Annotated in this window: 51 protein-coding genes (2 of these 51 running past the window's edge); 19 read left to right on the top strand and 32 right to left on the bottom strand. The window is 73.2% G+C overall.

Features of this window, described 5'->3' with window-relative positions; genetic code table 11:
* The 3 genes from AB0B35_RS01120 to AB0B35_RS01110 all read right to left on the bottom strand — a co-directional run.
* Positions 1-614, bottom strand: partial view of a family 16 glycoside hydrolase gene (locus AB0B35_RS01120; RefSeq protein WP_361039195.1) — the start only. Its footprint begins 2,761 nt before the window's first position; 614 of the gene's 3,375 nt are visible here — the first part of the coding sequence; its start codon is at positions 612-614; its stop codon lies off the left edge, out of view.
* Between the two features lie 158 nt (positions 615-772).
* Positions 773-1,468, bottom strand: a complete 696-nt coding sequence (locus AB0B35_RS01115) for an adenosylcobinamide amidohydrolase (RefSeq protein WP_361039192.1) — start codon at positions 1,466-1,468, stop codon at positions 773-775.
* 54 nt (positions 1,469-1,522) lie between these two features.
* Positions 1,523-3,727: an MMPL family transporter gene (locus tag AB0B35_RS01110; RefSeq protein ID WP_361039190.1), complete on the bottom strand. Its 2,205-nt coding sequence runs from the start codon at positions 3,725-3,727 to the stop codon at positions 1,523-1,525.
* Between the two features lie 131 nt (positions 3,728-3,858).
* Between AB0B35_RS01110 and AB0B35_RS01105 the strand changes: the two genes are divergently transcribed.
* Positions 3,859-4,470: a Pr6Pr family membrane protein gene (locus AB0B35_RS01105; protein ID WP_361039188.1), complete on the top strand. Its 612-nt coding sequence runs from the start codon at positions 3,859-3,861 to the stop codon at positions 4,468-4,470.
* Between the two features lie 102 nt (positions 4,471-4,572).
* On the opposite strand, the gene AB0B35_RS01100 is transcribed toward AB0B35_RS01105, so the two are convergent.
* Positions 4,573-6,054: a LuxR C-terminal-related transcriptional regulator gene (locus AB0B35_RS01100; RefSeq protein WP_361039185.1), complete on the bottom strand. Its 1,482-nt coding sequence runs from the start codon at positions 6,052-6,054 to the stop codon at positions 4,573-4,575.
* Between the two features lie 113 nt (positions 6,055-6,167).
* Here AB0B35_RS01100 and AB0B35_RS01095 point away from each other — a divergent pair, with 113 nt between their 5' ends.
* The 4 genes from AB0B35_RS01095 to AB0B35_RS01080 all read left to right on the top strand — a co-directional run bounded on the left by AB0B35_RS01095 (position 6,168) and on the right by AB0B35_RS01080 (position 13,017).
* Positions 6,168-7,388 carry a thrombospondin type 3 repeat-containing protein gene (locus AB0B35_RS01095; RefSeq protein WP_361039182.1) on the top strand — a complete coding sequence of 407 codons (1,221 nt, stop codon included), beginning with the start codon at positions 6,168-6,170 and terminating at the stop codon, positions 7,386-7,388.
* 800 nt (positions 7,389-8,188) lie between these two features.
* Positions 8,189-9,592 carry a cytochrome ubiquinol oxidase subunit I gene (locus AB0B35_RS01090; protein ID WP_361039179.1) on the top strand — a complete coding sequence of 468 codons (1,404 nt, stop codon included), beginning with the start codon at positions 8,189-8,191 and terminating at the stop codon, positions 9,590-9,592.
* Positions 9,593-9,604: 12 nt separating this feature from the next.
* On the top strand, positions 9,605-10,624 hold the full coding sequence (gene cydB / locus AB0B35_RS01085; RefSeq protein ID WP_361039176.1) for a cytochrome d ubiquinol oxidase subunit II: 1,020 nt from the start codon (positions 9,605-9,607) through the stop codon (positions 10,622-10,624).
* A 161-nt stretch (positions 10,625-10,785) separates the two neighbouring features.
* Positions 10,786-13,017 (top strand): M4 family metallopeptidase, encoded by a 2,232-nt coding sequence (locus AB0B35_RS01080; protein WP_361039173.1) that lies wholly within the window; start codon positions 10,786-10,788, stop codon positions 13,015-13,017.
* An 80-nt stretch (positions 13,018-13,097) separates the two neighbouring features.
* Here AB0B35_RS01080 and AB0B35_RS01075 read toward each other — a convergent pair whose 3' ends face one another.
* Entirely contained in the window at positions 13,098-14,684 is a 1,587-nt protein-coding gene (locus AB0B35_RS01075) for an SDR family oxidoreductase (protein ID WP_361039171.1), read from the bottom strand.
* 393 nt (positions 14,685-15,077) lie between these two features.
* Positions 15,078-15,767: a hypothetical protein gene (locus tag AB0B35_RS01070; RefSeq protein ID WP_361039169.1), complete on the bottom strand. Its 690-nt coding sequence runs from the start codon at positions 15,765-15,767 to the stop codon at positions 15,078-15,080.
* Positions 15,768-15,979: 212 nt separating this feature from the next.
* On the opposite strand from AB0B35_RS01070, the gene AB0B35_RS01065 reads away from it, so the two are divergent.
* From AB0B35_RS01065 to AB0B35_RS01035, 7 genes are all read left to right on the top strand, one after another.
* Positions 15,980-17,638 carry a hypothetical protein gene (locus AB0B35_RS01065; RefSeq protein WP_361039167.1) on the top strand — a complete coding sequence of 553 codons (1,659 nt, stop codon included), beginning with the start codon at positions 15,980-15,982 and terminating at the stop codon, positions 17,636-17,638.
* Positions 17,639-17,710: 72 nt separating this feature from the next.
* Positions 17,711-18,655 carry a DUF916 domain-containing protein gene (locus tag AB0B35_RS01060; RefSeq protein WP_361039165.1) on the top strand — a complete coding sequence of 315 codons (945 nt, stop codon included), beginning with the start codon at positions 17,711-17,713 and terminating at the stop codon, positions 18,653-18,655.
* Positions 18,652-19,713, top strand: a complete 1,062-nt coding sequence (locus AB0B35_RS01055) for a hypothetical protein (protein ID WP_361039163.1) — start codon at positions 18,652-18,654, stop codon at positions 19,711-19,713. Before AB0B35_RS01060 ends, AB0B35_RS01055 begins: the two co-directional genes overlap by 4 nt.
* 3 nt (positions 19,714-19,716) lie before the next feature.
* Positions 19,717-21,051 carry a hypothetical protein gene (locus AB0B35_RS01050; protein WP_361039161.1) on the top strand — a complete coding sequence of 445 codons (1,335 nt, stop codon included), beginning with the start codon at positions 19,717-19,719 and terminating at the stop codon, positions 21,049-21,051.
* Positions 21,041-21,760, top strand: a complete 720-nt coding sequence (locus AB0B35_RS01045; protein ID WP_361039159.1) for an ABC transporter ATP-binding protein — start codon at positions 21,041-21,043, stop codon at positions 21,758-21,760. The genes AB0B35_RS01050 and AB0B35_RS01045 overlap by 11 nt, the downstream gene beginning before the upstream one ends.
* A complete protein-coding gene (locus tag AB0B35_RS01040) occupies positions 21,757-24,702 on the top strand; it encodes an ATP-binding cassette domain-containing protein (protein WP_361039156.1) in 2,946 nt (981 codons plus the stop codon). Before AB0B35_RS01045 ends, AB0B35_RS01040 begins: the two co-directional genes overlap by 4 nt.
* An 11-nt stretch (positions 24,703-24,713) precedes the next feature.
* The gene (locus AB0B35_RS01035) at positions 24,714-25,301 is read left to right on the top strand and encodes a neocarzinostatin apoprotein domain-containing protein (protein ID WP_361039153.1); all 588 of its coding nucleotides are present in this window, start codon (positions 24,714-24,716) and stop codon (positions 25,299-25,301) included.
* A gap of 48 nt (positions 25,302-25,349) precedes the next feature.
* Here AB0B35_RS01035 and AB0B35_RS01030 read toward each other — a convergent pair whose 3' ends face one another.
* The 7 genes from AB0B35_RS01030 to AB0B35_RS01000 form a co-directional block, all read right to left on the bottom strand.
* Positions 25,350-26,939 carry a pectate lyase gene (locus tag AB0B35_RS01030; RefSeq protein WP_361039151.1) on the bottom strand — a complete coding sequence of 530 codons (1,590 nt, stop codon included), beginning with the start codon at positions 26,937-26,939 and terminating at the stop codon, positions 25,350-25,352.
* A gap of 497 nt (positions 26,940-27,436) precedes the next feature.
* Positions 27,437-28,555, bottom strand: coding sequence for a cytochrome P450 (locus AB0B35_RS01025; RefSeq protein ID WP_361039148.1), 1,119 nt, complete (start codon positions 28,553-28,555; stop codon positions 27,437-27,439).
* Positions 28,552-29,622 carry a glycosyltransferase family 2 protein gene (locus tag AB0B35_RS01020; RefSeq protein ID WP_361039145.1) on the bottom strand — a complete coding sequence of 357 codons (1,071 nt, stop codon included), beginning with the start codon at positions 29,620-29,622 and terminating at the stop codon, positions 28,552-28,554. The genes AB0B35_RS01025 and AB0B35_RS01020 overlap by 4 nt, the downstream gene beginning before the upstream one ends.
* Complete coding sequence (locus AB0B35_RS01015) at positions 29,610-30,275, bottom strand: lysophospholipid acyltransferase family protein (protein ID WP_361039143.1); 666 nt, start codon at positions 30,273-30,275, stop codon at positions 29,610-29,612. Before AB0B35_RS01015 ends, AB0B35_RS01020 begins: the two co-directional genes overlap by 13 nt.
* The gene (locus AB0B35_RS01010; RefSeq protein ID WP_361039141.1) at positions 30,268-30,597 is read right to left on the bottom strand and encodes a lycopene cyclase domain-containing protein; all 330 of its coding nucleotides are present in this window, start codon (positions 30,595-30,597) and stop codon (positions 30,268-30,270) included. Before AB0B35_RS01010 ends, AB0B35_RS01015 begins: the two co-directional genes overlap by 8 nt.
* Entirely contained in the window at positions 30,587-31,030 is a 444-nt protein-coding gene (locus AB0B35_RS01005) for a lycopene cyclase domain-containing protein (protein ID WP_361039139.1), read from the bottom strand. The genes AB0B35_RS01010 and AB0B35_RS01005 overlap by 11 nt, the downstream gene beginning before the upstream one ends.
* Positions 31,030-31,947, bottom strand: coding sequence for a phytoene/squalene synthase family protein (locus AB0B35_RS01000; RefSeq protein WP_360530276.1), 918 nt, complete (start codon positions 31,945-31,947; stop codon positions 31,030-31,032). Before AB0B35_RS01000 ends, AB0B35_RS01005 begins: the two co-directional genes overlap by 1 nt.
* A gap of 66 nt (positions 31,948-32,013) precedes the next feature.
* Here AB0B35_RS01000 and AB0B35_RS00995 point away from each other — a divergent pair, with 66 nt between their 5' ends.
* Genes AB0B35_RS00995 through AB0B35_RS00985 form a run of 3 tightly spaced genes read left to right on the top strand, consistent with a single transcriptional unit; the run spans position 32,014 to position 35,547 of the window.
* Entirely contained in the window at positions 32,014-33,144 is a 1,131-nt protein-coding gene (locus AB0B35_RS00995; protein WP_361039137.1) for a polyprenyl synthetase family protein, read from the top strand.
* Positions 33,145-33,161: 17 nt separating this feature from the next.
* Positions 33,162-34,634 carry a phytoene desaturase family protein gene (gene crtI, locus AB0B35_RS00990; RefSeq protein ID WP_361039134.1) on the top strand — a complete coding sequence of 491 codons (1,473 nt, stop codon included), beginning with the start codon at positions 33,162-33,164 and terminating at the stop codon, positions 34,632-34,634.
* 4 nt (positions 34,635-34,638) lie between these two features.
* Positions 34,639-35,547 (top strand): MerR family transcriptional regulator, encoded by a 909-nt coding sequence (locus tag AB0B35_RS00985; RefSeq protein WP_361039132.1) that lies wholly within the window; start codon positions 34,639-34,641, stop codon positions 35,545-35,547.
* Between the two features lie 104 nt (positions 35,548-35,651).
* Here AB0B35_RS00985 and AB0B35_RS00980 read toward each other — a convergent pair whose 3' ends face one another.
* Genes AB0B35_RS00980 through AB0B35_RS00940 form a run of 9 tightly spaced genes read right to left on the bottom strand, consistent with a single transcriptional unit; the run spans position 35,652 to position 44,104 of the window.
* Entirely contained in the window at positions 35,652-36,395 is a 744-nt protein-coding gene (locus AB0B35_RS00980; protein ID WP_361039129.1) for an arylmalonate decarboxylase, read from the bottom strand.
* Entirely contained in the window at positions 36,392-37,054 is a 663-nt protein-coding gene (locus tag AB0B35_RS00975; RefSeq protein ID WP_361039127.1) for a hypothetical protein, read from the bottom strand. The genes AB0B35_RS00980 and AB0B35_RS00975 overlap by 4 nt, the downstream gene beginning before the upstream one ends.
* Complete coding sequence (locus AB0B35_RS00970) at positions 37,051-37,824, bottom strand: SDR family oxidoreductase (protein WP_361039124.1); 774 nt, start codon at positions 37,822-37,824, stop codon at positions 37,051-37,053. The genes AB0B35_RS00975 and AB0B35_RS00970 overlap by 4 nt, the downstream gene beginning before the upstream one ends.
* Positions 37,821-38,771: a hypothetical protein gene (locus AB0B35_RS00965; RefSeq protein WP_361039121.1), complete on the bottom strand. Its 951-nt coding sequence runs from the start codon at positions 38,769-38,771 to the stop codon at positions 37,821-37,823. Before AB0B35_RS00965 ends, AB0B35_RS00970 begins: the two co-directional genes overlap by 4 nt.
* Positions 38,764-39,471, bottom strand: coding sequence for a hypothetical protein (locus tag AB0B35_RS00960; protein WP_361039118.1), 708 nt, complete (start codon positions 39,469-39,471; stop codon positions 38,764-38,766). Before AB0B35_RS00960 ends, AB0B35_RS00965 begins: the two co-directional genes overlap by 8 nt.
* A gap of 2 nt (positions 39,472-39,473) precedes the next feature.
* Positions 39,474-40,676 carry an aromatic ring-hydroxylating dioxygenase subunit alpha gene (locus tag AB0B35_RS00955; RefSeq protein ID WP_361039116.1) on the bottom strand — a complete coding sequence of 401 codons (1,203 nt, stop codon included), beginning with the start codon at positions 40,674-40,676 and terminating at the stop codon, positions 39,474-39,476.
* 3 nt (positions 40,677-40,679) lie between these two features.
* Positions 40,680-41,648 carry a dienelactone hydrolase family protein gene (locus AB0B35_RS00950; protein WP_361039114.1) on the bottom strand — a complete coding sequence of 323 codons (969 nt, stop codon included), beginning with the start codon at positions 41,646-41,648 and terminating at the stop codon, positions 40,680-40,682.
* Complete coding sequence (locus tag AB0B35_RS00945) at positions 41,645-42,445, bottom strand: oxidoreductase (protein ID WP_361039111.1); 801 nt, start codon at positions 42,443-42,445, stop codon at positions 41,645-41,647. Before AB0B35_RS00945 ends, AB0B35_RS00950 begins: the two co-directional genes overlap by 4 nt.
* A 3-nt stretch (positions 42,446-42,448) precedes the next feature.
* Positions 42,449-44,104, bottom strand: coding sequence for a carbon-nitrogen hydrolase family protein (locus AB0B35_RS00940; protein WP_361039109.1), 1,656 nt, complete (start codon positions 44,102-44,104; stop codon positions 42,449-42,451).
* 88 nt (positions 44,105-44,192) lie between these two features.
* Here AB0B35_RS00940 and AB0B35_RS00935 point away from each other — a divergent pair, with 88 nt between their 5' ends.
* The gene (locus tag AB0B35_RS00935; protein ID WP_361039106.1) at positions 44,193-44,474 is read left to right on the top strand and encodes a Dabb family protein; all 282 of its coding nucleotides are present in this window, start codon (positions 44,193-44,195) and stop codon (positions 44,472-44,474) included.
* Positions 44,475-44,480: 6 nt separating this feature from the next.
* Here the strand turns inward: AB0B35_RS00935 and AB0B35_RS00930 are convergent, their stop codons facing one another.
* Complete coding sequence (locus AB0B35_RS00930) at positions 44,481-45,047, bottom strand: dienelactone hydrolase family protein (RefSeq protein ID WP_361039104.1); 567 nt, start codon at positions 45,045-45,047, stop codon at positions 44,481-44,483.
* A gap of 101 nt (positions 45,048-45,148) precedes the next feature.
* Between AB0B35_RS00930 and AB0B35_RS00925 the strand changes: the two genes are divergently transcribed.
* Complete coding sequence (locus AB0B35_RS00925) at positions 45,149-45,631, top strand: TspO/MBR family protein (RefSeq protein ID WP_361039101.1); 483 nt, start codon at positions 45,149-45,151, stop codon at positions 45,629-45,631.
* A gap of 323 nt (positions 45,632-45,954) precedes the next feature.
* On the opposite strand, the gene AB0B35_RS00920 is transcribed toward AB0B35_RS00925, so the two are convergent.
* On the bottom strand, positions 45,955-46,560 hold the full coding sequence (locus tag AB0B35_RS00920; protein WP_361039099.1) for a TIGR03086 family metal-binding protein: 606 nt from the start codon (positions 46,558-46,560) through the stop codon (positions 45,955-45,957).
* A 97-nt stretch (positions 46,561-46,657) separates the two neighbouring features.
* Here AB0B35_RS00920 and AB0B35_RS00915 point away from each other — a divergent pair, with 97 nt between their 5' ends.
* Positions 46,658-47,299, top strand: coding sequence for a helix-turn-helix domain-containing protein (locus tag AB0B35_RS00915; RefSeq protein WP_361039097.1), 642 nt, complete (start codon positions 46,658-46,660; stop codon positions 47,297-47,299).
* Positions 47,300-47,433: 134 nt separating this feature from the next.
* Here AB0B35_RS00915 and AB0B35_RS00910 read toward each other — a convergent pair whose 3' ends face one another.
* The 7 genes from AB0B35_RS00910 to AB0B35_RS00880 all read right to left on the bottom strand — a co-directional run bounded on the left by AB0B35_RS00910 (position 47,434) and on the right by AB0B35_RS00880 (position 55,426).
* Entirely contained in the window at positions 47,434-47,958 is a 525-nt protein-coding gene (locus AB0B35_RS00910) for an alpha/beta hydrolase (RefSeq protein WP_361039094.1), read from the bottom strand.
* 72 nt (positions 47,959-48,030) lie between these two features.
* On the bottom strand, positions 48,031-49,479 hold the full coding sequence (locus AB0B35_RS00905; RefSeq protein WP_361039092.1) for an aldehyde dehydrogenase family protein: 1,449 nt from the start codon (positions 49,477-49,479) through the stop codon (positions 48,031-48,033).
* Positions 49,476-50,624 (bottom strand): NAD(P)/FAD-dependent oxidoreductase, encoded by a 1,149-nt coding sequence (locus AB0B35_RS00900; RefSeq protein WP_361039089.1) that lies wholly within the window; start codon positions 50,622-50,624, stop codon positions 49,476-49,478. Before AB0B35_RS00900 ends, AB0B35_RS00905 begins: the two co-directional genes overlap by 4 nt.
* A 179-nt stretch (positions 50,625-50,803) precedes the next feature.
* On the bottom strand, positions 50,804-51,658 hold the full coding sequence (locus AB0B35_RS00895) for an isocitrate lyase/PEP mutase family protein (RefSeq protein WP_361039087.1): 855 nt from the start codon (positions 51,656-51,658) through the stop codon (positions 50,804-50,806).
* A complete protein-coding gene (locus tag AB0B35_RS00890; protein ID WP_361039085.1) occupies positions 51,655-53,130 on the bottom strand; it encodes an aldehyde dehydrogenase in 1,476 nt (491 codons plus the stop codon). Before AB0B35_RS00890 ends, AB0B35_RS00895 begins: the two co-directional genes overlap by 4 nt.
* The gene (locus AB0B35_RS00885) at positions 53,127-54,413 is read right to left on the bottom strand and encodes an acyl-CoA dehydrogenase family protein (protein ID WP_361039082.1); all 1,287 of its coding nucleotides are present in this window, start codon (positions 54,411-54,413) and stop codon (positions 53,127-53,129) included. The genes AB0B35_RS00890 and AB0B35_RS00885 overlap by 4 nt, the downstream gene beginning before the upstream one ends.
* A 23-nt stretch (positions 54,414-54,436) precedes the next feature.
* Positions 54,437-55,426, bottom strand: a complete 990-nt coding sequence (locus tag AB0B35_RS00880; RefSeq protein ID WP_361039079.1) for a flavin reductase — start codon at positions 55,424-55,426, stop codon at positions 54,437-54,439.
* A 146-nt stretch (positions 55,427-55,572) separates the two neighbouring features.
* On the opposite strand from AB0B35_RS00880, the gene AB0B35_RS00875 reads away from it, so the two are divergent.
* Complete coding sequence (locus AB0B35_RS00875; protein WP_361039077.1) at positions 55,573-56,382, top strand: IclR family transcriptional regulator; 810 nt, start codon at positions 55,573-55,575, stop codon at positions 56,380-56,382.
* 168 nt (positions 56,383-56,550) lie between these two features.
* On the opposite strand, the gene AB0B35_RS00870 is transcribed toward AB0B35_RS00875, so the two are convergent.
* Positions 56,551-57,049, bottom strand: partial view of a hypothetical protein gene (locus AB0B35_RS00870; protein ID WP_361039074.1) — the 3' portion only. Its footprint extends 293 nt past the window's final position; the window shows 499 of its 792 coding nt (coding positions 294-792); the start codon falls outside the window, past its right edge; its stop codon occupies positions 56,551-56,553.

The following is a 57,049-nucleotide window of genomic DNA, read 5'->3' as shown; positions in this document are numbered from 1 at the left end:
TCGCCGGGGGAGTCGGCCACGCCCTCGCACTCCTTGCGGCCCGGCGCGGTCACCCGCACCACACCCGCGTCGGTGCTCAGCGCCGAGTTCGGCACCAGCGTGAACGTCGACGAGCCCGGCGTACGCCACTCCAGGGTGAGCTGCTGGCCGCCGGTGCGCTCGAAGTAGTCGATGCGCAGCGCGTGGTAGCCGGTGGTCAGGTTGACCGTGCCCTCCATCGCGGTCGCGCCGTGCAGGCCGTCGTGGTTGACCACCATCGCGCCGTCGATCATCAGCTCGGAGCCGTCGTCGCTGGTGAGCCGGAAGGTGTACGCGCCGGCCGTGGTGATGTTGACGTTGCCGAGCACCTGGGCGAGGAACAGGTCCTCGAACCCGAAGTCGGCCGCGGTGGTCCAGTTGACCGTCGGCATCAGCTTGTCGACGTTCGGGGTCTGGCCCGGCTTGAGGACGCAGATCTCGTTGAGCGGCACCTGGAGGTCGAACACGCGCAGGGTGACGCCGGGTTCCTGGGTCGGGATCGCCGCGGCGGGCGCTGCCCATACCCCGCCCGCGAGGGCGAGGGCCAGGGATACCAGCACGGGACCGCGAATTCGGCGTAGCAGTCGTCTGCCCATCGTTGCTCCTGGGGGAGGAGAGAGGTGGCCGTGCCCGGGTGGTCATCGACGCCGACGATTAACACACCAGAAACATCGGAGGGTGGATCGAGACATTAGACGCTTTCGATCGCGCTGTCCATATCTTTCGATCAGTACTGCAAAAGTTCTTGCCGTCTCTACGAAAGTCGCCGGGCGCGGTATCGCAGAGCGGCCTCCCATGTGGCCGTATGCACTGCTCGCGCCAGTCGCGATCCCCACTCCGAACGCGGCCCGCAGAACGGGACCTCCTCGCCCGCCTCCCGCGCGGCCACGCATACCGCGTCGGTGGGCGTGCCCGAGGCGTCGAACCCCGCGGCCAGCAGCGCCTGCACCTTCGCCTCGGTCGCGGTGGCCACCGCGTTGACCATCGCGCCGGGCGACAGCGCCACCGGCAGCGCGACGACGATGTTGACGGTGCCGGGGACCGGCACCGCCCTTTGCGCCGACGTTGCCAGGTCAGTCGTCGCGGGCTCGGCGGCCCAGCCGCACACGCCGATCCCGGCCGTGACCAGTGCCTCGACGCCGCCGTCGGTGGCGAACGCGCCCTCGGTCACGCGGGCGGCCGTCATCAGGCCCACGCCGCGGCCGGTCATGCCGTGCCGCTGGGCGATCTCGGCCAGGTGCCGGTCCGGGTCCAGACGGGTGTATCCGTGGCCGACCTGGGCGTTGAGCACCCACGCTCGCGGTCCGAGTCCGCCGCCGAGTACCGCGCTGGAGATCATCTGCCAGCCGTCGCCGGCTCGCCACAGCAGCGCGGGCCAGGTGCCCGACGCGTCCTCATGCCGGACGAGCAGGGCGCGCAGCAGCGCGGCGTCGGGGTGGGGGATCGGCACACGGCACCTTAACGCGCTCGCCGCGCCGGCCGCGCCGGAGGCGACTTTCAACGTCTATGAGGAACGGGGCGGGCGAGCGGCGGAGACCGCCTTCGCGGGCTGCGCGCGGCGAGGGCGGGGAGGAGTCGGCGGGGACGGAGTGGTCGGCGCGGTGCCTGCCGGCAGCGCGGCCCCGCGGGCGGGCCACCAGTTGGCGCGGCCGAGCAGGGACATCACGGCGGGCAGCAGCAGCCCGCGGACCACGGTCACGTCCAGCAGCACCGCGACGGCCATGCCGACGCCGATCTCCTTGACCGCGATCAGCTCGCCCAGCGCGAAGCCGAGGAACACGATGCCGATCGACACCGCGGCGGCGGTGACCACGGGGCCGGTGGCGGTGATCCCGGCGAGCACGGCGCGGTCGCCGGCGGCGCGGGAGTCGCCGGCGCGGCGAGTCCACTCCTCCCTGATCCGGGCCAGCAGGAACACCTCGTAGTCCATGGACAGGCCGAAGATGAACACGAACAGCAGCAGCGGCGTCGTCAGGTCCAGCGCACCCCAGGGCGTGAAGCCGAGCAGGCCCGACCCCCAGCCCCACTGGAACACCGCGACCAGCACGCCGAGTGTGGCCACCATCGTCAGCAGGTTCATCAGCAGCGCCTTGACCGGCACCACCAGCGAGCCGGTGAGCAGGAACAGCAGCAGGAACGTGGCGGCCACGACGACGGCGAGCGCGACGGGCAGCCGGTCGCCCGTGGCGTCCTTCGCGTCGACGAGCTGCGCGGCGGGACCGGCAACCAGCACCGGCACGGTGGTGTCGAGCGCGCGCAGGTCGCGTACCAGCTGTTGGGTGCGCTCGCCCGCGGCCGGGCCGGGCAGCTCCACCTCGGCGACGACGGCCTGCGGCGGCACGTTCTCACGCAGGTCCACATCGGTCACGCCGGGCAGGGCGCGGATTCGGGCCAGCAGGGACTGCACCGCCGGATCGGCGGCCCCGGCCTCGATCACCACGGGTATCGGCTGGGGATACTTCGCGGCGAAGTGGCGCTCGTACGCCTCGTACGCCTGCCGGGACTCGCTGCTCGCGGGCAGCGAGCGGGCGTCGGAGTCGGCCAGGTTCACGTGCAGCAGCGGCACGCCCAGCGCGAGCAGGGCGGCGCTCACCGCCAGCGCGACCGCGACGGGCCGGCGCTGCGCGAACGCCGCGGAGCGGGCCAGCAGCCCCGGGCCGCGCCGGGCGGGCCGCCGCCACACCCAGGTCCGGGTGCCCGGCGCGGGGATGCGCCGGTGCGCGACCGCGATCAGCGCGGGCACCAGCGTCAGGCCGGTCGCGGTCGCCAGCAGCACGACCAGCGCGCCGCCCAATGCCATCGCGGCCAGCAGCGGATCGGCGAACACGAACAGGCCCGACAGCGCGACCCCGACCGCCAGCCCCGACACCAGCACGGCCCGCCCGGCGGTGGCCACCGTCCGGGCCAGCAGGTCCGGGATCGGCGCGCGTGGGTCGGCGGCCCGCTCCTCGCGGAACCGGGCAACGATCAGCAGGCTGTAGTCGACGGCCAGGCCCAGGCCGAGCAGGGTCACCACATTGACCGTGTAGTCGCTGACGCCGATCGCACCGGCCAGGCCGGTCAGTGCGAGCAGCGTCCCGGCGACCGTGGCCAGCGCGGCGCCCATCGGCAGGCTGCCCGCGGCCAGGCCGCCGAGCATCACGACCAGCGCCCCGCACAGCACGACCAGCGCCACCGACTCGCCGAGCGCGGCGTCCGCGATCGCCTGGTCGCCGAAGTCGCGTTCGGCGAGCAGCTTGCCGCCGACCCGCACCTCCGGCACGGCGACCCGGTGCAGCGCCGCGCTGACCTGGTCGGCCACGGCGAGCGCCGCGTCGTCGTCCAGCGCCGGGGCCAGCTCGACCACGACCAGCGAACTCTGGCTGTCGGCCGTGATCTGCGCCGAGCCGGCGGTCCACGGGTCGGTGACCTTGACGACGCCCGGGATCGCCCGGATCTCGAACATGATCTGAGTGGCCTGGTTGACCAGGTCCGTGGCGAAGAAGTTGCGCCCCGACAGCACCGCCACCACCTGCTCACCGGTCGGCGTCAACGCGTCGAGGCGGGCCTGCGCGACGGTCGAGGGCGCGCCGGGGCGCAGGTCGTCCAGTGGCTGGGTTCGGTCGTACACGGTGCCGCCGAAGACCGCACCGCACAGGGCGATCCCGGCCCAGACCGCGATCACGGCGTACCGCCCCCGGGCCGTGATCCGACCGAGCCGTGCGAGCATCGCGTCCTCCAAGGCGTGACCATGCCGATCTTTCGATCGCCGGAGGTCATGAAATACCGCCGACCGTCCGAACGCAACAGGCTCGTGGCGGGGGCTGTTCACCGCGACCGCCCGTTGGTACGTTCTCGCGCATGCCGATCGCCCGTGCGCTGCGCGCCCTCACCGCCGGCTGCGCCCTGGCGGGCGTGGTGCTGCTGCTGGTGCACACCGGCGGCGACGCGGGCATCGCCGTCTACTTCACGGTGCAGAGCAACCTGATCGTCGCGGCCGTGTTCGGGCTCGCCGCGTTCGGCCGGGGCGACGTGCGGCTGCGCGGGGCGGCGACGCTCTACATCGCGATCACCGGCACCGTGTACCACCTGGTGCTGACGAATCCGGCCAGCCCGTTCTTCACCGCCGACCCGGGTGCGGAGACCCTGCACAACCTGCTGCTGCACACGGCCACGCCGCTGCTCGCGGCCGCCGACTGGCTGCTGGTCAACCGCGACCGGGTGCGTTGGTGGCACGCCGGGGCCTGGCTGGCCTACCCCCTGGCCTACCTGGCGTTCGCACTGGTACGCGGCGCGATCACGGGCCGGTACCCGTACCCCTTCATCGACGTGGCGGCGCTGGGCTACGGCGCGGTCGCGGTCAACGCCCTGGTCTTCTCCGTGTTGTTCTTCCTGCTCGGCCTGCTGCTGATCGGGCTCGGCGAACTTGCCCGCCGCACCCGGCGCGCTCCGGCGGTCGAGCAGATCAGCTGACGGTCGCCGTCACCATGCCCGTCGTGCCGAGGGAGACCTGCGCGACGACCTGAGCACGTCGCGATCTTGACGGCCTGTAGTCACCGGGACGACCGGAAACCGTCAAGATCGGAGGGGCAGGGTGGCTGAGGCGAGTTCGGTGCGGTTGCGTACACCGAGTTTGCGGAAGATGTTGCCGAGGTGGAACTCGACCGTCTTGGCCGAGACCCCCAGTTGCGCCGCGACCTCCCGGTTGCTGAGGCCGCTCGCGACGGCATGGGCGACCCTGGCCTCGGCCTCGGTCAGCTGCGGTCCGTCGAACGGGTCCGGTCGCGGCTCGGCCGCGGCGGGCCGTGGATCGTCCGGCGCAACCCGCGCTTCGGACCGGGTCGGTTGCGGCTCGGCGGATCGGGGTGCGGGGATGCGGGGCACACCGACCGGGCCGCCCGGCACGCCGAGGCGCTGCAGGTCGGCCATGACTCGGGCGAGCAGGCCGGCCGCGCCGATCGTGGCGTACCCGGTGCAGGCGGCCTCCAGCAGCCGTACCGCGTCGGCGCGGCGGCCGAGCCGGGCATGCTGCGCGCCCAGCAGCCAGGCCATCCGGGGCCGGGAGAGCCGCTCCACGGGCCGGTTCAGCCCGGCCAGGGACGTCTCGAAGCGGGCCATCGCCTCCGGGTCGGCTGGCTGGGCGATCCAGGTGCGCCAGGCGGGCAGCGCGGGTGCGCCGGGCCAGCCGAGCGGCGGGTCGGGCATCCCGGCCAGCAGCGCGGCGGCGGCCTCGGGGCGGCCGTGCAGGGCGTAGTGGGTGGCCAGTTCCCAGCGGTGCTCGAAGATCAGGCCCGAGTTGGCCCCGACCACGGTGCCGACCAGATACTCCAGTACGCCCAGCCAGGCGTCGGTGTCGCCCGCGGCCAGGTGCAGCGCGGCCGCGCACTCGGCGATGTGCGCCGCGACCCAGGCCGACCCGGACCGCGCCGCGAGGTCGCGGGACTGCGCCAGGCAGGCGGCCGAGGCGGTCAGGTCCCCGCACATCGCTTCGATCTTGATCAGCCAGGAGGCGGCCTCGGCCTCGATATCGATCCGTCCCGCCGCGCCGGCCAGCCGCCGCGCCTCGTGCAGCCCGGCCCGGCCGCGCAGCAGGTCGCCGCTCCAGGCGTCGCCTAGCGCGAGCATGGACGCCAGCCGCGCCCGGCGGGCGGGGTCGGCGTCGGCCTGGGCCACGAAGGGGGCGAAGCGCGGCCGGACCTCCTGCGGACGCATCAGTTGCAGCGTGCAGATGAGCGCGCATTCCAGGTAGAGCGAATCGGTGTGCAGTCGGTGCGTCTCGGTGAGCCGCAGCGCCGTCTCCAGGTGCCGGGTGGCGTGCGGTTTCCTGGTGCGTACGCCGACGACCCCGGCCACGGTGTGGAACAGCACCTCTGTCTGCGGCCGGGCCGGGTCGGAGCGGAGCGCGGCGAGCCGGTCGGCCAGCGGCCTCAGGACGGTCGCGTCCGCGGTGCGGGACATGCTGAAGAACGCCTCGGCGATCAGCCGGGCGGCGGCCACCGGCTCGCCGGCTCGCCGGGCGTCGGCCAGCAGCCGATCGGCATCGACATCGAAGAACACGCGCACAGAGTAGTGGGGTCGTACCAGGGAAATCCCCAGGTGGAGAGGGGGTGCGAGTGGCGGGATGCCGACAGCGGGCGGTCTGCCGGAGCGCTCGGTGCGACCGTCGCCGCATGCCTCGAAGAATCCTCAGTATCGGTACGGCGACCGTCCTGTCCGGAGTGCTCGCGATCGGCGGCGGCGTGCCCGGCGCGGCGGCCGAGGAGCGCAACCGCGAGCGGCGGGTGCTGCGCCTGTGCGACCCGACCGGCTGTTACGTCTCCTGGCGGGCCTACGACTCCGATCGCGACGGTGTGTGCGACGTGGACGAGGTCGCCGCGGGCACCGACCCGCACGACCCGGCGAGCAGGCCGCCGCTGCGGCACGTGGCGGAGCTGGCCGCGAGCCGGGCACTGCCGACGTTCGAGTACGGCGTGGGCGGTTTCGTGCTGTTCCCGGCTGAGATCATCGCCGCCCGCCAGAAGCTCGGCGTCGACCCGCTGGGCGCGTTCCCGCTGCCCGAACGCGCCGACACCCTCACCCGCCTGGGCGTCTCCGCGAAGCAGCTCGACGAGTACGGGATCTCGCTGGAGCGGGACGGCTTCTCCCTCGGCCTCGACGGGCTGACCGCCAAGCCCGGCCGGCCGGCCGGGGTCAAGCTCGGCCGCTTCGACGCGAGCCTGGTCAGCGCGGGCACGGCCAACCCGCACCTCGCGCACGGCGGCTGGCTCGGGGCCGAGCAGGCCGGCGACGGCGGCACGGTCAACCGGTACCGGGACGGCTCGACCGAGCAGGTGACCCGGGACGGCCACCACGTGCAGATCGTCTACAGCGACGAGAAGGGCCAGACCAACAGCAACTGGAACGGATTCGACGACACCCGGGTGGACGGCGCGGCGGCGGTGCGCGACATGCGCGGCGAGCGCTATCAACCCGACGGTGACAAGGAGTCGACGCACGAGGGCACCTCCCGCGACGACCTCGACGGCCCCGAGGACAGCTACTCGGGGGTGAGCGACTACCCGGAGGACGACGGCGGTTACGTCAACCCCGACGAGGCGTACGGCGGCATCGTCACCGAGGAGATGGTCGACGGGGTGCTGCGGCTGCGCGGCGCGGCGGTCGACGTGGTCCAGGGCTGGCACGCGCCCGGAACGGACGGGACGCCGGACGACGTGCGCGACCCCAGCACGATCATGCTGGTCGACGACACCGCCGGGGACCTGTACGTGCTGGTCGAGCCGACCCGGCTGGCCGCGATGCCGCTGCCGGAGGGCCGGCCCGACCTGCCGGACCCGATGGATCGGGTGCCGCCGACGCTGCCCGGCACGGGCGGCTGTGGCGGGCTCTGCTGACACCGGGGCCGGGTGGCGGTGATCGGCCGCCACCCGGCCCGGACCGCCGGGCCAGGGCGGGTGAACCGTGCCGGGGCCCTGCCCGCCCCGGCACGGCGGCAGGCGGCGGCCCGCCCGTCATCAGGCGGGCCGCCTTCGTCGTCGGCCGGTGCGCGGCCGTGCAGCGCGCTGCGGGCGGCGCGCTCGGTGACGGCCCCGTCGAGGCCGAGGGACTCGGCTGCGGGGACGGCTCCGGACCGGGGCCGGGCACCGCGGGCGGGGTGACCGACAGGAAGTCCAGCTCCGCGAAGCCCTCGCCCTTGGCCAGCCGCACCTTTCGCCGGCCCGCGGGCAGCGGCACGGTGACCTCGGCGCGGCGCAGCACCTGGTCCTGGCGCGGCCCGGTCAGCCACGCCCCGGTGGTCGGATACACGGTGATGACGGACTCGACGGTGGCCGCGTGGGCGGGGCGGTCCGGCTGGCCGGGCAGCAGGCCGGAGGCGAGCGCGAGGGCCGAGGCCAGCGCGGTGGCGGCGGCTGCGGTGAGATGTGCGGCACGCCGTCCGGGCGGCGGGCGCCTGCGGGAGAGATACACGGGAATCCCTTTCCTGAGAGCGAATGTGGGAGCGCTTCCAGGGCCTCAGGATTCAGCCAGGGCGGGGATTCGCATAGACGTTTTGAAATGTCTTCCGGAGGGGCTGCGAAGGCGGACAGTGACGCACGAGCGTGACTCAGCTCGCATCCCGGGGATACCCCGTCATTCAGCTCATATTCAGGGAGCACTCTGCTGCCAGTAGCCTCGCACAGGCAGGAGTCCCGGCATGGACGTGACGGATCTGGCCCGCTGGCAGTTCGGTGTCACCACCGTCTACCACTTCCTTTTCGTGCCCCTCACCATCGGCTTGGTGTTCATGGTGGCCGCCTTCGAGACGGCCTGGGTGCGCACCGGCGACGAGAAGTGGCTGAAACTCACCAAGTTCTACGGCAAGCTCTTCCTGATCAATTTCGCGATGGGCCTCGTCACGGGCATCGTGCAGGAATTCCAGTTCGGCATGAACTGGAGCGAGTACTCGCGCTTCGTCGGCGACGTGTTCGGCGCGCCGCTGGCCATGGAGGCGCTGGTCGCCTTCTTCCTGGAGTCGACGTTCCTCGGCTTGTGGATCTTCGGCTGGGACCGGTTGCCGAAGAAGATCCACGCGGCCTGCATCTGGGTCGTCGCGGTCGGCACGGTGCTCAGCGCGTACTTCATCCTGGCCGCGAACTCGTGGATGCAGAACCCGGTCGGCTACCGCATCAACCCGGACACCGGTCGCGCCGAGCTGACCGACATCGTCGCCGTGCTGACCAACAAGGTCGCGCTGATCACCGTGCCGCACACCGTGGCCGGGTGCTTCCTGGTCGCGGGCGGCCTGGTCACCGCGGTCGCGGTCTGGCACCTGGTGCGCCGCCCCGGCCAGGACACCGGCACGTACCGCAGCGCCGTGAAGATCGGCGCGTGGACCACCCTGGTCGCGATGGGCGCGATGCTGCTCACCGGCGACATCCAGGGCAAGATCATGACCGAGGTGCAGCCGATGAAGATGGCCGCCGCCGAGGCGCTCTACGAGTCCGAGCAGCCCGCGCCGTTCTCGGTGCTCACCGTCGGCACGCTCGACGGCAGCCGCCCGGTCTGGTCGGTGGAGATCCCCGGGCTGCTGTCGTTCCTCGGCACCGGCAGCTTCGACGGTCGCGTCGAGGGCATCAACGACCTGCAGGCCGAGTACGAGCAGAAGTACGGCGAAGGCGACTACTCGCCCAACATCCCGCTGACCTACTGGACGTTCCGCTTCATGATCGGCCTGGGCTCGGCCGCGGCGCTGCTGGCGCTGTGGGCGCTGTGGTCGATCCGCCGCGGGCGCACGCCGACGAACCGTTGGCTGGTGCGCACGCTGCCGCTGCTGCCGCTGCTCCCGCTGGCGGCCAACTCCACCGGCTGGATCTTCACCGAGATGGGCCGCCAGCCGTGGGTGGTGTTCGGCGAGCTGAAGACGGCCGCCGCCAACTCGCCCAACGTCGGCGCGGGCGAGCTGATCACGTCGCTGGCCGTCTTCACCCTGGTGTACGGGGTGCTGGCGTTCATCGAGGTGCGGCTGCTGCTCAAGTACGCCCGCGCCGGACTGCCCGACGTCACCCCGCCACCACCGGCCGAGTCCGACGAGGACCGCCCGCTGGCCTTCGCGTACTAGGAGAGGTGCGCCATGGAACTGACCACCCTGTGGTTCCTGCTGATCGCGGGACTGTTCGTCGGCTACTTCGTGCTGGAGGGCTTCGACTTCGGCGTGGGCATGCTGGTGCCCGTGCTCGGCCGCGACGACCGGGAGCGCCGCGTCGTCATCAACACCATCGGCCCGCTGTGGGACGGCAACGAGGTCTGGCTGATCACCGCGGGCGGGGCGATGTTCGCCGCGTTCCCCGAGTGGTACGCGAGCCTGTTCTCCGGGTTCTACCTGCCCCTGCTGCTGATCCTGCTGGCGCTGATCCTGCGCGGGGTCGCCTTCGACTTCCGCGGCAAGCGCCCGGAGGCGGCCTGGCGGCGGCGCTGGGACTGGTGCATCGTCTTCGGCTCGGCGGTGCCCGCGTTCGTGTGGGGGCTCGTCTTCGCCAACGTGGTGCGGGGGGTGCCGCTGGACTCCGGCCACAACTACGTCGGGGGCGTGCTCGACCTGCTGAACCCGTACGCGCTGCTCGGCGGGGCGACCATGGTCGCGCTGTTCCTCACCCACGGCGCGATCTTCATCGCGCTGAAGACCAGCGGCGACATCCGGCGGCGGGCGAATGTGCTGGCCGGGCGGGCCGGCCTCGGGGCAGCCGCGCTGGCGGTGCTGTTCCTCGGCCTGACGCTGGCCCACCGGGGCGGCCCGGTGGCCGTGGTGTTGTCGGTGCTCGCGGCGCTGTGCCTGGTCGGCGGGCTGATCGCGAACCGGCTGCCGGCCCGCGGTGGCGAGGGCCGCCGCGAGGGCTGGGCGTTCGCGGGCACCGCCGCGGCGGTCGCGCTGGCCGTGGCGTCGCTGTTCGCCGGGCTGCATCCGTTCGTGCTGCCGTCGACCATCGACCCGGCGGTCAACAGCCTGACCGTGCTCAACGCGTCGTCGTCGGCGTACACCTTGAAGATCATGTCTTGGGTGGCCGTGGTGTTCGCGCCGATCGTGGTGCTCTATCAGGGCTGGACCTACTGGGTCTTCCGCAAGCGCATCGGTACACAGAACATCCCTGAGTGACCGGATGGTCAGAAAGTGTGACGGCAGTCGCGGGATCGCGCGCGAGTATGTCACACATGAATCTGCATACTCAAGTCTTTCAATGTGAGGAGGAAACAAGGTATCCATAGGGAACTCGTGGCTACCGCCACGAGAACTTTGTGGAGAGTCGGGGAGGACTCGTGAGGAAGATCCTCGCCACTGCCGGCGTGGCCGTCACCGCGGTCGCGTTCGTGGCAGTGTCAGCAACCTCGGGCGCGGCAGCGCCCGACGCGGCCGCGGCGCAACGTGCCGCGGCCGTCGGCGCGAACGCGGCGGACATCCGCTCGTCGGCGTCGGACGGTTACACCGTCGAGCGCGTCCGCAAGGACGCCAACGGCGCCACCCACACCAAGTACACCCGCACCTACCAGGGTCTGCGCGTGTACGGCGGTGACTTCACGGTGCACACCAAGGCCGGCGGCGCCTACGCCGGCGTGTCCAACGGCCTGATCGCGCCCATCTCCGTGGCGACCACCCCGAAGGTCACCGCGGCGAAGGCGCTGGAGACGGCCAAGGCCAACTTCGCCGGCACCATCACCGCCGAGCGCGGCTCGGAGCTGTTCGTCGACGCCAGCACCGGTCAGGGCCGCCTGGCCTGGGAGACCACGCTGCACGGCTGGCTGGCCGACGGCCAGACGCCGTCCAAGCTGCACGTCATCACCGACGCGCAGACGGGCGCGCTCATCGGCTCGTTCGACGAGATCGAGACGGTCACCGGCACCGGCAACGGCATCTACTCCGGCAACGTCAGCATCGACACGACCCTGTCGGGCTCGACGTACCAGATGATCGACCCGGTGCGCGGCAACGGCCGCACCTGCGACATGAACAACGGCACGTCGACCTGTACGACGTTCACCGACGCGGACAACGCGTGGGGCACGGGAGCCAACTCCAACCGGCAGTCCGCCGGTGTGGACGCGCACTTCGGCGCGGCCAAGACGTTCGACTACTTCAAGAACGTGCACGGCCGCAACGGCATCTTCGGCAACGGCTCGGGCGTGCCCAGCCGGGTCCACTACGGCAACGCGTACGTCAACGCGTTCTGGGACGGCGCGCAGATGACCTACGGCGACGGCTCGGGCAACAGCCGCCCGCTGGTGTCGCTGGACGTCGCGGGCCACGAGATGAGCCACGGCGTGACCGAGGCCCTGGCGGGCCTGGTCTACTCGGGTGAGTCCGGCGGTCTGAACGAGGCCACCTCGGACATCTTCGGCAACATGGTCGAGTTCTACGCGGCCGCGCCGTCGGACCCGGGTGACTACCAGGTCGGCGAGAAGATCAACATCAACGGCAACGGGACCCCGCTGCGCTACATGTACAACCCGACCCTGGACGGCTCGTCGCACGGCTGCTGGTCGACCAGCACCAACAGCGTCGACGTGCACTACAGCTCGGGCCCGGGCAACCACTTCTTCTTCAACCTGGCCGAGGGCACCGGCGCCACGTCGTACGGCACCAGCCCGGTCTGCGGCTCGGCTCCGGCCGTCGTCGGCATCGGCCGCGCCAAGGCCGAGAAGATCTGGTACCGCGCGCTGGACGTGTACTTCACCTCCAGCACCCGCTACGTGCTGACCAGCAACCCGGCCAACACGGCCCGTGCCTACACGCTGCGTGCCGCCACGGACCTCTACGGCACCTGCTCGGTCGAGTACAAGACCGTCCAGGCCGCCTGGACCGCGGTCAACGTGGCCGGCAGCGACACCGCCTGCCCGACCGGCAACGACTTCTCCCTCGCCGCGTCGCCGGCGTCGGGCTCGGTCAACCCCGGCAGCTCGGTGACCAGCACCATCGCCGCGACCCTGACCAACGGCAGCGCGCAGACCGTCAGCCTGTCGGCCAGCGGCCTGCCGAGCGGCGCGACCGCGTCGTTCAGCCCGACGTCGATCACCTCGGCCGGCGGCTCGTCCACGCTGACCATCGCGACGGGTTCGTCGACCCCGGCGGGCACGTACGCGATCACCGTGACGGGCACGGGCGCCAGCTCGACCCGGACCACCACCTACAGCCTGACCGTCAACGGCGCGCCGGGCTGCACGGGCACCAACCCGACCGACGTCACCATCCCGGACAACACGACGGTGACCAGCACCATCACCATCTCGGGCTGTGCCCGCAACGCGTCGTCCACCAGCGCGGTCGCGGTCAACATCATCCACACCTACAAGGGTGACCTGGTCGTGGACCTCGTCGCGCCGGACGGTTCGGTGTACAACCTGCACAACCGGACCGGCGGCAGCGCCGACAACATCAACCAGACCTTCACCGTCAACCTCTCCACGGAGGCCGCCAACGGCACCTGGACCCTGCGGGTCCGTGACGCCGCCTCCCTGGACACCGGGCGTATCGACACATGGTCGCTGACCCTCTGACCTGATCCTCCCCGGAAAGAAATGACGGAGGCGCCACCCGCACCCCTGGGTGGCGCCTCCGCGCACGTTCGCGCGGCGCGCTACGGGCCGGCCGGGGAGCCCTCGGCCCGGACCCGGGTCGGTGACAACGCCCGGACCGGCGGTGGCGTCGGCTCGGTCGGGGACGCGGCGCGTTCCGCGGCGTGGGCGATGTTGCGGGCCATGCCGCCGAAGATGAAGTGGTGGAACGGCGAGATGCACTGCCAGTACAGGTGCCCGGTCAGCCCGTGCGGGATGAACACCGCCCGCTGGTCGTAGCGGCAGACGTGCTCCGGGCTGAGCAGGTCGGGGTCCACCCGCAACTCCAGCCAGGCCCGGCCGGGCAGCAGCATCTCCGCCCGCAGCCGCAGCAGTCGGCCGTGCTCGATCTCCTCGACGCGCCAGAAGTCCAGCGCCTCCCCGACGTAGAGTTCGACCGGGTCGCGCCGGCCGCGGCGCAGCCCGACCCCGCCGATCAGCCGGTCGAACCAGCCGCGCAGCACCCAGGCCAGCGGTGAGGAGTACCAGCCGGTCTCCCCGCCGATGCGCACGATGACGTTCCACAGCGCGTCCGGTGGCGCGTGCACCCGGCGCGTCTTGTGATCGATGTACACGCTGCCGCCCGACCAGTCCGGGTCGGTGGGCAGCGGCTCGGCGGGCGCGCCCGTCCAGGTCGCCGTCGACCAGCGGGTCTCCACGTCGGCGTCCCGGATCTTCACCAGCGCCAGCGTGACCGCCTCGTCGAAGCCCTTGAGCCCTTCCGGCGGGTCGGGCACGTACCGGGCGATGTCGTGCTCGCGGCACACCGCCTCGTGGATGAGGCTCGCGACCAGCGGTTTGGCGATCGCGCCGGGCACCGGCGTGACCAGGTTGACCCACTGCGAGCTGAGCCAGGGCGTGAGCACCCCGACCGGCACGATGACGCGCGGGCGCAGCCCGGCGATGCGGGCGTACCGGTCCATCATCTGGCGGTAGGTGAGCACGTCCGGGCCGCCGATGTCGAACGAGCGGCTGACCTCGCCCGGCACGCTCGCCCAGGCGACCAGGTAGTGCAGCACGTCGCGCACGGCGATGGGCTGGATGCGGGTGCCGACCCAGCGCGGGGTGACCATGATCGGCAGCCGCTCGGTGAGGTAGCGCAGCATCTCGAACGAGGCCGAGCCGGAGCCGATGATGACGGCCGCCCGCAGCGTCACCGTGGGCACCCCGGACGCGGCCAGCAGGGTCGCCACCTCGTCCCGGGAGCGCAGGTGCGCCGAGGCCGGCGTGCCGTCCAGGGCGGGGTGCGGCTCCGGGCCGCCGAGGTAGACGATGCGTTTGACCCCGGCCTGGCGCGCGGCCTCGGCGAAGGTGTGCGCGGCCCGGCGGTCCACGTCCTCGAACTGCGGCGTGCCCAGCGAGTGCACCAGGTAGTAGGCCACGTCGATGTCCCGCAGGGCGTCGCGGGTGGCGTCCAGGTCGAGCACGTCCGCCTCGGCGATCTCGACTTCGTGCGCCCACGGCACGTCCCGCAGCCGCCCTGCCGACCTGGTCAGGCAGCGCACGTGGTGACCGGCCTCGATCAGCCGTGGGGCCAGCCGCCCGCCGATGTACCCGGTCGCCCCGGTCACCAGGACCCGTGCCCGCCGCCCCGCCGATTGCCGCGACATGCCTGAATTCTACGGACTTCCACCTTTGTCCGGGCCCGTGGAGCGGAAGCTGCGTCGTTTCGCGCCGCGCGTCACGCGCACTGCACGCCGCGCCCGGCGCCCGGCGTCCGGCGACCACTCAAGATCACCCGACTTGCCTGGCACCTGTGCGTATCTCGGCCGCTCATTGGCCCACCTGCCGGGCAAGTCGAATGACCATGGTGCGCCACGCGCCCGGGTCGCGCCCGAACGGTGTCGGGCATCGAGTGTCCACAGCGCCGAGGTGGCCACCGTGTGACGTTCCGCAAGGCCGGGCGCAGACAGGTGTCCCTGTGTGCGGCTACATCTTTTTTGATGTGGCCACATCAAAAAAGATGTAGCCGCACGGCGAGAGATGTCTCCGCCCGCCGGAGGTCAGGTTTGCGGGAGTGGCTCCTGGGTCGGCTGGGAGCGCGCGGCGTCGGGGGCCGGGCGGGTAGTGCGGAGGACCGTGGCGAGGACCGCCAGCTGCAGTAGCAGCTCGCCGGCGTTGCCGAGCCAGAAGTGCGCGGCTCCGGCCCCGGCGGCGGCGAACATGGCTATCCCGCCCAGGCAGAGCCAGGGGAACCGGGCCGTGCGCCACACCAGCGCGCCGATCACGACGACCACGAGCATCGTGACGATCGCCGGGATCGGTGGTCCGGCGGTGGCCGCGTTGACGTAGCGCAGGGTGTCGGCGTACTCCTTCGGTTCCAGGCGCAGCGCGACGACGTCGGCGGCGACACCGAGCGCGATCAGGGCCGCGACCAGGACACCTCCGGCGATGCGTACGGCCTTGCGCCGCAGCCAGGTCACGCCGAGCCGGGCGGCGAGCGCCGCGGCGGCGACGACGAGCAGCGGCGTGAAGACGGCGTGGATCCAGTACCGCGGCGCGTTGACCGCTTCCAGGGCCGGGCCGAAGCCGAGCAGCCGTCCGGCGGCGACGGCTGCGCAGTCGTAGGCGAGGCCTACGCAGATCACGGCGACGAGGATCGCGGCCGGTCCGGCGGTGCTGCGGCGGCGGACCGCCAGCCCGGCCAGGATCAGCATGCACGCCGCGATCGACGCCATCAACACAGAGATCATCTGGGCCGCCCTGGTGTTTCGTAGATGGGAACACCGTTTCGTCAGTGGGAAAGCTAAACCTCCCCGCCCTGATGGTGCAAGGGTTTCCAGTGGCCGTCCGTAAACATCTCCGGTCGGACGGTTGACAAGCCGGGTCCCCGCTGACTTCATTGACGTATCGCTGACGAGAACATTGTTTCGTCTAGCGAAACAAGAAGGAGAAGGGAGGTTCCATGCGAAGTAAGTGGGCGGTCGTCACCAGCAGCATCGCTGTCGTCGCCGCGCTGGGTCTCATCGAAGCACCGGCCCAGGCGTACGGGCCGACAGCGAATTCGCTGGGCTGCCGGCTCTACTTCGGCGACGCGGGCACCGGCTCGTCACCGACCACCTGGAGCGACACGTTCGGGCTGACCCTGTCACCGGCCACGCCGGCACCGGGCCAGACCGTCACGGTCACGCTCACGGCCGCCGCCGGACCGCTCAACGGGCCCGCCCCGTTGGTCGCCGGCGACGTCCCGGTGGTCGCCACGGTGGCGCTCGGCGGCTCGCAGTCGGGCACGGTCACGCTGAACCTGGCGCCGTACCCGACGTCGGCCAAGGATCCGTACACGCCGCTCGGCGCGATCACGGCGACGGGCACGTTCGTCGCCGGACCGAACGCCGGCGCGGCCACCGCCACGGTGACGCGGGTGAAGTTCGCCAACACCACCGCGGCGACGTACTGCTCCAACGCCGGGGACCGCGACCACAAGGCCGCGCCCCAGGCCAGCACCATCGTCGAGGCGTTCAACGTGTTCGACGGCTCGGCCACCGTGACCGCGGTGTCCGGGCAGACCGTCACCACGCACGCCCGCGCGGGCAACACCGTCACCTTCGCGGTGGCGGGCCTCGCGCCCGGCGCGACGCTCACCGCGTCCCTCAAAGACGGCGCGGGCGCGGGCACGGGCGAAGGCTCCGGCACGGGCAGCACCGACGGGTCGGGAGCCGGAACGGGCACCATCGCCGTGCCGGCGGGCGCCACCACCGGGGTCCGCAGCGTAGCGGTCTCCGACGGCGTCAACACCGTCGTCGCGCCGATCACCATCCTGGGCACCCCCACCATCGCCATCAACCCCGGTGGCGGCGGCGCGGGCACCTCGGTCGCGGTGACCGGCACGAACTGGAACCCGGGCAGCACCGTGGCCATCCGGGGCTACCAGGCGCTGGCCGGACCCCCGCCGCCGAACCCCACCGGGGACGCACCGGTGAGCATCACGGCCTCGGCGTCCGGCGGCATCAGCACCACCTACACCGTCAACGACCCCGCGACCGCCTACCTCGGCGCGTCGTCGGGCGTGGGCCCGAGCACTCTCTTCGCCATCGCGAACTGGGCGGCCTCGGCCGACGCCTGCGTCGCGAAGACCGGCGCGGCGACCACCGGGTCCTGCTCGCTGACGTACAACCTGTCGCAGACCGTCACCGCGGGCAACCTCGCGATGGCCCGCGCGGCAGGCAGCGGCAACATCGCGCTGTCGGGCGTCACGCTCGACGGCACCGTCCACACCAGCACCGGAACACTGCCGGTCATCACGGTGACGGACTACCGCGGCAGCACCTTCGGCTGGAGCCTGGTCGGCACGCTCACCGACTTCACCGGCACCCCGGGCGGCACCATCCCGAAGGCCAACCTGTCCTGGACCCCCGCCTGCACCGGCACCGCCGGCGCGACCAACGCCGTCACCGCGGCCGCGGGCACGGCGGGTCCGGTCGACGGCGCAACGCTGTGCTCGGCCCCGGCCGACGCGGCGGGCACCGGCGGCAGCTTCGACGCCTCCGCGGCGCTCGCCCTGACCGTGCCCGCCCACCAGCAGGCCGGTTCGTACTCCGCCACGCTCACGATCACGCTGAGCTGACGCGGAAACCGGTGGGGGCGGGCGCTATCCGTCCCCACCGGCCCCTGTATCCCACCACCCGGGGAGAGGCTGATGGCCATCTGGTCGCGTACGGCCGCGGTCGCGCTCGCCGCCGCACTGCTCGCCGTCACGGCGCCGGTCCCCGCCCACGCCGCCGGCAACGGGCGCTGGGCGGTCGTGCCGACGCCGCCGGACAAGCCCGGCCCCGCCCCGCGGCAGTACTTCTTCCTGGAGTCGCCGCCCGGCCGCACCGTCATCGACTCGGTGCGCGTGGCGAACCTGACCGACCGCCCGATGACCCTGCGCCTGTACGGCGCGGACGCCTTCAACACCAGCGCCGACGGCGGGTTCGGGCTGCTCCCGCAGACCGAGCGGCAGCGCGGGATCGGCGCGTGGACGCAGCTGGGCCTGGCCGAGGTCGTCGTGCCCGCCAAACGCCAGACCGACATCCCGTTCACCATCACCGTCCCGGCCAACGCCCCGCCCGGCGACCACGTCGGCGGCGTCGTCGCCGCCGAGTCCACGCCCAGCGGACAGCTCGCCGAGGGCGGCATGAATGTCGGCGTCACCCACGCCGTGGCGGCCCGCGTCTACCTGCGCGTCAGCGGCCCGACCGTGCCCGGCCTGGCTGTCGAGGACCTCGCCGCCGATGCGGGCGAGCTGACCTACACACTCGCCAACACCGGCAACATCCACCTGGTGCCGGAGCTCACGGTGACCGCATCCGGCCTGTTCGGCCACACCGTCACCGCCGCCGGGCCCGGCTCGCAGCTCGACCTGGTGCCCGGCGCGCGCACCCGGCTGCGGGCGGCGCTGCGCGGCGTGTGGCCCGTCGACGTCGTCACCACCACGGTCACCGCCACCGCCGAGGGCGGCGTGCGGGCCACCGGCTCGACCACCACCGTCACCGGCGTCCTTCCCGCGCTGGGCGTGCTCGCCCTGCTCGCCGCTATCGCGTTCCTGCTGGTCCGGCGTCGCCGCCAGGCCCGCCGCCTGCGCCCGCGAGGTGTCGCATGAGCCGTCGCATCGTCGCGATGCTGCTCGGGTCGGCAGTTCTGCTGTCGATCCCGGTTCCGGCGCTCGCCGACGGGTGGAGTGTGACCTTGTCCGCGCCGAAGGCCCGGCCCGGCGACACCGTGCGCGTGACCGGCGCGAACTGGCCCGCGGGCCGGCTGGTGCAGCTGGTCACCTGCGGAGAGCTGGCGCTCGGCGGTTCGTCCTCATGCGACATGCGCGGCGCGCTGGCCACCGCCGTGAAGCCGGACGGCACGTTCTCCGTGGTGCTGACCGTCGGCGAGCCGCCCAAGCCTTGCCCGTGCGTGGTGCACGCGGCGGCCGTCGGCACCGGCGAGAGCGGCCACGTGGACACCCCGCTCGACGTGTCCGGCCACCCGACCGGGCCCGTGCCGACCCCGGCGCGGACCCTGGCCAGACTCGACGTGGTCGAGGCCCGGCTCACCGGCGGCGGGTCGGTGTCGGCCTGGTTCGGCGGGCCCCAGCACCGGACCCTGGTCTACACCGTGCGCAACGCCGGATCGCAGACGCTGACCGGCGCTCCGCTGACCGTGCGCGTGGGCAACGGCGCGGACGCCGTGCCCACCCCGCCCACCGGTGAGCTGCGCCCCGGTGAGACGCGCACGTACGAGGTCGCGGTCACCATCCCGTTCGCGGCGTTCGGGGCGTACCCGGTGACGGCCGAGCTGGGCGGGCTCGGGCAGGCCAAGGCGGTGCACCAGGCGTACCCGTGGGGACTGGTGCTGCTCAACGTCATCGGGCTGGCGCTGATCGGGTTCGGGGTGTGGCGGCTGGTGCGCCGTCGTCGGGCCCGTGCCGCCGGTCCGGCCCTGGCCGCCGACGGGCCGATGCTGCTGCCCGCCGTGGTGCGGGTGCCGGACCTCGGGGCGTACCTCGTCTTCGACGACGCGCCCGGCGCGGGCCGCATGCGCCGCCTCGCGGGCGGGCAGCTCGCCCCCGACGAGGTGCGCCGCCTGCTGGAACGCGAGCAGCGGCAGCCCGCCGCGGTCGTCGACCTCGACGCGCTCGACGCCTACCTGACCACTCGCGAAAGAGGGTGACCCGTGGACAGATCGACGGCGCTGCGCGCCGCGGCCGCGGCGGTGGTGGCGGCGGTGGCGTTCACCGGCTGCTCGGCCGTCATGCCCGGCGCGCTCGACCAGCGGCAGCCGGCGACGCTGACGGGCACCGGGCCGGGCGTCACCGACAGCACCGTGAAGGTGGTCTTCGTCGGCGTCGACCTGGGCACCACCGGCAGCAGCCTCGGCTTCCGCACCGCCGACGCCGGTGACCTGCCCGCACAGGTCAAGGCGCTGGAGGAGCACGTCAACGCGAACGGTGGCATCGCCGGGCGGAAGCTGCAGGCGGTGTTCCGCTCGTACGAGGCCAGTAACGACTCCCCAGCCGCCGAGGAGAAGCTGTGCAACCAGATCACCCAGGACGACCAGGCGTTCGCGGTGGTGCTGACCGGCCAGTTCCAGTCCAACGCCCGCCCCTGCTACGCCTCGCGCGGCACGCTGATGCTGGACGCGACCCTGGTCCCCAACGACGACGCCACGTACGCCAAGCTGTCGCCGTATCTGTGGTCGGCCAGCTATCCCGGCTATGACGAGTTCGTGAAAGCGCTGCTGTCGTCGCTGGCGGGCGAAGGCTTCTTCACCGGCGCGGACGCGGTCGGCGTGGTCGCCGCGGACACCCCGGTCAACAAGGCCGTCTACGAGCGGCTCGCCGAACCCGAGCTGAAGCGGCTCGGCGTCGCGCCGACCGTGTCCTGGGTCGACACCACCGACCTCGGCACCCTGAACGCCGGGCTCAACCAGGCCGTCCTCGACTTCCGCAGCAGGGGCGTCGCCCGGGTGATGTTCCTCGGCGGGGCGCGGCTGGCGTCGTTCTTCCTGACCACTGCGGCCGCGCAGAGCTACACCGCCCGCTACGCCGTCTCCAGTTTCGACAACCCGGCGTTCCTGGTGAACAACCCGGGCACGATCCCGGTCGCGGCCCTCGACGGCATGGTCGGCATCGGCTTCAACCCGAGCCAGGACGTGCCCGACAGCAGGCTGCCCTTCCCTGGCGGCGACGCCGAGCGGGCCTGCCTGGACATCTTCGCCAAGGGCGGGCAGAGCTTCAAGACCAGGGAGAACGCCCGCGTCGCGTTCACCTACTGCGACGCGGCACTGCTGCTGCACGCCGCCGCGAAGGACCTAGGCGCGAACCTCAACGCGGCCGCTTTCGCGCAGGCGGCGTCCGCGCTCGGGGACCGGTTCACCCCGGCCGCGGGCACCCGCGGGCTGCTCGGCGGCGACCGGCGCGCGGCCGGCGACGGCTACCGGGTGCTCGCGTACGACCCGGGCTGCTCGTGTTTCACCTATCGCGGTGAGGAGAAACGCTTTGCCGGCTGATGCGCTCAAGGCCACCGGGATCGACTGCTCCTACGGTCCGGTGCAGGTGCTGTTCGGGGTGGACCTGCGGGTCGCGCCCGGGGAGATGGTGGGCCTGTGCGGGCCCAACGGGGTGGGCAAGTCCACGCTGCTGCGGGTGCTGTCGGGCCTGCACCGGCCGACGGCGGGCCGGGTCGAGCTGTTCGGCGCGGACATCACCGGCGTCTCCGCGGTGCGGCGGGTGCGGCTGGGCATGGCGACCGTGGTCGGCCAGGCCGCGTTCGGTTCGCTGTCCGTGCTCGACAACCTGCGCCTGCACGGGTACGCCATGCCGCCCGCCCAGGCCCGCGAAGCCGTCGAGGCCGCGCTGACGGTGTTCCCGCGTCTGGCGCAGCGGGCGCACCAGCCCGCCTCGACCCTGTCCGGCGGCGAGCGGCAGATGCTGGTGCTCGCCAAGGCGCTGATCCAGCGACCGCACGTGCTGCTCGTCGACGAGCTGTCGCTCGGCCTGGCCCCGATCGTGGTCGGCGGCCTGCTGGAGATGCTGCGTCGGCTGAACGCGACCGGCGTGTCCGTGCTGGTCGTCGAGCAGTCGGTGAACGTGGCGCTGTCGCTGGTCGACCGGATCTGCTTCATGGAACGCGGCGCGATCGCGGCCGAGCATCGCCCGCGGGACCTGGCCGACCGGCCCGAGCTGGTGCGGTCGCTGATGCTGGGCGGCCACGCATGATCGACCCGATCGTCCTCGGCCTGTTCACCGGCCTCACCTACGGCCTGCTGGCGGTGGGCCTGGTGCTGGTCTACCGGTCCAGCCGCTTCCTCAACTTCGCCCACGGCTCGGTCGGCGTCTTCGGCGCGGCAGTGCTCAGCCAGCTGGTGACCGGGGCCGGGGTGCCGTACTGGGTGGCGTTCCCCCTGGCCATGGCCGTGTCCGCGGGCGTCTCCGCGCTGATCGAGGTCGCCGTCGTACGCCGCCTGCGCGGCCGTCCCGGGGTCACCGGCATGATCGCCACGCTGGGGCTGTCGCAGTTCGTGCTGATCCTCGCGCTGCTGGTGAGCAGCCAGGGGCTGAACGGCCTGACGTTTCCGAAGCCGCCCGGTATGCCGTCGTTCACGCTCGGGCGCACCCCGATCGGGCCGGCCTTCACGGCGATGGCGCTGCTGGCCCCGCTGCTGCTCGGCGGGCTGGCGCTGTTCCTGCGGCGTACCCGGTTCGGCCTGGCGGTGCGCGCCGGAGCGGACGCGCCGGACACCGCGCAGCTCAACGGCATTCCGGCGGCGCGTATGACCACACTCGCCTGGGCGCTGGCCGGAGCCGTCGCGGCGTTCTCCGCGACCCTGGTCACCCCCACCCAGGGTGCGCAGTCGATCGACACCCTCGGGCCCGAGCTGCTGCTGCGCGGCCTCGCCGGGGCGGTGGCGGCGCGGATGGCGTCGCTGCCGATCGCGTTCGCGGCCTGCCTCGCGGTCGGGGTCGGCGAGCAGGTGCTGCTGTCGATGGGCGCGGGCCGGGGCGGGGTGTCCCTGGCCCTGGCCCTGTTCATCCTGGTGGCGCTGCTGGTCCAGCCGCAGCTCGGCCGCCGCGACGGCGAGCAGGCGCGCTGGCCGCGCGCGGTGCCCGCGCCCGCGTCCCGGGCCGGACGGGTGCTGGCGGGGCTCGCGCTGCTGGCGGCCGCCGCCACGGCCTACCTGGTCACCAACGAGACCGCCTCCGCGCTCACGACCGTGGCCGGGTTCGCGGTCGTCGGGCTGTCCGTGCTGCTGGTCACCGGGCTGGCCGGGGAGCTGTCGCTGGGCCAGTTCGCCTTCGCCGGCATCGGTGCGGCCGTGTCGCTGCACGTGGCGGCGGCGACCGGGAACTTCTTCACCGGCGCGGTGGCCGGGTGCGCGGCCGCCGCCGGGTCCGCGGTGCTGGTGGGCCTGCCCGCGTTGCGGCTGCGCGGCCTCGCGCTGGCCGCGACGACGCTCGCGTTCGCGCTGGCCGCCGAAGCGTGGCTGCTGCGGCTGCCGTGGCTGCTCGGCGACGGGGTCAGCGCCGCCAAACCGGTGTGGACCGGCTACGCCCTCGTGCTGGCGAAGGATTACTACCTGTTCGCGCTGCTGATGCTGGGGCTCGCACTGTGGCTGGCGCACCGGCTGCGCTCCGGCGGTTTCGGCCGGGTCGTGCTGGCGCTGCGCGACAACGAGGACGCGGCCCGCGCCCTGGGCGTGCCCGCGCCGCGCCGCAAACTCCAGGTGTACGCCGCCGCGGGCGCGCTCGCCGGGCTCGGCGGCGTCGTCATCGGACACGGCCAGACCCAGGTCACCGTGAACAGCTTCCCGGCCGCCGCCGGGATCGACGTGGTCGCCCTGACCGTCGTCGGCGGCCTCGGCCTGCTCGGCGGCGCGGTCCTCGGCGCGCTGCTCCTGATCGGCCTGCCCGGCCTGGTGGAGCTGGGCATCTTCGGCCAGGCCGCGCTGACCCTGGGCTGGCTGCTCGTCGTCGTGGTGATGCCCGGCGGCCTCGGCGAGCCGCTGGCCCGCCTGGTCGCCCGGCTGCCCGGTGGCCGCGACGGCCGGCGCGGACGGCATGCCCGCGACCGGGCGGCGGCGACGGATCCGGTGACAGCCGGACCGCCGCTCGGCGGAGGGCAGGCCGCCCAGCCGCGCCCGGCTGACGGACCCGCCCCGGAACCGTTGCCGCGCAGGCATCCGCGACCGGCCGGTGACCCGGTGAACGCGATCCAGGCGGCCTCGTTCTCGCCGACCGCCGGACCCCGCGCCACGGCACCCGCCGGCCCGGCGGCGGTACTCGCCGTGACGGCGGCCACGGCTGCCGCCGTGACTTCTGCCGCCGCATCCGCCGTGACACTGCCCCGGCGGTCGTCGCCGCTGGTGGCTGGGCCGGGGCCGCTGCTGGAGGCGCGTGGGGTGGCGCGAGCGTTCGGCGGGGTGCAGGCCGTCGGCGGGGTCGATCTGGCGGTGGGGCCGGGCGAGGTGGTCGGCATCATCGGCCCGAACGGGGCCGGCAAGACCACGCTGTTCGAGATCCTGGCCGGGTTCACCCGCCCCGACCAGGGGCAGGTCGCCTTCGCGGGGCGGGACGTGACGGGCTTGAGCCCGCAGCGGCGGGCCGGGCTGGGCCTGGTGCGCTCGTTCCAGGACGCGCGGCTGTTCCCGACGCTGACCGTACGCGAATCGCTGCTGGTCGCGGGGGAGCGCCTCGCGCCGACCGGCCTGCTGACCGCCGCGCTCGGCGGACGCGGCCCGCAGCGGCGGCAGCAGGCGCTGGCCGGGGACCTGCTCGACCTGTTCGGCCTCGCGGGGCACGCCGACCGCCAGGTGGGGGAGCTGTCCACCGGCACCCGGCGCACCGTCGAGCTGGCCTGCCTGCTGGCCCTGGAGCCGTCCCTGCTGCTGCTCGACGAACCGTCGTCGGGGGTGTCGCAGGCCGACGGCGTCGCGCTGGCCGAGCTGCTGTCGCGCGTCAACCGCGAGCTCGGCGTGGCGCTGCTGGTCATCGAGCACGACCTGCCGCTGCTGGCCCGGCTCGCGGGGCGGATGGTCGCCATGGACGCGGGCCGGGTCGTCGCCGACGGCACACCCGACCAGGTCAGGGCCCATCCTGCCGTGGTCGCCGCCTACCTCGGCACCGATGCCGCCGCGGTGCACCGGTCCGGTGCCCCCGTCTGAAGGAGGTTTCCATGTGGAGAGCACGTGCGGTCGCGGTCCTCGCCGTCCTAGCGGTGTCCGTGCCGATGATCGGGTCACCGGCGGCCGCGAAGCCGGTGCTGACGCTGAGCAAGTCCAGCGGGCTGAGTGACGGCGCGTCGATCACGGTCAACGGCTCGGGGTTCACCGCGAACCTCAAGCAGATCGCGATCGGGCAGTGCATCGCCGAGGTGAAGGGCCCGACCGACTGCAACCTCGCGGGCGGGGCCCAGTTCGTCAACGCCGACGCCAGCGGGAAGATCCCCCCGGTGACGCTGCGGGTGGCGAAGAAGTTCGGCTCGTTCGACTGCACCAAGCGCCAGTGCGTGATCGCGGCGCAGATCCTGCCGTCGTCGGCCTCGGACGACATCGTCAAGGCCAACGCCACCAGTACGAAGATCTCGTTCGGGACGTCCGGCGGCAGCTCACCCGCGCCGCAGACCTCGCCGGGTGGGACGCTGGCCAAGACCGGGCCGGGGGACGAGCACTGGGTGATCGTGCTGGCCGGCACCGCCCTGCTGCTGCCCGGCGTCGGTTTCCTGCTGCTCATGCCACGCCGCCGCCGGGCCGTCGCGGGCTGAACACGACAGGGGTGGGAGCCCGAACGGCTCCCACCCCTTGTCCATACGTCAGCTGGCGTAGGTCTCGAACTCGGCGACCTTCGGGGTGGCCGACGAGCTGGTGATCCGGAGGGTGACCTTCGTGGTCGAGGTGGCGGTGAAGGTGATGGTGCCCGAGCCGCTGCCCGACTTCAGGACGGCCCCGGTCGCGCCGTTGAGGACCTGCCAGGACCCGATCGCGGAACCCGACGCCTCGCGGATGACGATTCGCGACACCGTCTTGGCGGAGCTCCACTTGACCGAGATGTCACCGGTCGACCCGGAAGGCGACCAGAACGTGCTCAGGTTGCCGTCCTTCACGTTGCCGTAGCTGGTGCCGCTGGCCTTGCTGGAGCCGTCGGCGCCCGCGTCGGAGGCGAGGCTGAGGTTGGTGCCGCTGGGGCTGCTCGACGGCTGCGGGCTCGGCGAGGAGCTGGCCGACGGCGGCGGCGCGGTCGAGCGGGACGGGCTGGCCGACGGGGCGGGGCTGCTCGGGCCCGCGGTCGGCGACACCGGCGTGCAGCTGCCGTTGGACACCTGCAGGCCCTTGTTCGCGCCCGCCGTGGCGGCCACGACGCTCGGTACGCAGCTCGCCGCGTCCAGGGTGTACGCGTACGGGATGCTGACGGTCGTGTTGGACACCACGTTCGGCCCGGCGGGGTTGTTCTCCGAGCCGGGGCTCGACCAGGTCACGTTGTTGAAGACGTTGCCGCTGACCTGCCAGTAGCCGGCCTCGCTGGTGTAGAACGTGCCGAGCACGTCCTTGGAGTTCTGGAAGTAGTTGTTGTCCACCTTGGCGCGTGCCCCGGCCCGCGAGTTGATGCCGGACTCGACCAGGCCCGAGTAGTGGTTGTTGTAGATGTGCGCGATGCCGCCGCGCAGCAGCGGCGTACGCGAGTCGATGTTGCTGTAGTAGTTGTGGTGGAACGTGATGAAGCCGTTGCCGGTGTCGCTCTCGCTGGAGCCGATCAGGCCGCCGCGGCCGGAGTTGCGCAGGATGCTGTAGGACAGGGTCACGTACTGGACGTCGTCCTTCATGTCGAACAGGCCGTCGTAGCCCTCGGACTCGCCGCCGGACGCCTCCAGCGTGACGTGGTCGACCCAGACCCGGCGCACGGTGCTCTCCAAGCCGATGGCGTCACCGCCGTTGGACAGCGGCGAGCCCGACTTCTTGACGTTCCGCACGGTCACGTTCTGGATGATGATGTTGCTGGAGTCCCTGATGTGGATGCCCAGCTGGTCGAAGATCGCGCCGCTGCCGACCCCGATGATCGTGACGTTGCTGATCTCCTTGAGCTCGATCTTGTCGGCGGCGGTGTTGCAGCTGTCGCCGGACACCTTGGTGGTGTTGCCGTGGTTGATCGTCCCGGAGACCTGGATGATGATCGGGGTGCTGCTGCTGGCCCGGTTGCACAGGGCCGCGTGGATCGCGGTGCCCGTGGAGGCCTGCACCGTCGCGCCGCCCGCGCCGCCGGTGGTCCCGCCGTTCTGGGTGGCGTAGCCGGTGACGCCGCCGGTCGCGGCCGCCGCCTGGGGCGCCTGCAGCGCCACACCGACCGCGGCCGCCAGGGCCGTGCCGGCCAGCGCGGCCGAGAGTCGCACAACGACTGGTCGTTTCATCTTCGTCTCGCTTTCGTGTTCGGGCGCGGGTCATCGCCGCTGAATGGTCGATCGCGGCGCGCCGGCCAGGCTTCGGGCCTGTCGCCTGTGGCCGGGCAGGTCGCGGATCGACCGGGAAGGGTGCTCTGGTCGAGGTGGAGCGGTCGTCGGTGCCGTCGCGACCTGGAATCGGGCCTTCGAAGCCGGCGGCGGCTGCGCCCGTGCCGAATCGTCGGGGTCGCGGGCTGCCGTCTCGAGCCGGAGCCGCCCGATCGGGAACGGTCGGGCGTCAGTAGCCACGCGCCCCGGTCACATCCGGCGGGAGGCCCGTTCCGCCGGCGTTTCGGGAAAGCGCATTCCCTAACACGGTGCAGTCCGAACGGGATGAAGTCAATGGATCAACGTGTGCAGGATTGTTGCAGCGCTCGGGCTTTCGACCTCGCACAGGCCATTGACGGGCGTTGGCGTGCGTCGCTACCTTGTCCTATCCGGAATGCGCTTTCCGGGATGGGCGGAGGTCACCAGCGGCGTTCGAGCCACAGGGGTCCGCGAGGGCGCAGCGCGATCGCGGCGCTCGGCGAAGGATCGCCCTCGGCCTGGACGAGTTTCGCCTCGCACCACGGCAGCAGGGCGGCGCGCAGCATGGCTCGGGCCAGGTGCGCGCCCAGGCAGGTGCGCCGCCCGGCGCTGAACGGCAGGAAGCCCCAGGCGGGCCGCCCGCCGTCGAAGCGGTCGGGGCGGAACGTGTCCGGGTCGTCCCACAGCCGGGGGTCGCGGTGGGTGAGCAGCGGGGAGTACAGCACGAGCGTGCCCGCGGGCAGGGGCACGCCGGTGGCGGTGGTGTCGGTGGAGGTGACGCGGCTGCCCAGCCAGCCGGCGGGATACAGCCGCAGGGTCTCGTCGAGCACCTGGCCGAGCGTGTCGGCCTGCCGCCACTCGGGTGCCCCGGCAAGGTGCCACAGGGCCCAGGCGAGGGTGTGCGCGGTGGTGTCGTAGCCGGCGGCGAGCCCGACCCGGATCTCCGCGACGGCGTCGTCCAGGCCGGACAGGGCCTCGGCCAGGCTGCCCGGCGGCGGGTCGGCGAGGATCGCCGCGATGGCGGCGTCGAGCCGCCGGAACAGCAGCGGGCGCGGGATCATCGGGCCGGGCGCGGGATGCTGCAGCGGGTGCAGGAAGTCGGCGAGCAGCCGGTCGGGCATGGTGTTGGCGAAGAACGCGGCGTTGAGCATGCGGCGCACCACACCGCTGGCCCAGCCCAGCGCCTCGAACCGGCCGGTGGGCAGGTCTGCCCGCGCCACCAGGTCGAGCTGTTCCAGCAGGTGGCCCAGAGCACGGGCGTGGAAGTGCGGGTTCAGCTCGCGGCGGCGCGGGTCGTGTTCCGGGTTGTCCTGGTAGACCACCCCGGCGGACAGATACGGCGTGAGGCCGCTGAGGCTGCCGACGCTGCGGAAGGTGTCCAGGTCGCCGAGCACGGCCCGGTTCCAGTCCGGGGTGTAGCCGACCACGGCGGTGCGCCACAGCCGCAGCCGGAACACGTCGCCGGTGCGGGCCCCGTCGCGCAGCAGCCGCACCGGATCGGTGGACCACCGCCACAGGTGGCCCAGCAGGGGCGTGCCCGCAGGGGAGGGGAGCGTCACCGGTACTCCCGTCCCTTCCAGACCGCGGTGCGGCGCAGCGCGGTCAGGTAGACGGGCAGCGCGGCGGGCGCGGTGAACGGCACCAGCGCGGCTTCGGCGTACGCCCCGCGCCCGGTCTTGGCGTTGGACAGCACCCGCTCGGCGAGGCCGAGCACCGCGGCGACCCGCCAGCCGGGGCCGCGCCGCCACAGCAGCCAGGGCACCGTATAGGCGACCAGGTTCCCGGCGAAGCTCGCCGCGAGCAGCACGTCGCTGCCGTTGTGCGCGGCCCGCATGCTCTTGCCGACCCCGCGCACCGCGCTGCGGTAGTCGTCGTACATGCGGGTGCTCACCAGGTCGCCGCCCAGCGCGAGGCCGAGCTTGAGCCCCTTGCGGCGGCTGAGCCTGGCCAGCTCCAGGTCCTCGACGATCTCCCCGGCGACCGCGGCGTGCCCGCCGAGGTGCTCGTACGCGGCGCGCCGGAAGGCCAGCAGCTGTCCGTTGGCCACCGCGGCGGCCGGGATCGGCAGGTCGAGCAGCTGGAACGGCAGGAAGCCGAGCAGGTTCTCGTCGATCAGCGGGACCAGGAAGCGCTCGCCCAGCGTGCCGGTCTGCTGGCGCGGGAACACCGAGAACACGCCGGCCCGCTGGCGGCGCTGCTGCGCCCACACCGCGTCCAGCGCCCCGGGCCGCAGGGTCACGTCCGCGTCCAGGTAGACCAGCAGGTCACCGGTGGCCGCCTGGGCGAGCTGGTGGCAGGCCCAGTTCTTGCCGATCCAGCCCTCCGGCCGGGGCGCGCCGGTGATCAGTCTCAGGCGCGGGTCGGCGAAGCCCGCCACGACGTCGGCGGTGCCGTCGGTGGAGCCGTCGTCGAGGACCAGGATCTCCTCGGCGGGCTGGGCGAGCAGGCCGGGCAGCGTGTACGGCAGCCGCGCGGCCTCGTCGCGGGCGGGCACCAGCAGCGACGTGCGCGGCCGCCCCGGCGCGGACTGGCCGCGGGCCAGCACCGGGAACGAGTGCGCGTTGCTCAGCAGCCCGGCCGTCTTGACCAGGTGGAAACCCGCGACGGCGGTGCTCAGGACGCCCATGGCGCGGTCCTCTGCACGGTGTCGATCTGTTCGTCGACGCTGCGCCGCCCGGCGAGCACCCGCCGGAAACTGGCCAGCGGGCGGCGCGGCTCGGCGGCGGCGAGCTGGCCGTCCAGGGCCGACAGGTCGGCGGCCAGGGTCTCGGCGAGCCGCTCGGTGACCTGGCCGTCGCTGCCGCGGCGGGTCACCTCGGTGCAGGAGACGTACGCCTCGGGCCTGGTGTGGCCGCGCATGACGACCCGGACCGCGACCGCGTACAGCGGCACGCGCGCCTGGCGGGCGTACCAGGCGGCGCCGGGCGACAGCGGGCCGGGCGGCCCGGCGGGGCGCAGCTCGCCCTCGGGGTAGATGACCAGGGTGCGGCCGTCGGCCAGGTGCCGCAGCCCGGTGCGGGGCTCGGCGGTGCCGAACACCCCGACCCGTCGCACGAACCGGTAGCGGGCCAGGTTGTCCTGCTGCATGAGCAGGCACGCGGGGTGCCGCGAGCGCTCCAGCACGACGGACGCGACGAACGGGTCCCACCAGCTGTGGTGGTTGGCCGCCCAGACGAACGGCCCGCGGGGCAGCCCGCCGCGCAGCCACACCCCGCGCAGGTCCCGGCGCACCAGGTAGGTGAAGCCGTGGCGCAGGAACGCCGCCACCGGGTCACGCATCCCGGGCCTCGCCGTCGGCGGCCGGCCGTTGCCGCTGCCACAGCAGCAGGGTCAGGGTGATCAGGGCGAGGCCGAACCCGTAGTCCTCGACCGGGATGTGCCACGGCGCGCGTACGCCGCTGATCTGCTCCTCGGCGTAGTGCACCACGGTCGCGTCGGGCCGGGTCAGCCAGCCGTCGACCGGCACCATGAAGGCCAGCGAGACCGCCACCGTCAGCCAGTACCGGGCCGTGCGCAGCAGCCCGGTGCGCAGCACCGCGAGCTCCAGGGCCACCACGGCGACCGGGGCCGCCACGGCGGCGATGGTGTACTCAGCGGCCACGTCGGCCACCCGTGGCTTCCGGCTGAACGGGGGACCCGGCCGGGCCCGACGGAACGGCGGCACCCGGCAGCGACCGGCCGGGACGGCGGGCACGGCCGAGCAGCCCGGCTCGCTCGGCACGCCGGAGCAGCCGCGGGCCCTGGCCGAGCACTTCGAAGGTGAGCAGCGCGCACAGCGGCACGACCAGGAAGAACAGCCACTCTTCCCACGGTAGGCCCGCGACGGTGACGCCGGTGGTGTACCGGTCGGAGAACCACCAGTGGCCGCGGGCCGTCGCGATCAGATCCCAGGTCACGAACACGGCCACCACCGGGGCCAGCGTGGACACCAGGCGGCGCGGCTGCCGGTAGACGCGCGCGCCGAGCACAGCCTCCAGTGGCAGCGTCACGGCGACGCAGGCGGCCAGGATCAGCAGGTAGCGCAGCGCGTCCATCAGCTCGCCCGCTCCGGCGCGCGGGGCGTCGCGACAGGGGTGCCGGCGGGGGTGAGCAGGCAGCGGGCGGCCACCTGCAACCGGCGATGGGTGGGCACTGTCGCGCGGCGGGCGAACACGTCGAGGTCGGCCCTTTCGATCTCGTCGAGGATGCCGCCGTACAGGTGGAACGCGGTGCGGATGCAGGCCTGCGAGGTCGGCGCGAGCATGGTGACGCCGGGGGCCGCTGCCGCGTAGTGCTCCCGGGCCCGGGTGATCTCGTAGCGGACCAGTTCCCGGATGGCAGTGGTGGCGGTGCCGCGCGCCGCCGCCTGGTGCAGCTCGGCCGGGCTGACGCCGAACGTGCGCAGGTCGCGCTGGGGCAGGTAGATCCGCCCCCGCTGCAGGTCCTCGCCGATGTCGCGCAGGAAGTTGGTCAGCTGGAAGGCCAGGCCGAGCTGCCGGGCGGGTTCGCGGGCGGCCTCGGCGTCGGCCGGTTCCAGGATCGGCAGCATCATCGTGCCGATCACCGCGGCGCTGCCCTCCATGTAGCCGAGCAGGTCGTCGTAGTCGGCGTACTCGGTGACCTCCAGGTCCATGGCCATGCTGCGCAGGAACGACGCGAAGTCGGCGCGGTCCATGTCGAAGCGCTCGATGGTGTGCAGCACGGCGGGCAGCAGCGGGTCGTCGACGGCAGCCCCGTGCAGGCCGGCCACGAAACGGTCGGACCACTCGCGCAGCCGGGCGGCGCGCTCGCCGTCCGGCAGGTAGTCGGTGCTGTCGACGATCTCGTCGGCGTAGCGGGTGAAGCCGTAGAGCGCGTGCACGTGCGGCCGCTTCCAGGCCGGGAGCAGGCGGGTGGCCAGGTAGTACGTGCGGCCGTGGCGGCGGTGCAGCTGCCGGCAGCGCTCGTACGCGGCGGCGAGTTCAGGCTCCACGGGGCTCTCCTCGGAAAAATCGACTCAACAATCGACGCAACTTCGACTCTACGCTAATCTGAGCGCGTGGCAAACGACACCTTCTCCGCGACCGCTCCTTCCTTTACCCCGACCGCGGGTCCCGGGTCGGTAGACCACGCCGTCGACCTGCACGAACAAGTCGAGCAAGCGCTCAGCGACTTCGTGCTCGCCGAGACGGCGGCACTGCTCGACGTCGACCACGCGCTCGAACCGCTGCTGGCCGCCGCCCGCGACGCGGTGCTCGGTGGGGGCAAGCGCATCCGGCCGCTGTTCGCCTACTGGGGCTGGCGCAGCGTGGCCGGCCCGGCCGCGCCTGTGCAGCCGGTGCTGCCCGCGCTCGCCGCGCTGGAGCTGCTGCACGCGTTCGCCCTGGTCCACGACGACGTGATGGACCGTTCGGCGACCCGCCGGGGCCGCCCCACCGCGCACCGGGCGCTGGCCGCGGCACACGCCGGGCAGCGGCTGCGCGGCGACGCCGAGCGCTTCGGCGACTCCGGCGCGATCCTCGTCGGCGACCTGTGCCTGGTCTGGGCCGACCGGCTGATGAGCCGGGCGAAGGTGCCCGCTCCGGCGCTGGCGGGCGCGCGGGCCGCGTACGACCGGATGCGGGTCGAGGCCATCGCCGGGCAGTTCCTGGACGTGCTCGGCGACCACGCGCGCAGCTGGTCCCCGGAGCGGGCGCTGCGCACCGCGCGCCTCAAGACCGCCGGTTACACCGCCACCTGGCCGCTGCACTACGGCGCGGCGCTCGCCGGGGCCACCGGCACCGCGTTCGCGCGCGGGCCGCTGGGACGCGCCTACACCCGCTACGGCCTGGCCGTCGGCGAGGCGTTCCAGCTGCGCGACGACCTGCTCGGCCTGTACGGCGAACCCGCCGTCACCGGCAAACCGGTCGGCGACGACCTGGGCAAGCCGACCATGCTCCTGCTGCTGGCCCGCGCTCTGGCGAACGCGGCCCAGCATGCCGAGCTGGATAAACTGCTCGCCGCCGAGCAGCCCGACGTGACCCGGCTGGCCGAGGTGGTCCGCGCGACCGGGGCCGCGCGGCGGCTCAGCGACATGATCACCGAGCGGGTGGCCGACGCGCAGGGCGCGCTCGCGGACGCGCCGCTGGACGAGTCCGTCCGCGCCGCGCTGGGTGAACTGGCCGCCGCCGTAGCCTGGCGCGCGGCATGACCGGAAGGAGCGCACGCATGCGGACGGTTCCCGGACACACCGACCACGTGGTCGTGGTGGGGGCAGGGCTGGGCGGGCTGGCCTGCGCGCTGCACCTGGCCGGGGCGGGCCGGCAGGTTACCGTGCTGGAACGTGAGGACGTGCCGGGCGGGCGGGCCGGTCGGCTCGACCGCGACGGCTACACCTTCGACACCGGCCCGACCGTGCTGACCATGCCCGACCTGATCGCCGAGGCGTTCGCCGCGGTCGGCGAGGAGATGGCCGACTGGCTCACCCTCACCCCGCTGGACCCGGCCTACCGGGCCTGGTTCGCCGACGGTTCGAAACTCGACGTGATCGCCGACCCGGAACGCATGGCCGAGGAGATCACGCGGGTCTGCGGCCCGCGCGAGGCCGACGGCTACCGGCGCTTCGTCGACTACGCCCGCCGGCTGTGGGAGCTGGAGCGGCACGACTTCATCGAGCGCAACTTCGACAGCCCGCGCGACCTGCTCACCGCGAACCTGCTGCGGCTGGTCGCGGCGGGCGCGTTCGGGCGGCTGCAGAACCGCATCGACACCTTCCTCAAGGACGACCGCACCAGGCGGGTCTTCTCGTTCCAGGCGATGTACGCGGGCCTGTCCCCGCACAAGGCGCTGGCCGTGTACACCGTCATCGCCTACCTCGACTCCGTCGCCGGGGTGTACTTCCCGCGCGGCGGCATGCACGCGCTGCCGACCGCCATGGCCGCCGCCGCCGAGAAGCACGGTGTGCGCATGCGCTACGGCACCCAGGCGCTGCGCGTCGAGACCGGCGGCGGCCGGGCGACCGCGGTGATCACCACGGACGGCGAGCGCATCCCCGCCGACGCGGTCGTGCTCAACCCGGACACCGCCGCCGCGCACGCGCTGCTGCCCGGCTCGAAGCCCCGGCGGCTGCGCTACTCGCCGTCCTGCGTGGTCATGCACGTCGGCTCCGATGCCGAGTACACCGAGGCCGGTCACCACAACATCCACTTCGGACGGAAGTGGCGGCGCACCTTCGACGAGGTGATCAGCAAGGGGGAGCTGATGAGCGATCCGTCGCTGCTGGTCACCAACCCCAGCCGCACCGACCCGTCGGTCGCCCCGGACGGACGGCACACCTACTACGTGCTCGCGCCCGTCCCGAACCTGGTCGCCGGGGAGCAGGACTGGCGCGGCGGGCTCGCCGACCGGTACGCCGACGAGCTGATCGACGTGCTCGAAGCGCGCGGCTACCCCGGCTTCAAGGCGGGGGTGCAGACCCGGACCGTCGTCACCCCGGCCGACTGGGCCGAGCTGGGCATGGACGCGGGCACCCCGTTCGCGGCCGCCCACACGCTGACCCAGTCGGGCCCGTTCCGGCCGCGCAACCTGCACCCGGCGCTGCCCAACGTGGTCTTCACCGGCTCCGGCACCACCCCGGGCGTCGGCGTGCCGATGGTGCTGATCTCAGGCAAGCTCGCCGCCCACCGGATCACCGGCGGCTGACGCCATGAGCGAGCACCGCGAGCGAATCGACGGCGTGGGCGGGCAGGGGCGCAGCGCCGGGGACGTCGCGCGGCGGCTCGGTGTCGCGGTGACCACGCTGCGCACCTGGCACCAGCGGTACGGCCTCGGGCCGAGCGAGCACGTCGCGCACCGGCACCGCCGGTACACCCCCGACGACGTGGCCCGGCTCGAGGTGATGTGCCGGCTGACCACCGAGGGTGTGCCCGCGCACGAGGCGGCCCGGATCGCGCTGGCCGGGCTGCCCGGCGAACCCGCCGCGGCCCGCTTCGCCCCGGAGCCCGACCCGTCGGCGCGGGGGCTGACCATCGCCGCGGTGCGCCTGGACATGCCCGCGATGCTGTCGACCATCGCCTCGGCCGTACGCGGCCGCGGCGTCGTCTACGCCTGGGACCACCTGCTGTGCCCGGTGCTGGTCGAGGTGGCCCGGCGGCAGCAGCCGGACGGCCACATGATCGAGGTGGAGCACCTGCTGTCCCGCTGCATCCTGGAGGTGCTGTGGACGGTGCCCCGGCCGTTCGGCGCGTCCGCCGCGCGTACGCTGCTGGCCTGCGCCGCCGAGGAGCAGCATACGCTGCCGCTGGAGGCGCTGGCCGCCGCGCTGGCCGAGCAGGGCTGCGGCAGCCGCATGCTCGGCGCCCGCGTCCCGCCGCTGGCCCTGGCCGACGCGATACGGCGTACCGGCCCCGCCGCCGTGTTCATCTGGTCCCAGTTCGCCGCGACCGGCGACCCGGCCCAGCTCAGCCCGGTCCTGGCCGCCCGCCCCCGACCGGCCCTCATCGCCGCCGCCGGCCCCGGCTGGTCCGACCCGCTCCCCGACGGCGTCTCCCGTCCGGCCGACCTGACCGACGCCCTCCGCCTGGCCCTCCCCGTCACCGCCCCCCGCCCCCGCTGACCCCGTTCGCGGGCCGCGTTTTCATAGACGTTGGCCTATCACGTCGAGTTTTCGTGCCTCGGAGTCGATGTAGTAGGCCGACGTCGATCGCAAGGCGGAGCGGGTCAGTGGTCGCGGAGCAGGGAGCCCGCGCCGTGGACCTTGTCGTCGATGCCGTTGTCGCGCAGGGCCATCCACCAGGTCGCGGCGTTGATCGCGATGACGGGCTTGCCCAGCCAGCGTTCCGCCTCATCGGCCAGCCGCACCATGGACAGGTTCGTGCCGCACTGCACGATCGCGTCGACGTCCGGGCCGTCGACCTCGCGGATCGCCGCGCGCAGCTCGTCCTCGGTCACGTGCGCGATCGCGACCGCCGTCGGGCACTTCAGGCCCTCGATCGCGGTGACCTCGAAACCGATCTCGCTGAAGAACTTCACCACGTTCTGGTCGCCGACCGGCTGGTACGGCGTGACCACGCCGATGCGCCGCGCCCCGTAGAGCTTCAGAGCCCGCTCGCAGGCCTCGGCACCGGTGGCGACCTCCAGCCCGGTGATCGCCTTGATCTGGCGGACGAACTCGCGGTTGCCCTCGACCCCGCCCCAGAACGTCTCCGCCGACATGCCCATGACCACGTAGTCGGGCTCGCAGGTCAGCACCCGCTCGCAGGCGGCTCCGATCTCGTCGCGGATCTGCGTCAGCAGGTGCTCGAAGTTCGCGTCGTCGGACAGGTCCTGGTTGCGGATGTGGATCCGCGAGAAGTGCGCGGTCACCCCCGGCACCGTCATCGAGTAGAAGTCCGGCTCGACGATCGTGTTCGTCGACGGCGCGATCACCCCGAACTTGCGCCGCCACCCCAGTGCGTCGGTCATGCGGGCACCTCCACAGGACGAAGGCCGGCGGCGCGGGACGCGCGGACGGTGAGCAGGGCGGCGGTCAGGAAGACGGCCTGGGCGAGGGTGTTGGTGCCCTGCTCCAGCCATTGGAAGGCCAGCGTCTCGTGCTCGGGGTGGTTGCGCAGCGGCACCAGCGAGGTGACGGCGACGATGCCGAGCACGAAGAGCACGACCGCGACCCAGGCCCGGCGGCGGCCGGCCAGCACCGCGCCGAGCACGCTGATCAGCGTGACGCCGGTGGTGGCCGCGACGAACGCGGGCTGCACGCCGCCCGATGCGACCGCCGCCCCCGCGACCCCCACACCCACCAGGGCGTACGGCCACCACGGCGCGCGCCGCCCGCGCAGGGTCGTGTGCAGCGACCACAGCACCAGCAGCGCGCCGGCCGCCATCAGCGGGAAAAGCGACTGCTCCAGCCAGCGCAGGTCGTGGCCGAACGAGGACAGGATGAGCTTCCAGGTGGACTTGGCCACCCCGCCCAGCCCGATCAGCGCGCCCCCGAGCCGCCCGGCCGCGGCGGCCCGCCGGTCGATCGTGGCGGACGCCCCGCCGAGCAGCCAGAACCCGGCCAGCGCCAGCAGCGTGGGGACGTAGTCCTCCAGCGCCAGGATCACCGGGTAGTCGTTGGTGTTCACGCGTCCTCCCCGAACACGTCACGCTTGCGGAACGCGGTCAGGAACCGCCAGAACGCCTTGCCCTGTCTCAGCCACGCCACCCGGGCCCCGTTCTTCGCCCCGGCCAGCACCTTTTCGGCCAGCCACGGGGTGACGGTCTCCACCCGGTCCGCCAGGATGTTGAAGACCTTCTTCGCCTGCGCCAGTTCTTCCGGGGTGTAGTCGTGCGTCAGCAGTTCGGTGACGACCATGCCGGGGGACAGGTGGTGCACGGTCACCCCGGTGCCGTCCACCTCCTTGGCGAGGCTGTCCGTGGTGTAGGTGACGGCCCGCTTGGTCGCGCCGTACACGGTGAGCCCGGGGCGGCGCATGCCGTTGGACCCGAAGCCCTCCATGTTCCACAGCGCGCCCGCGCCCTGGGCCCGCATCCCGGCCAGCGCGACGGCACTGGCGTGCAGCAGGCCGCGCAGGTTCAGGTCCACGGTCGCGTCGAGCGCTTCGGGGTCGAGTTCCCACAGCTTGCGCCGGGCCGGGGACATGCCCGCGTTGTTGATCCAGATGTCGACCCGCCCGTGCCGCTCGACGGCCGCGTCCCACAGTCGCTGCACCGCTTCGCGATCGGTGACGTCGGCGACCACGCCGTACGCCGCCGGGACCTGCTCGCCGGCCCGCTTGACCGAGTCGACGGACCGTCCGCAGTAGACGACCTGCGCACCTCGTGCGGCCAGCTCCCGCACCAGCCCGAGCCCGATGCCCCTGGTCCCACCGGTGACGACGACGACTGTGCTCACGCGGCGTCCTCCCACTCCAGGAGGCCGTGCAGGACGCTGTCGAGCACGTTGCCCTGGAAGATCTCGTAGACGACGGCGAGGCGTCTGCCCGCCGACATGCCGGGCTCGGCGTCGATCATGAACTCGCGGTACCTCACCTTGGTGACATCCGTGAAGTGCAGGGAGCCGAACGCGGCGCGACCGAAGGCGACCGCGTTGCCCCAGGCGTCGGGGCCCTCGTGGAACAGCCGGTTGCCGTCGCGCCGGGCCGAGGCCGTGGCGCTGCGGTTCAGGGCTCCGGACCAGGTCAGGGTGCGGCGGGTGTGCAGCAGGTCGACCGGTTCGAGGGCGATGCGCACGTCGACGGTGCCGCGCGGCTTCTGGTCGGCGCCCCAGAGTTCGCAGCTGCCCGCGTACGCCCCCGATTGTTTGGTGGGCATGATGTGCGGGACCGGGCCGCGGCGCGTCTCGGCGGCCAGGAACTCGGTGACCCGGGCCTGGGTGGCGGGGTTGTCGTCGTGGTCGGTGCTGCGGGTGTAGACGCCGTTGAAGCAGCCGACGACGGACCAGCCCTGGTAGAGCACGGACGAGTACACCTGGGTCTGCCCGTCGGGCAGGATCTGGTTCCAGGTGTTCAGGTCGACCTGCCAGCCGGGGCCGTAGTAGTGCGAGTCGACGAACGAGCCGTAGGGCTGGCCGGTGCCGTAGAAGTCCGGCCCGGTGTACACCCGGTCGTCGTCGGCGTCCTCGACCCCGAACGCGAACGGCGCGCCCAGCCGGAACTGCCCGGCCAGCGGCCCGCCCCCGGTGAGCCCGCCGTCCATGTAGTACGTGGTCACGCCGTTCTCGAAGACCGACGAGCGCCGGATGTCCTCGTATCCGCACCAGGTGCCGGTGGCGTCGAACAGCGACGGCCGGCCGTGCCACTCACCGGTGATGCGCTTCTGCCACTCGCTGGGCTCAGCCATTGGCCACCAGCTCGGCCCGGATCGCGTCGGTGGTCGCGTCGCCGAGCAGCCGGGACACCTGCGCCCAGACCGGGTCGACGTCGCGGCTGAAGATGTTGCCGCGCACCGCCGCGTCCCGGGCCGCCAGGTCGACGCCGTCCGGGGCGGGCAGGCCCTTCTCGACCAGCGTGGACCAGTGGTCGGCGTACGCGTTCACGTGCGCGTCGATGCTCGCGAAGGCTTCCTCGGTGGCGCGGTTGACCAGCATCCAGGGCGACATGACGGCGCGCTGGCGCGGGCCGACCGCGGCCGGGGACAGGCCCTCGGTCGCCGAGGCGGCCTCGAACACGGGGGTCAGCGGGTGGAAGGCCGCGTCCAGGTAGGGCAGGTTGACGGCCAGGTCGGCGCGGGGGATCAGGTCCAGGTGGAAGGCGTGGTATGAGCCGCCGTACACCGAGTCGAGGGTGAAGTGCGGGACGGCCGAGTCCTCGGGAGTGAACGCGAAGATCATGTGGCTGTCCAGGTGGATCATCGGGACGACCAGGCCGACGTACACGACCTTGGCCACCGCCTCGCCCCGGAAGATCCGCACCGAGCCGACCGGGGCGGGCGACATCGGGCTGGTCAGCTCGGCCAGTGGGGTGTCCTGCGCGACCAGGTCGGGATGGCGGGCGAGGATACGTTGCAGGGTGCGCTCGCACAGGTCGGCGGGCAGGCTCACGGTCACTCCTCAGGGGTGGATTCGGACTCGGCCGCGGCGGCCGCGTCCCAGGCGGCCTGGACGGTCGGGTGCTCGCCCCGGGCCTTGTGCACCCAGGCGCGGGCCAGCTCGGGGTTCTCCCGGCGGGCCGGGGACGCGATCACGGTCGCGGTGCGGCGCGGCACGTCGCCGGTGATGCTGTCCTCCTCGGACAGCAGCCAGCCCTTCTCGGCCAGTTCCTGGCGGCGGCGGCGGTAGTGCACCGCGATCAGGTCGCTCTTGATGTGCAGCTCCGCGCCCAGGTCGAAGGGCAGCAGCTCGGGCCGCACCTTGTTCACGACCTCCGCGTCCTCGTAGAAGATCTTCAGCGTGCGGTTGATCGCGTTCTTGTCGGCCCACTTGCCGGTGAAGAAGGTGCGCAGCGCGACCCACTTGACCAGCGTGGTGGTCTCGTCGACCGGGATGTTGGTGTCGTAGATGATCAGCTCGCCGATCGGCAGCCGCACGTGCAGCTTGATCATGTTGGGCAGCATCCAGCCGGCCGAGGTGCGCACCGGCGGGCGGTTGTTCAGGTCGCCCTTGTTGCGGTTCAGCGCGGCCCAGATGCCCTTCGGCCGCGGCGGGTACAGGTCCACCGTCGCGAACGCCGACCACTCGTCGGGGGTCTCCAACTCGTACTCGGCGACCTCGGGGCGCTCCGGGTTGCCGAACGCGCCCGCGTGCACGAACGGCGCGTGCGCGATGTCGCAGCCGTTCTCCAGGATGCGCTCGTAGTTCGCCTTCCACAGGAACTCGCCGGTCACCGCCCGGAAGCGGCCGCCGTTCTCCTGCAGGTCGTCGAACTCCGGCCACACCGGGATCGGCGGGCGCTCGGACTCCGGCAGGTCGCCCATGTACACCCAGACGAAGCCGTACTTCTCGGCCACCGGGTACGAGTCGACGCGGGCCTTCTTCGGGATGGCGCGGCCGGGCAGGTTCGCCGGGATCTTCGTGCACTGGCCGTCGGCGTCGTACTCCCAGCCGTGATACGGGCACACGATGCAGCCGTCCTTGGTCCAGCCGCCGGACAGCGCCGCGCCGCGGTGCACGCACAGGTCGGAGAGCGCCACCGGGCGGCCCTTCGGCGTGCGGTAGAGGGCCAGGTGCTGGCCGAGCACGGTGACCCGGGCCGGCTTGACGGTCACCCGGTCGGAGAACTCGACCGCGTACCAGAAGTTCTTCAACATGGCTTACCTCCGCTGGATTGTCGCGACGCCGTCGTGACCGGCGAGCTTGTCCCATTCGGTATACGACGCCTGGTCGCCGGTCAGATGCATCCGGCAGAACGTGCCGAGCAGGTCGGCCAGCAGTTCGCGGTGGGCCGCCGGGTCGCCGTCGGCGGGCTGGTCGAGGAACGCCCGCGCGGCGGTGTGGTCGACCGGGTGCACGATCGCGAAGTGGTTCGCCCCGGCCAGCCGTACCAGCGCGTTGTCGCCGCCCCGGTCGGGCAGCGCCTCGTCGAAGGTGCGGGTGATCGGGTCGCGGCGGGTGGCCGCGTCCTCGCCGTAGCGGTCGGCGGAACCGTTGATGACCCCGTCGTTGGTGCCCGCGACCAGCAGCACCGGGCAGTCGGCCTGGGCCGGCAGCACCGTGCCCGCGGGCCAGCCCAGCATGGTCGCGACCATGGTGTGCGCCCCGTAGGTCGCCACGGCCTTGACCTCGGGCACGAATCGCGCCGACTGCAGCGCGACCGTGCCGCCCGCCGAGTGTCCGACCAGGGCGACCTTGTTCAGGTCGAGCAGTCCGGCGACCGGCCCGGTCATCGCGGCGAGGGCGTCGAGCACCGGCCGCAGCGACGGCGTGGTGGGCCGCTTGCCGTAGCCCTCCGGCCGGGCCGCGTCCAGGTCCACGCCCGGCGTGATGCCGTGCAGGCCCCCGAACAGCGTGCCGACCCAGTCGTAGGTGACCGCCACGATGCCCTGCTCGGCGAGCCGCACCGCGAGCCAGCGGTACGCCTCCTGGCCGACGTTCACCCCGGACACGATCACCGCCACCGGGTACGGCGCCCCGTCGGCGTCGGCGGCCATCACACCGGACAGCCGCTCCCGGTCCGAGCCGTCCGGCCGGGCCGGGTAGTAGACGCGTAGGTGCGCGGTGTCGAACGGGGCCTCGTGACCCGGGACGGTCGTGGCCCACCAGACGGAGCGGATCACCTTCACGGCCGGGCCGACTTCCGGTCGCCGCCCCACAGGCCGCGGACCAGCTTGTCCGTGGTCTCCTGGCCGAAGAAGCGCACGCCCATCACGTTGGCCGGGTCGCGCTCGGCGATGTTGCGCCGGATGCGCAGATCCGTCTCGGCCAGCGCGGCGCGCTCCTCCTCGGGCACCGGCGGGGCCTCGTCGACCCAGCGCAGCCACCGGTCCACGTGCTCGTGGGTGAGCTTGCGGACGATGTCGAGATTGCGCTCGCTGCGGCCGAACGAGTAGCAGTACGCCGTCGGGCTCAGGCTGGCGCGGATGAAGCCCGCCCGGCTGACGAAGTACTCGAACTCGGGGTCGGCGCGGTGGGCCAGCCAGTCGGCGTCGAGCGGGGCGTAGTAGCTGTCGTAGTACTCGCCGTCCTCCATGAGGTTCACCCGGGGCACCGAGTCGAGGTAGAACCAGCCCTCCGGCCATACCAGCAGGGCCAGGCCCAGGTGCGGCACCTTGACCTGCGGGCCCAGCCACACGGTCAGGTGCAGGTTGGCGAAGCTCGCCGACGGGTTGCCCAGCCAGGAGTGCACCATCCAGTCGACCTCGGGACCGCTGTACGCGGCCAGCGAGCCGCCGGGGCCGTCCGGGTACTGCCCGTACGACTCCAGCTCCAGCGTGGACGGATCGCGCCGCAGTTCGAACCGGGCGTCGATCTTCGCCTTCAGCTCGGCGAGCAGTTCCTGATACAGGTGGAAGGTCTCGTGCACGTCGACGACGGGGGAGTTGTCCACCATGTCCTCGACGTGGCGCAGGGTCTCGGCCACGGTCTACCTTTCTGTGAGGGCTTGCACGAGCCGCCAGGGGCGGCCGTCGACGAGGTCGGTCTGCCGCGACACCTGCCGGTTGGCGGCCTGCGCAGGGGCGACGTCAGCCCGCCCGGACACCTGTCCGGCGGGCACGGTGGTGATCACCGGATGGCTGATCCGCCCCGTGAACGGGCCCTGCCACGCGGTCCACAACGTGAAGTCCGCCGACAACGCGAACACCGCACTGTCCTGCTCCACCGGCGCGGCCGCGATCACGTTGAGCCGGTTCTCCGCCGCCCGCTCAGGCAGCCCGAGACTCAACTCCCACGCCTCACCGGCCTCGAACGGCACCGCCACCACATCCGCGTCGGCGAGCGCCGCCAACCGGAAAACCTCCGGGAAGATCGAGTCCGCCCCGGCCACCATCGCCAACCGCCCCCAGGGCAACTCCACGATGTGCACCGCACCCCCCTCGCCGGGACGATCTTGCGTGGACTGTGGGAGCGACACGGGTGAATCCGGCGTATCGGCAACAGTTCGCGCAAGATCGTCGGGATCTTGGGGGTGGAGGACGGGTTGGCGGGCGATCTCGCCGTTGGCGTCGAGGAGGACCGGGCCGGTCGGGGTGGCGGTGACGGCGTGGGCGTTGGTGCCGTCGAGGGCGGCCGCGAGCAGGGTGGGGTCGGTTTCGGTGGTGACGATGAGGCGGGCTCCGGCGGCGGCGGCGCGGGCGGTCTCGCGTACCACCGTGGCGGTGTCGCCGCGGACGATCGCCACGGGCAGTGTGGCCGCGCCGGCGGGGTGGCGGCGGCCGTGGGGCGGGGCGGCGATGGGGGCGTAGAGCTCCGGGCGGCGGGCGGCGAAGATGTCGGTGCCGTCGGGGCGGCGCTTGTCGTCGGCCAGGGACGGGTCGATGTCGGCGATGACGACGGCTTCGCCGGTGCGGGGGCCCTTGGCGACGACCGTGCCGTCGGGGGCGACGATCTGGCTCTCACCCGCGCCGTGCAGCCACTCGGCGGGCACGCCGAGTGCGGCGCTCAGCCTGGGCAGGTGTTCCTCGGGCAGCAGCGGGCCGACCTTGTTCGCGGCGACGACCCATACCTTGTTCTCGGCCGCGCGGACCGGGATGTGCAGGCTCGCCTCATCGGTGGCGAACGAGTTGAGGCTGTTGAGCAGCACCTGCGCGCCGCGCAGGGCCAGGCCGCGGGCGACCTCGTTGATGACGCCCTCCATGCAGGCGTACATGCCGAGCCGCCCGAGCGGGGTGTCCAGCACCGGGCCGACCTCGCCGGCCGGGTCGAGGTGGTCGTTCTCCGCGCCCATCAGGGTCTGCTTGTCGCACTGGCCGAGCACCGTGCCGTCGGGCCCGAACATGAAGTTGGTGCCGCCGGTGCGGCCGTCCGGGTGCGCGTGAGTGACGTTGATCTTCACGTATGCCCGGTGCTTGCGGGCGCGCTCGGCGACCGCGGTCAGGAACGGGTCACCGGGCCGGGTGGCGATGCGGTGCGCCTGCGCCCGGTCGGCGTAGTAGGACAGGTGGTTGCAGAACTCGGGCAGGACGATCAGCTGCGCGCCCTGGGCCGCGGCCTCGTCGATCAAGCGCAGGCAGGCGGCGAGATTGGCCTCGACGTCCTGCGACGCCGCGAGCTGCACCGCGGCGACCCGTGTTGGAGCCATGTGGTGTCTCCGGTTCCCCTAGCGAAACGCTGTTTCCCGAAACTACACTCGCGGGGGCGTTTGCAACAGTGGTTGACCGGAGGTCGTGATGCTTTCTCACGTGGTGCTGATGTCGTTCACCGACGCAGACGATGCTGCCAAGGCGAAGGATCTTTTGGAAGGGCTGGTCGGGGCTGTTCCGCAGGTCCGAACGCTCCAGGCGAACCTGGACGAGCTGCGCACCCCGGTCTCGGCGCACCTGTGCCTGATCACGACCCACCTGGATGCGGACGACCTGCGCGGATACCAGGAGCACCCGGCGCACCTGGAGTTGGCCCGGTGGCTGCGCCCGCGGCTGGCGGCCCGGGTGGTCGTCGACTTCAGCAGCTGACCCGGCTCAGCTGAGCGCGGCGAGGAAACGCAGGCAGCGGTCCCAGGCCAGCTCGCTGGACGCGGCGTCGTAGTCGGGCGAGGCGTCGTCGGTGAACAGATGCCCGCCCGCGTACGTGAACACCTCCGGGCGCGCCCCCAGCCGGGCCATCGCCAGCTCCCACGACATGATCGCGTCGGCCGACTCGTACTCGTCGCGCTCGGCGATGTGCAACTGGGCGTCCAGGCCCGACGGCATGCGGCGCGGCGTGCCCGCGGTGCCGTGCAGCAGGAGCAGGCCGCCCACCCGCGGCTCGTGCTCGGCGATGGCCTGCGCGAAGCTCGCGCCCATCGACAGTCCGGCCAGCACCCCGCCCCCGGGCAGGTTTGCCGCCGCCTGCCGGGCGCGGTCCTGCACCACCTCCGGTCCGATCTCGCGGAGCAGCGCGAAGCCCTCGTCCACGGTGTCCACCACCACGCCGTCGTACAGGTCGGGCGTGAGCACCGTGTGCCCGGCGTCGCGCAGGCGCTCGGCGGCGCTCAGCACGGCCGGGCGCAGCCCGATGACGGAGTGGAACAGCAGGACGTGTGCCATCCGCCCATCCTGACAGGCGCGCAGGCGCCCCGCCTGCCGCGAATCGACGCAACCGGGCGGAACGCCGTTTCCCTTCCGGGCGGGTCGGCTATAGCAGAGTCATGACGGTTCACCTGGCACGACGTCCCGCGGCACAGTGGTGGGCGCTGGCCGGCTTCTTCGCGGCGGTGATCGTGGTGGCCCTGGTCGGCTCGCTGGCCGTGGCGCGGCCCGCCGACGACTACACGGCCCTGGCCCGGCCCGGCTGGGCACCGCCGTCCTGGCTGTTCGGACCGGTCTGGACGGTGCTCTACGCGATGATCGCGGTGGCCGGCTGGCTGGTCTGGCGGCGGGCCGGCTGGGGACCGGCGATGTGGGCGTACACCCTGCAGCTGGTCCTCAACGCGGTCTGGACGCCGCTGTTCTTCGGCGCGGGTCAACGCGGCCTGGCGTTGGCCGACATCGTCGCGCTGTGGCTGGCCATCGGCGTCACCGTGCTGCTGTTCCGCCGGGTCTCGGCACTCGCGGCCTGGCTGCTGGTGCCCTACTGGCTCTGGGTCACCTTCGCCACCGCCCTCAACCTCGCCATCTGGCAACTCAACTGACCCACACCCGAGGGCTCCGAGGGTTTGGTGCGGTCTCGTCCCTCACCAAGGTCATTCGACTTGCCTGGCACCTGTGCGTATCTTGACGCCGCGTTCGCCCACTTGTCAGGCAAGTCCGGCGATCATGGGGCGGCCGTCCCGCCTGGTGGGAGTGGGTGATCGCGGGTGCCCGGGGTCGGGATGGCCGGGGTGGCCCCGCCTTGGTGGCAGGTCTTGCGAACGCGCGGCCTCCGCTGTCCGCCGCGCGTTCGCATGACGCGCAGTCGCGGTCCCCGCTGTCCGAGGGCGCCGCGCGTTCGCAGGAAGCGTGAGGTGAGAGGCGGTCAGGCCGGCGGCGTCCAGTCGACGCGGCGGCCCAGGTAGGCGAGCAGTTCCGTGGTCGGGTCGGTGTCTGCGGCCACGGTCAGCTCGGCCGCGTACGCGCCATAGGCCCGCAGTGGCTCGACGATCTGCCGGGCGACCGTGAGCAGCTGCCGGGAGTCGTGCGCGGTGAGCGGGGACGGTCGGCCGGTGGCGACGGCGATGTCCCAGGCGTGCACGGCCGCGTCGAGCGCGGCGGCCCCGGCGGCGATCCACAGCGGCAGCGGACCCTGCGGCAGCGGCACGGGCACCTGCTCCGCGTCGGCGGGCACGGTCGCGAAGGCGGCCGCCGACGCGCTGAGGGCCTGCTCAAGCAGGGCGGTCGCGTCCCCGTCGATGCTGCCGGAGGGCTGGAACGGGTCCTCGCTCGGCCACGGCCCGCCGGTGATGGCGGCGGCGAACCCGATCTGGTCGCCGGTCGCGTGCTGCAGGACCTGGGTGACGTTCCAGTGCGCACAGGGCGTCGGCAGCCCCCAGCCGTCGGCCGGGACGCCCGCCACGGCGGTGCGCAGCGCGGTGTGCGCGGCGGCGAGCAGGGTGATCGCGTTGGTGCCGGTGATCGTGGTCATGGCTCCGCCCTTCGTCTCGGCAGTTCCGGAACGGAATGCCTCGTTCCGCTTCAGCCTACCAGAGCGGAACGATCCGTTCCACTGCTAACCTGAACCGGTGACGGAGACGGACGCGGCCCCGATGTCGGGTCGCAAGCAGCAGGCAGCGCGCAACGACACGGTGATCCTCGAGGCCGCCCGCGAGGTGTTCCTCGCTGATCCGAAGGCGCCCATCGCCGCCGTGGCCGAGCGGGCGGGCGTCGGCATCAGCGCGCTCTACCGCCGGTACAGCGGCAAGGAGGAGCTGCTGCGCCGGCTGTGCCACGACGGGCTGCTGCTGTTCGTCGCCCAGGCCCAGGCGGCGCTGGCCGAACCCGACCCGTGGCGCGGCCTGACCGGCTTCCTGTCGGCGGTCGTCGACGCCGATGTGCATTCGTTGACCGTGCACCTCGCCGGGACGTTCACGCCGACGCCCGAGATGGGCGCGACCGCGCGCCAGGCCGGTGAACTTGCGGCGCGACTCGTGCAGCGGGCGCTCGACGACAACAGCCTGCGCCCCGACGCCGTGCTCGCCGACGTGACGCTCCTGCTGGAGAGCTGCGCCGCGGTACGCGTACCCGATCCCGCGCGCACCCGCGAACTACGCGCCCGCCATCTGGCCCTGCTCCTGGACGGCCTCGCCGCCGACCGCGACCGCGCCGACCTCCCCGGCCCGCCCCCCACCCCCGCCGAACTCAACTGGCGCTGGCGCACCCCCTGACCGGGTCGCCACACGCACCAAGGTCATCCGACTTGCCTGGCAGCTGGGCGTATGCGCCCTCAAGATACGCACGATTGCCAGGCAAGTCGGACGATCATCGGCGCTCGGTGAGGCGCGAGGCTGGGCGGCGCGGGTCAGTGGAGTTCGGTGAGCAGGGACTGGCCCTGGGGCCAGGAACCGAGGCCGGAGTCGGCGTTGAGGTGGCCGCCGCCGGGGACCACGACCAGGCGGGAGCCCCACGCCTGAGCGAACGCCTCGCTGCGCGGCAGGGCCGCCCACGGGTCGTCGTCACCGGCGACGACGATGCTCGGGAACGGCAGGGGCACGAGCGGCACCGGGCGGAAGTTCACCAGCTCGGGCACCCCGGCGGTGTCCACATCGGCGGGTGCGACCAGCAGTGCGCCGCGCACCTTGGCGATGTCGCCGCCGCGGGCCACCCAGTGCGCGACCGTCACGCAGCCCAGGCTGTGCGCCACCAGCGTCACCGGGGCGGATGCGGCCGCCACCGCGGCGGCCAGCGCCTCGACCCAGTCGCCGACCAGCGGGTGGAACCAGTCGGCCTGCTCGACCCGCCGGAACCCCAGCTCCTGCTCCCACCGGGTCTGCCAGTGCGCCGGGCCGGAGTTCTCGAAGCCGGGAAGGATCAGCACGCTCGTCACACCGGCAGCGTAGGCGGCAGCCGACTGGGCGCACCGACGCGGGTCACACGCGACGGCTGGGACCGCGACGGATCACGACGCCGGGTACGCGTTCGCCGCCGCGCCCGCGCCGCCCGCCCGGAACGCGGCCGGCGCGTGCACGACACACGTCTGCGCGTACTCGGCGATGCCCTCCTCGCCGTACTCGCGGCCGTACCCGGAGCGCTTCACACCGCCGAACGGCGCGCGCAGCGACATGCCGGTGCGGTTGTGTGTGTTGACGAAGACGAACCCGGCCTCCAGCCGCCGCGCCACCGCGAACGCCCGCTCCTCGTCGGCCGACCACACCGACGCGCCCAACCCCAGCTCACCGGCGTTGGCGCGAGCGATCAGGCAGGCCTCGTCGCGGTAGGACAGCACCGGCACGGTCGGCCCGAACTGCTCCTGCGCGACCAGCGGCGCGTCCTCGGGCACGCCGGTCACCAGCGTCGGCGTGACGAAGTGCCCGGCCCGCAGGTCGGCGCCCGGATCGACACGGCCCACCGGCAGCGCCCGGCCGCCGCGCGCCACGGCGTCCTCGACCAGCCCCGTGATCCGCGCCGCGGCCTCGGCGGTCACCACCGGGCCCATGCTCACCCCGGCGGCGAGCGGATCACCCAGGCACAGCACCTCGGCGGCGGCCGCCCGGTACGCGGCCACGAACTCGTCGTGCCGGGTCTCGGGCACGTACAGCCGCTTCGCGGCCATGCACACCTGCCCGCTGGTCGCGAACGAGGCCATGACCAGCCGCCGCATGGGCTCCGGGGACAGGTCGGCGTCGTCGAGCAGCAGCACCGGATCGTTGCCGCCCAGTTCCAGCACCGTCGGCGTGGTCTGCGCCGCGGCCGCCGCGGCGACCACCCGGGCCGTGGCCGCGCCGCCGGTGAACGCGACCTTGCCGACCAGCGCGTGCCCGACCAGGGCCGCGCCCGCCGCCGCGTCGCCGTGCAGCACCTGCAGCACGGCGGCCGGCAGGGCCGACGCCAGCAGCCGCACCGTGCGGTCGATCGCCAGCGGGGCGAGCGGCGACGGCTTCACCACGACCGTGTTGCCCGCGGCCAGCGCCGGGGCGATCTTCAGGAAGGACAGGATGATCGGCGCGTTCCACGGGGTGATCGCCGCGACCACGCCGTACGGGCGGCGGCGCAGCAGCAGCCGGCCCGCCGCGTCGTCGAGCGCGGTGTCCGCGAGCACTCGCGGGGCGTGCTCGGCCACCCAGCGCAGGAAGGTCAGCGCGAAGCCGAGTTCGCCGCGGCAGTCGGCCAGCACCTTGCCCGACTCGCGGGCGAGCAGCTCGGCCAGGGTCGGCAGGTGCGGCTCGACCGCGTCGGCGGCGGCCCGCAGCGCGGCCACCCGGTCGGCGACCTCGGCCCGCGCCCAGTCCCGCTGCGCCGCGTCGGCGGCCCGCACCACGGCGTCGACCCGGGCCGGGTCCGCGGCGGGCACGGTGCCGACCAGCTCGTACACCCGCGCCGGGTTGTAGCGCGTGATCCGCTCGCTCATGCCGGCACCGGGCGCAGGGAGGAGATCATGCAGGCGCGCAGGAGATGGGCGCGGGCGCGGACCGGGTCGGCGGCGGTGGCGCGGATCTCGTCCAGGTACGCGGCGCGGGCCGCCGGGTCGGTGGCGGTGAGGCGCTGGTAGTTCTGGTGGGAGACGGTCTGCACGTACTCCAGGGCGATGCGCCGTCGCTGGGCCGCGGCCAGCCGGACCGCGCCGTCGCCGGTGACCAGCGCGCGGGTGTACGCGACAGCGTCGTGGATGCCCGAGTTCATGCCCAGCCCGCCCAGCGGGTTGTTGACGTGCGCCGCGTCCCCGGCCAGCAGCACCCGTCCCACCTGGAACGTCTCGGCCACCCGCTGGTGCACGCGGTAGATGCTGGCGTGCGCGACCCGCCACGGCCGGCCCGGGTCGGCGACCTGGCGCAGCCGCCCGTCGAGCCGGTCGAGCTCGTCGCGGTCGGGCGTGCCGTCCGGGGTCGGCAGCAGCACCCGCCAGTGGTCCGGGGTGTGCAGCAGCACCGACCAGTCGACCGGGTCGAACACGTAGTTGACCTCGGCCAGGTCGTCGAGCAGTGCGGGCAGGTCCTCGTCGGTGGACGCGACCAGGAAACGCTCCGGGTAGGTGATGCCCGCGAACTCGACGCCCAGCGACCGGCGTACCGCGGAGTGCGCGCCGTCGGCGGCGATCAGCCAGTCGGCGCGTTCGGTCCGGCCGTCGGCGGCGCGGACCACCACGCCGTCGGGGACCTGGTCGACGCCGGCGACCGGCCAGCCGAACCGGATCACGCCACCGGCGGCCTCGACCTCGGCGCGCAGGATCGGGCTGAGTTTCGACTGCTCGCACTGCACCCGGTACGGGTACGGCGTGTCCCGGGCGAGCACGCCCAGGTCGAGCGTGGCGACGTGGCCCGACGCGCGGTCCCGGTAAGCGAACGTCGGCGCGACCAGGCCCCGGGCCAGCAGCGCGTCGACGACGCCCAGCTCGGCCAGCATCTCCAGGGTCGGCGGGTGGAACGTCGACGCCCGTGACTCGGCGGCCAGCTCGTCACCGGCCTCCAGCACGGTCACCGCGACACCCTGCCGCGCCAGCGCCAGCGCGGCGGTCAACCCGACCGGCCCCGCCCCGGCCACGACGATCCTGCTCATGCCCTCTCCTTCCGGTGTCCGGTTTGCCACGCTGCCCGTTCGGCGAACAGCGCCGGGTGGCGTCCGCCCCGCCCTGTCATAGACGTTGGCCTATTGATGTCGAACATCCGTGGCCTGGATTCGATGTGATGGGCCAACGTCGAAGAAGGGACGGGCGGCCGCCGCACGGGTCGATCGCGTTATCGGTGGTGTTTCGCGTCCAGGGCCAGGGCCTCGCCCTGGCCGACGAGCTCCGTGAACTCTGCCCAGGCGAGCCGGTCCACGCCCGCCCCGCCGACGGCGGCGATCTCGCGATAGGCACGCTCGGCGGCGTGCAGGGCCGCCAGCAGCGGCGCGACCGGGTGCAGCACCAGGCGCACCCCGGCTGCGGCCAGGTCGGCGTCGCTCGCGGCGGCGGTGTGCCCGCCCGCCTCGGAGCGGTTCAGCACCAGCGGCACCCCGGGCAGCGCCGCGTGTGCGCGGGCCAGTTCGTCCAGGTCGGAAACGCCCTCCAGGAAGACGGCGTCGGCCCCGGCGGCCGCGTAGGCCCGGCCTCGGGTGATCGCGTCGTCCAGCCCGGTCACCGTGTACGCGTCGGTGCGCGCCACCACGACGATCCCGGTGCCGTCGGTGACGACAGCCCGGATCTTGCGGGCGGCCGTGGCGGCGTCGACGAGTTCCTTGCCCGCGAGGTGCCCGCAGCGTTTCGGCATCACCTGGTCCTCCAGGTGCAGGCCGGACACGCCCGCCGCCGCGTAGCGCCGGGCCGTCCACACGGCCTGCAGCGCGTCGCCGTAGCCGGTGTCCGCGTCGGCCAGCAGCGGCGCCCCGCCCAGCGCGGGCGTGATCCGGGCGGCGCGCTCGGCGATGTGCGTGCCGTGCACGTAACCCAGGTCGGGCAGGCCCAGGTCGAGGGCGGCGCAAGCGGCCCCGGACAGGTGCGCGGCCCGGTGCCCGGCGCGGACGGCCAGCGCCGCGGTGGGCGGGTCGTACACGCCGGGCAGGTGGGTGACGCCGTCCGAGGCGAGCAGGGCCCGCAGCGCCGGGGCGGTCACGGGCGGCCGTGCAGCGCGAAGCCGCCCTCGACGCCGACGACCCGAGGGTTGGTGAAGAAGCGCAGCGTCTCGGCCGTGCCCTCCTCCGAGTAGCCGGACAGCCCCCAGGCCGGGCGCGGGGTGAACAGGTGCAGGCTCATCACGCTGGACCCGTTGACCTTCACCTCGCCCGCGCGCAGCCGCCGCGCGACCGCGATCGCGGCCTCCTCGTCGGTGCCGGTCACGTACGCCTCCAGCCCGTACGGCGTGCCGTTGGCCAGCGCCACCGCCTCGTCGACGGACTCATACGTGTGCACGGCGGCGACCGGCCCGAAGATCTCGTGCGTGGTGTGCGCCGGGTCGACGCCGGTGACCAGCGTCGGGCTGAGGTAGTTGCCCTGCTCCGGCACGGTCAGCGGGGCGTGGGCGGTGCCGCCGTGCCCGACGAGCGCGTCCCGGGCGGCGATGACCTGATCCCGGTGTCCGGAGTGGACCAGCGGCCCGAAGTCGGTGTCCGGGTCGAGCGGCGCGCCGACCCGCAGCGCGGCCAGTCGCTCCAGGGTCGCGTCGAGGATCTCCGCGGCCCGCCCGGCGGGCAGGATCAGGCGGCCCAGGGCCCGGCACCACTGCCCGTTGAGGGTGGTGAGCAGGTCCGCGGCGGCGCGGGCGGCCGTGGCGGTGTCCGCGTCGGGCAGCACGACCAGCGGGTTGTTGCCGCCGAGTTCGAGCTGCACCGGCTTGACGTCGTACGCGCAGGCCGCCGCGACGGCCCGGCCGCCGGACAGCCCGCCGGTGAACGACACGGCCCGCACGCGCGGGTCGCCGACCAGCCGCGCCCCGGCGCCCGCGTCGCCGTGCACGAGCTGGAAGAGTCCGCCGGGCAGTCCCGCCCCGGCCAGCGCCTCGTGCACCGCCCGCGCCAGCAGCTGCGTGCCGTACGGGGCGTACTCGCTGGGTTTGACGATCGTGGGGCAGCCGGCCGCGAGCGCGTTGGCGGCCTTGTGCGCGGCCATCGGCGCGGGAGCGTTCCACGGCACCACACAGGCGGCGGGCCCCCATGGCAGCCGGTCGACGTGCGCGAGCCGCCCGTCCTCGCGCGGCATCGCGCTGCTCAGCCAGCCTTCCCGCAGCTGCATCGCGGCCAGCCGGAACGCGCCGCCGAGAATGACCGACAGCGGCAGGGTCTGCGAGATCGGCACACCGGTGGCGAAGGACTCGACGGCCGCGATGTCGCCGCCGACGGCCTCCACCCGGGTGGCCACCGCGTCGAGCACGTCGGCGCGTGCGGCGGCGGGCAGGCCGGACCAGGCGCCGGAGTCGTGCACCGCGGTCGCCGCGGCGACGGCCGCCTCGACCCGTGCGGGATCGCTGCCGACGGCCGCGCCGACGGGCTCGCCGGTGGCCGGGTCCTGCAGCATGAAGCCGAGCGGGGCGGTGCAGGCCGCCCATGCGCCGTCGACGAGGTCGGCGACCGCCTCGGGCCGGGCGCTCACTTGGGCACGCTCGCGAACAGGTCGTTGGCCCGGTCGGCGGTGACCATGCCGGCCGCCTCCAGCCGCCCGCGCTCCGGCGGGAACGTCATGACCAGGCCCATCGACAGGTCGCGCAGCGCGCGGCCCATGGTGCCGTGCAGGGTCGCGCCCGAGGTGCCGGACGCCTTGAACGCCCCGACCGCGACCGCGAACGCGTTCTCGCAGATGGAGCCCTTGGCCAGCCGCCACTGCCGGTAGACCTCGTTCTTCGGCGCGATGGGCGGCTCGGACGTCTCCAGCAGCAGCTGGCGGCGCAGCCACAGGTACGCCGTCTCCAGGTTCTCGGTCATGTCCCCGATGATCACCTGGTGCATGGGGGACTCGGCAATGGGCCGTCCGGTGTCGGCGAACGTCTTGCTGGTCAGCCGCTGCAGCGTCTCGTCGTACACGCCCTGGGCGCAGCCGACGTACACGGCGGTGATGGCGAGCTGGTTGCCGACGAAGCTGCCCCGGCTGCACTGGAGCATCTTCACGAACGCGCCGGGCACGGTCAGCGCCTCGGTCGCGGGCACCCACACGTCATGCAGGGTGATGCCGTGGTTGGCCGAGCCGCGCATGCCCAGGCCGTCCCAGGCCGGGCGGGAGGCGACGCCCTCGGCCTCGCGCGGCACCAGGAACAGGGCCAGCCCGGCGGCGGTGTCGGTGCCGTCGAGCCGCGCGGTGACCAGGTACGTGTCCGCGACGCCGGTGGCGCAGCCGAACGACTTCTCGCCGGTGACCAGCCAGCCCTCGACGCCGTCGCGGGTCGCGGGCCGGGCGGTGGTGGAGATGGCGATGTTCGCGCTCGCGCTCTTGACCGACTCGCTGGCGAAGTTGGCCAGCCAGGTGCCGCCGGCCATGCGGCGCAGCACCTGCTCGGCGAAGGCGCGCACGACGGGCACGTCGGCGTCGTCGAACAGCCCGGCCTCGATCGCCTCCAGCGGCAGCAGCCCGCGCGAGGCGCTGGTGTTGTGGAAGAAGAAGGCCAGCGCGGTCGACGGGCAGGCGCTGCCCATCGCGAACGTCGCCGCGGCCAGGTCGCGCAGGCCGCCGCCGAGGCCGCCGTACTCCTCCGGCACGACCAGGCCGAGCAGCCCGGCCTCGCGCAGCAGGGCGACGTGGCCCGCGGGGAACTCCCCGGCCGCGTCGGCCTGCTCGGCGGCGGCGCGCAGCGCGGGCAGCACCGCTTCCACGCGTGCCGCGCGGTCGAGTTCGGCGGCGGTCATGTCGTCGACGAGGCGCTGGCCGATGAGCCGGTCTGCCATTTCGTGCACTCCCTTGTGGATGGTCAGGTGAGTTCTTCGGAGACTGCGGGCAGCGGTGCGCACGCCACTCCCAGCTGGCGGGCCAGCAGCAGCAGGTCCTGCGCGGGCAGGCCGCCGGAGCCCGGGTCGAGCACGGTGTCGAAGCGGTGTACGCCGCTCTTCATCGCGACCAGGGCGTTGACCAGGCCGAGGCCGTGGTGGGCGAGCAGCCGCACGTGCACCGGCGCGGGGCGGGCGCGCACCACGGCGTCCTGCAGCACCCGGCGCACCTGCAGCGGCGACGCCGGGCTGGTCTCGGCGCAGCCCAGGGTCACGCCGGGCAGCCCGGCCAGCGCGTCGATCGCGGCGAGCACGTCGGCCTCGCGGGCGGGGGAGAAGGCGTCGGCGACGTACGCCAGCACGGGCGCGTGCGCTGCGGCGGCGGCGACCTGCGCGACGTCGCCGGGGTCGCGGACGAGCAACGTGTGCGCCCGCTCGGCGGCGGGGCCGTCGAGCACCGTCATGGTGATCTCCTCGGGCAGCGGGTCGGCCAGCTGGCCCCACGCGCGCGAGTGGAACAGCAGCGGCGCGGTGACCCGCGGCACGGCGGCGTCGACGACCCGGCCGACGAAGATGGTGTGGTCCCCTCCGGGGTACGCGTGCTCGACGGTGCAGTCGAGCCGGCCGGTCGCGTCGGCGAGCATCGGGCAGCCGGTCTGCCCGGTCAGCCAGTCCAGCCCGGTGAAGCGGTCCTCGCCCGGTCGCGCGCCCGCGAAGCGGCGGCCGATCTCGGCCTGGTCCTTGCCGAGGAAGCTCAGCGCGAACACCCCCGCCTGTTCGATCATCAGCCGGGTGGGCAGATGATTGCCGAGACAGACGGAGACCAGTGGCGGATCGAGGCTGACGGAGGAGAATGAGCTGGCGGTCATGCCGTGGGGACGGCGGGCGCCGTCCGGCTCGGTCACCATGGTGGTGACCACGGCGACGCCGCTGGGCCACTGGCTCAGCACCGAACGCAGGTGGTTGCCGTCCACTGCCACCGCCTTCCGTTTCGCATTAGGAAACGCTGTTGCCGTGAAGGTAACGACTCGGCCGCGCCCCTGTCAACGCCCGTGCGGCCTCTGCGCGCCGGGCGCGGCTGGATCTACACTGGCGACCGTCCGCGCTCACAGGAGGACCCGTGCCCACTGCCGCTGCGAAGTCGACCGTCACCGCTGACGACGACAGCCAGTCCCGCTCCATCGCCGCTGTCGAGCGGGCCATGGACGTGCTGCTCTACTTCGGGCGCAGCGGACACCCCGACCTCGGCGTCACCGAGATCGCGACCGCGCTCGGCCTGACCAAGGCCGCGGTGCACCGCATCCTCACCGCGCTGCGCAGCCGCGACCTGATCACGGTCGACCCGGTGACCCGGCGCTACGCCCTCGGCCACGCCGCGGTGTCGCTGGGCCGGGCCTACCTGGCCCGCACCGACCTGCGTGCGATGGCCGCGCCCGAGCTGCGCCTGCTCGCCGAGCGCACCGGCGAGACGGCCACGCTGTCCCTGCGCCGCGGCGACACCCGCCTCTACGTCGACCAGGTCGTGCCCGACCAGGAGCTGCGCATGGAGGTCACGCTCGGCATCCCGTACCCGCTGCACGCCGGCGGCTCGTCGAAGGCGTTCCTGGCCTTCCTGGCCGACAGCGAGGTCGACGCCTATCTGGAGCGGCACCCGCTGCAGCCGCTGACCGACAAGACCGTCACCGACCCGGCGAAGCTGCGCAAGGAGCTGGCCGCGATCCGCAAGCGCGGGTACGCGACCTCGCTCGGCGAGCGGCAGGCCGGAGCCGCGTCGATCGCCGCGCCGGTGTTCGACCACGACGGCCACGTGGTCGCCGTGCTCAGCGTCGCGGGTCCGGCCGCGCGCTTCAAGCCGGAGGCCTCGGGCAACGCCCAGGAGCTGGTGGCCGCGGCGGCCCGCATCTCGGAGCAGCTCGGCTACGCGGCCTGACCTGGGCGGTGCCGGGCGGGCGGCGGCAGGTGCCCCGCCGCGCGGCCACATCAAAAAAGATGTGGCCACATCATCTTTGATGTGGCCACTCGGCAACCAATGTGCTCGCGGCGGCCGCGAGCCGCCACCGCCCGCAGCCGCCTGCGCGGCCGCGGCGCGGCCGACCGGTCAGAGCCGCCTGCGCCGGCCACCCTGCGACTCGTAGCGGTCGCCGCCGCGCGACGGGTCCCAGCGGCGACTGCCGTCGTAGGTCGCGTACTCGCCGGACGGCCACTGCTGCGCGGGCTCGGTGACGGTGTCGGCGTCGGAGAAGTCCTGGCCCTTGCCCTTCACCGCGCGGTAGGTCAGCAGCGCGGCGACGAAGAAGATGCCCTGGGCCATGGTGTTCATGCCCTGCTGCACCCACTGGAAGGCCAGGGCGTCGCTGGCCGCGTGGCCCCGCAGCGGCACCAGCACGATCACGGCCAGCACGCTGACCGGGAAGAGCCCGGCCGCCAGGGCGTTGCCGTGCCGCCAGGCACGGATCGCGCCGAGCACGCTGATCCAGATGACGATGACCGTGGCGAAGATGAACGCCGGCTGGATCGAGCGGGCCTGCACCGCCAGGGTCGCGACCGCCGCGCCGATGAGCAGCAGCGGCCAGCGCCACCACCGCAGCGACTGGTGC

The organism is Catellatospora sp. NPDC049133 (genome assembly GCF_040648455.1).
GTDB lineage: Bacteria > Actinomycetota > Actinomycetes > Mycobacteriales > Micromonosporaceae > Catellatospora > Catellatospora aurea.
Note: the sequence above shows the minus strand (reverse complement) of the source record. Positions and strands in the feature narration are given on the sequence as shown.

Coding starts and splice junctions, on each gene's coding strand:
- AB0B35_RS01110 (WP_361039190.1), bottom strand. CDS start 3,727: ATGCTCGCACGGCTCGGTCGGATCACGGCCCGGGGGCGGTACGCCGTG.
- AB0B35_RS01105 (WP_361039188.1), top strand. CDS start 3,859: ATGCCGATCGCCCGTGCGCTGCGCGCCCTCACCGCCGGCTGCGCCCTG.
- AB0B35_RS01095 (WP_361039182.1), top strand. CDS start 6,168: ATGCCTCGAAGAATCCTCAGTATCGGTACGGCGACCGTCCTGTCCGGA.
- AB0B35_RS01090 (WP_361039179.1), top strand. CDS start 8,189: ATGGACGTGACGGATCTGGCCCGCTGGCAGTTCGGTGTCACCACCGTC.
- cydB (WP_361039176.1), top strand. CDS start 9,605: ATGGAACTGACCACCCTGTGGTTCCTGCTGATCGCGGGACTGTTCGTC.
- AB0B35_RS01075 (WP_361039171.1), bottom strand. CDS start 14,684: ATGTCGCGGCAATCGGCGGGGCGGCGGGCACGGGTCCTGGTGACCGGG.
- AB0B35_RS01070 (WP_361039169.1), bottom strand. CDS start 15,767: ATGATCTCTGTGTTGATGGCGTCGATCGCGGCGTGCATGCTGATCCTG.
- AB0B35_RS01065 (WP_361039167.1), top strand. CDS start 15,980: ATGCGAAGTAAGTGGGCGGTCGTCACCAGCAGCATCGCTGTCGTCGCC.
- AB0B35_RS01060 (WP_361039165.1), top strand. CDS start 17,711: ATGGCCATCTGGTCGCGTACGGCCGCGGTCGCGCTCGCCGCCGCACTG.
- AB0B35_RS01055 (WP_361039163.1), top strand. CDS start 18,652: ATGAGCCGTCGCATCGTCGCGATGCTGCTCGGGTCGGCAGTTCTGCTG.
- AB0B35_RS01040 (WP_361039156.1), top strand. CDS start 21,757: ATGATCGACCCGATCGTCCTCGGCCTGTTCACCGGCCTCACCTACGGC.
- AB0B35_RS01035 (WP_361039153.1), top strand. CDS start 24,714: ATGTGGAGAGCACGTGCGGTCGCGGTCCTCGCCGTCCTAGCGGTGTCC.
- AB0B35_RS01030 (WP_361039151.1), bottom strand. CDS start 26,939: ATGAAACGACCAGTCGTTGTGCGACTCTCGGCCGCGCTGGCCGGCACG.
- AB0B35_RS01020 (WP_361039145.1), bottom strand. CDS start 29,622: ATGGGCGTCCTGAGCACCGCCGTCGCGGGTTTCCACCTGGTCAAGACG.
- AB0B35_RS01015 (WP_361039143.1), bottom strand. CDS start 30,275: ATGCGTGACCCGGTGGCGGCGTTCCTGCGCCACGGCTTCACCTACCTG.
- AB0B35_RS01005 (WP_361039139.1), bottom strand. CDS start 31,030: ATGGACGCGCTGCGCTACCTGCTGATCCTGGCCGCCTGCGTCGCCGTG.
- crtI (WP_361039134.1), top strand. CDS start 33,162: ATGCGGACGGTTCCCGGACACACCGACCACGTGGTCGTGGTGGGGGCA.
- AB0B35_RS00985 (WP_361039132.1), top strand. CDS start 34,639: ATGAGCGAGCACCGCGAGCGAATCGACGGCGTGGGCGGGCAGGGGCGC.
- AB0B35_RS00980 (WP_361039129.1), bottom strand. CDS start 36,395: ATGACCGACGCACTGGGGTGGCGGCGCAAGTTCGGGGTGATCGCGCCG.
- AB0B35_RS00965 (WP_361039121.1), bottom strand. CDS start 38,771: ATGGCTGAGCCCAGCGAGTGGCAGAAGCGCATCACCGGTGAGTGGCAC.
- AB0B35_RS00955 (WP_361039116.1), bottom strand. CDS start 40,676: ATGTTGAAGAACTTCTGGTACGCGGTCGAGTTCTCCGACCGGGTGACC.
- AB0B35_RS00940 (WP_361039109.1), bottom strand. CDS start 44,104: ATGGCTCCAACACGGGTCGCCGCGGTGCAGCTCGCGGCGTCGCAGGAC.
- AB0B35_RS00935 (WP_361039106.1), top strand. CDS start 44,193: ATGCTTTCTCACGTGGTGCTGATGTCGTTCACCGACGCAGACGATGCT.
- AB0B35_RS00930 (WP_361039104.1), bottom strand. CDS start 45,047: ATGGCACACGTCCTGCTGTTCCACTCCGTCATCGGGCTGCGCCCGGCC.
- AB0B35_RS00925 (WP_361039101.1), top strand. CDS start 45,149: ATGACGGTTCACCTGGCACGACGTCCCGCGGCACAGTGGTGGGCGCTG.
- AB0B35_RS00920 (WP_361039099.1), bottom strand. CDS start 46,560: ATGACCACGATCACCGGCACCAACGCGATCACCCTGCTCGCCGCCGCG.
- AB0B35_RS00905 (WP_361039092.1), bottom strand. CDS start 49,479: ATGAGCGAGCGGATCACGCGCTACAACCCGGCGCGGGTGTACGAGCTG.
- AB0B35_RS00900 (WP_361039089.1), bottom strand. CDS start 50,624: ATGAGCAGGATCGTCGTGGCCGGGGCGGGGCCGGTCGGGTTGACCGCC.
- AB0B35_RS00885 (WP_361039082.1), bottom strand. CDS start 54,413: ATGGCAGACCGGCTCATCGGCCAGCGCCTCGTCGACGACATGACCGCC.